Origin of the sequence: Streptomyces sp. NPDC012835 (assembly GCF_042900885.1) — a bacterium.
Taxonomy (GTDB): domain Bacteria; phylum Actinomycetota; class Actinomycetes; order Streptomycetales; family Streptomycetaceae; genus Streptomyces.
Window position 1 is genome coordinate 57,672 of sequence record NZ_JBIBBW010000009.1, and the last position, 56,553, is coordinate 114,224.

Below are 56,553 nucleotides of genomic sequence, written 5' to 3' on the forward strand. Positions count from 1 at the left end.
CTCCGCCCGCATATTCCGAGACCGACGTCACACTCCCGCCGGCCGGCGCCGAGGGCCCGGGCATCGAGAGCCAGGCCGACGGCCTGGAGGAGCTGCCCGAGATCCCGCCCTTCGACGAAGTGGGCGCGGTGGATGCCCGGGCTCTGTCGAAGACTCTCTTCGCGCGTCTCGAAGCGCTCGAAGAGGGCACGCACGAGCACGCCTATGTCCGTAACACCCTGGTCGAGCTGAACCTCGCGCTGGTGAAGTTCGCGGCCTCCCGGTTCCGCTCCCGCAGCGAACCGATGGAGGACATCGTCCAGGTCGGCACGATCGGGCTGATCAAGGCCATCGACCGTTTCGAGCTGAGCCGCGGCGTCGAGTTCCCCACCTTCGCGATGCCGACCATCGTCGGCGAGATCAAGCGTTTCTTCCGCGACACGTCGTGGTCGGTACGCGTCCCGCGCAGGCTCCAGGAACTCCGCCTCGACCTCGCCAAGGCGGGCGACGAACTCGCGCAGCGGCTGGACCGCGCCCCGACCGTCGGGGAACTCGCGGTCCACCTCGGCCTCACCAACGAGGAAGTCGTCGAGGGAATGACGGCGAGCAACGCCTACACCGCCAGCTCGCTGGACGCCCAGCCCGAGGACGACGACGGCGAAGGCGCGCTCGCGGACCGGATCGGGTACGAGGATCACGGCATCGAGGGCATCGAGTACGTCGAGTCGCTCAAGCCGCTGATCGCGAGCCTGCCGTCACGGGACCGCAAGATCCTTTCCCTGCGCTTCGTGGCCAACATGACGCAGTCGGAGATCGGCGAGGAGCTGAACATCTCGCAGATGCACGTCTCCCGGCTGCTTTCGAGCACGCTGAACAAGCTGCGCAAGGGCCTGACGCTGGAGGAATGAGGCTGGGGAATGACGCCGGGGGGGAATGACGCTGGGGGAATGACGCTGGAGGAACGGGCGGACCGCGCGCTCGCTCGCGGCCGTTCGCCCGCCGCCGCCCCGCCTGTCGCCGCCACGTCCGCCGCCGCCGCGCCCGCCGCCCGTACGGCAACCGCCCGTGCCCGCCCCCTGCCTGACCCCGCCGGTGAACCCCGCCGGGGCAAGAGGGCGGGCACGGGCGGTTGTTGGTGCCGCCGAGGTCTGGTCGAGAGCCGCCACGACTCATTAGGGTCGGGGAATGATCAGTGCCTCGTCAGAGACCAGCAACCCGGCCGCCGGCGCCCGTCGTATCGGCGTGATGTTCGACAGGGGCCAACGCCCGGAGGATCTCACCTCATTCGCCGTCGAGTTGGAGGCGATCGGGGCGGACGGCGGCCCCCGGGTGGACGACCTGTGGGTGGTGGAGGACCTCTCCTGGGCGGGCTCCATCTCCTCGGCGACCCTGGCGCTGGCCGCGACCGGGCGCCTGCGGGTGGGGATCGGCATCACCCCGGCGCCGCTGCGCAACGCCGCCCTCCTCGCCATGGAACTCGCCACGCTGGCCCGGGTGTTCCCCGGCCGGCTCGTCGCGGGCGTCGGACACGGCGCTTCGGCGTGGATGGCGCAGGTCGGCGCGGCCTCGCCGACGAAGCTGGCGCTGCTGGAGGAGACGATCACGGCGGTGCGCGGTCTGCTGACGGGCGCGACCACGACGGTGGCCGGCCGCACCGTGCACATCGACGGCGTCACCCTGGTCCACCCCCCGGCCGTGGCCCCGCCCGTCGTCGCCGGTGTCGTACGCCCCCGTTCGCTGGAGCTCTCCGGCCGGGTGGCCGACGGTACGGTCATGGCCGAAGGACAGGGCCCGCGCGCCGTCGAGGCCGCCCTCGACACCATCGCCAAGGGCCGCGCCGCCGCGGCCGAGGACGGCCCCGCCGCGCACGAGCTCATCGTCTTCACCCACCTGCACGTGGACGACGACCCCGCCCGCGTCGCCACGGCCACCGCGCCGGTGGTGGAGGAGTACACGCAGTGGCTGGACGTCCCGGCGCGGGACGTCTTCCTCGCGGCGGGCGAGGCCCCGGCCGCGGCCGGGAAGATCCGCAGCCTGTGGGAGGCCGGCGCCGACACCGTGGTCCTGCGCCCGGTCGGGGACGACCCGCTGGGCCAGGTGCGGGCGGCGCTGGCGGAACTGGCCTAGACGTACGCCGGTTCCGTACGCGGCTCAGGGCTCGGGCTCAGGGCTCGGGGCTCGGGCTCAGGGCTCGGGGCTCGGGCTCAGGGCTCGGGCTCAGGGCTCAGGGCTCGGGGCTCGGGGCTCGGGGAAGGAGGCGTCGCCTCCGTACGCTTCCCCGGGCCCCGGCCCGACGTCGGGCGGGACATCGATTCCGGTGGAGAAGCTCAGGACCTCCAGGGTGCCCATCTCCCGGCGCCCGCGCCTGTTTTTCCTCACCTCAAGCGGGCAGGATTCAGGCGCGCGGGAGCGCGCCCAGAAGCGACGAGGTGAAGGAGTCCCGCAGAGCGTCACGCAGCTCCAGGTGGAGCACGCCGAGGGCGGGCTCGTCCGCATAGGCGGCAAGGAGGCTGGGCGGCGGCGGGACATACGCCGACAGGGCGCCCGCCGTGACCAGGCTCATCAGGCAGAACGTCTGCGCACCGTCACCTAGCTCCGGCACGTGGCGGCGCACGATCTCGACCATGGCCGCGAGCCGCGTGAGGGAGGAGCGCTTGTGCCGCTTGACCACCTCGACCGAGACATTGTGTTCAAGGACGCCGCCCTGCGCGCCGAACAGGTCGCACAGCGTCACCCGGTCCGCCAGTGACCGGCTGAGGATCTCGGCCAACTGGCCTGCTCGCACCTCCGGTGCCGCGTGCGCCTCGATGCCCGCGGCCAGCTCGTCCGCCAGCTCGGCGAGCCAGCTCTCCAGAAAAACGTCCAACAGTTCGAGCAGCACCGCCTCGCGTGACTCGAAATACCGCAGGACGTTCGACTTGGCGAGGCCCACCCGCCGGCTGAGCTCATTGAGGCTCACCTCGGCCACGGGCATCTCGTCGAGCATCGCCATCGCCGTGTCCAGGATCGCCCGGCGGCGGATCTCCCGCTGCTCCTCGCTTCGCGCCCGCTGGAATGTCACGCCCTCAGCCTAACTTAGAGACCACCGGTCCCTTGACAGGAGACCGGCGGTCTTTTACGTTGGGCGCTCTTAACAGACCAATGGTTTTTTAGGGAGCGCGCCATGAGCGGCAACTGGACCGAGCAGCACATCCCTGATCAGCACGGCCGGGTGGCGATCGTGACCGGCGCCAACACCGGGCTGGGCTTCGAAACCGCCCGGATGCTCGCCGCGCGCGGGGCGGCGGTGGTCCTGGCCGTTCGCGACATCGAGAAGGGCGAGCGGGCAGCCGCCCGCATCACCGGCGACGTCACCGTCCAGGCCCTCGACCTGACCTCCCTGGACTCGATCCGGTCCGCGGCGGCCGACCTGCGCGCCACCCACCCGCGCATCGACCTTCTGATCAACAACGCGGGCGTGATGTACACCCCGAAGCAGACCACCGCCGACGGCTTCGAGCTGCAGTTCGGCACCAACCATCTCGGCCACTTCGCCTTGACCGGCCTGCTGCTGGACCGGCTCCTGCCCGTCCCCGGCTCCCGCGTCGTCACGGTCAGCAGCACCGCCCACCGCATCCGTGCCGCCATCCACTTCGACGACTTGCAGTGGGAGCGCTCCTACAGCCGCATCGCCGCCTACGGCCAGGCCAAGCTCGCCAACCTGATGTTCACGTACGAACTGCAACGCCGGCTCGCACCGCACGGCACCACGGTCGCGGTGGCCGCCCACCCCGGCCTCTCCAACACCGAACTCACCCGCAACACGCCCTCCGCGCTGCGGGTGCCCGTCACCCGGCTCGCGCCGCTGCTCACCCAGAGTGCCGAGATGGGCGCTCTGCCCACCGTGCGCGCCGCCACCGATCCGGCCGTCATCGGCGGCCAGTACTACGGTCCCGGCAACCGGGGGGAGATCCGGGGCTATCCGAAGCTGGTCACCTCAAGTCCCGACTCCCACGACCAGGCCGCGCAGCAGCGCCTGTGGACCGTCTCCGAGAAGCTCACCGGGGTGACGTTTCCGACGGTGACCGCCCAGCGGGAGGATTCCTGACGGCCCAACCGGATTCGAACCGGGACCTGGACGGTTGACAGCCGTCCGCGGAAGCCCACGGCCAGGCACGCTCCCCGCGACGCCGGCCTGGCGGCACCGCCTCTCACTCACCCTCGGCAGCGGCCCGCACCAGGCGGCTCGCGAGCGCCCGGCCGTGGCCGAGGGGGTCCGGTGTCTCCCCTCGGAGGAGGCCGGCCATGGCGCCGTCGTACACGAGCAGTACGTCACGGGCCAGGGCATCGGGGTGGTCGGCGGTGACGGCTTCCGCCAGGTGGTGCAGCCGCGCGCGGAGCAGGGTGGATTCCGCCGCGATGACCGCCTGGGCCGGGTGGCCGGGGTCGGGCAGCTCCGTGCGGGTCGCGAGGAAGGCGCACCCGCGGGCCGGGGTGTACCGGCCCCGGTACGCGGAGACGGCGCCGAAGAGAGCCAGGAGCCGGTCGGCAGGAAGGCTCTCGGCTTCGACCGCGTCCTGCCACACCCGGTCCCAGCGGTCCAGGCGCCGGCGCAGCGCGGCGACGATCAGGCCGTCCTTGCCGCCGAAGTGCGCGTAGAGCGTGCCGGGTGCGACGTGTGCGCGGCGCAGCACCTGATCGACGCTGGTGCGGGCGATGCCGTCCCGGTAGAAGAGTTCGTCGGCCGCGTCGAGCAAACGGTTCCTGGGCGACGCGTCAGACGCCGCGCCGCCGGTGTCCCGGTCCATGTCCTGCCCCTGCCCCTGCCCCTGCCTCATGACTCGACTATAACGACCGTTACACTGAAACGATCGTTTCAGTTCGAGGGGTTTTCCGTACGAGGGGAGAGGCGCCCGTGCACCTGCCGGCCCGCGAGGGGCTTCCCCGTTCCGGCCCGTTCCTCGGTGCGGCCCTGGTCGTCGTCAGCTGCCTCGGCGTGCAGGCGTCAGCGGCGCTCTCGTCGGCCCTCTTCGACCGGCTGGGCACTCCCGCCGTCGCCGGTCTGCGGCAACTCTGTGCCGCTCTGGTCCTGCTGGCGCTGGTACGCCCCCGGATTCGCGGGCGCACCAGGGCGGAATGGTCGGGCATCGCGGTCTACGGGGCGGCGATGGCCGCCATGAACGTGGCCTACTACGGCGCGGTGGCGCGTCTCCCCCTCGGTGTGGCCGCGACGCTGCTGTTCCTCGGGCCGTTCGCCGTCGCGGTCGCCTCGGCGCGTGCGTGGCGGGAGGCTCTCGTCCCCGCGGCCGGCCTGGCCGGAGTCGTCCTGGTCACACGACCGGGTGGCTCCCTGCCGGGTGAATCGCCGGCATGGGCCGGGATCGGCTTCGGGCTGCTCTCGGCGCTGGCCCTCGCCCTCTACACCGTCTTCGCGCAGCGCGTGGGCCGGGCGTCACCGGGGCTGGACGGGCTGGCGCTGGCGGTCGGCGCGTCGGCGACGCTGCTGCTCCCGTTCTCCGTTCCGGCCGCCCCGGAGATGAACGCGTCCGACTGGGGCCTCATCGCCCTCTCCGGGCTCATCGGTGTGGCCCTGGCCTTCACCCTGGACTTCCTGGCCGTCAAGGTCGCCACCGCCAGAGTGGTGGCGACCCTCTTCTCCCTCGACCCGGTGATGGGTGCGCTGGTCGGTGCCGTCGCGCTCGGCGAAAGGCTCTCCGCGCCGGTCCTCGCGGGCATGGGGCTGATCATGTCCGCCGGCGCCACGGCGACGTGGCGCGCGGGAAGCGCGCCGTCCGGCGCCCGCCGTCCGCCCGGCGGGCTTCCACGGCGCTCGCGATGAGCGTCCGGTCGCGTCGTCGGCCGTCAGTCGTCAGCCGTCGGCCCGTCGGCCGTCCTGCCATCGGCGCCGCTGCCGGCTTCGGCCGGCGGACCGACGCGGGTGCGGCCCGAAGTCGACCGTCGGACATGCCCCGTTCACGTCGGCGCGCCACGCTGGGGAGGCTTCCACGAACCCGACCCGCGCTCGTATCCGGGCCCGCACCCGCACCCGTACCCGTACCCGTACCCGTACTCGTACTCGTACCCGTGCCCGTGCCCGAATCCGCCGGTCGGCCTACCTGAATGAGGATCAGAGGACCATGCGCCGCGTCATCGCCACCGTCCCCGCCATCGCGCTCGCACTGGTCGCGCTGGTGCCGGCCGGGGTCGCCACCGCCCATCCGGGTGAGCCGACTTCGTACGCCACCAAGACGCCCTACCGGCCCCAGCAGGACGCCCGTTCCTACCAGCGCGTCCCGGCCGGGTTCGTACCCGTGTTCACGGAGAGCGTCTCCCGGCACGGGTCGCGGGCCGCGACCAGCGGCGAGGACGGGGATCTGGTCCTGGCGCTGTGGGAGCGGGCCAGGACGGAAGGCGCGCTGACCTCGCTCGGGAGGTCGTTCGGGCCCGAGGTCCAGCGGCTGCTGGACGCCATGGCGAAGGCCGGGTACGGGGAGTTGAGCGGGCGCGGCAAGCAGGAGTTGCGGGACACGGCGGTACGGCTGCGCGAGCGGCTGCCCGCGCTGTTCGACGCGATGCCCGCCAAGGGCGAGCGCATCGACGTCGTCAGCTCGGGCAAGGGCCGCGCGGTGGACAGCGGTACGGAGTTCACCGGAGGGCTCGTCGAGGCCGACCCCGCGCTCGGGCCGCTGGTCGATCCCGCGCGTACGGACGTGGACCTGCTCTACTTCCACAAGTCGGACGGCGGCGCCGCCTACCGCGACTACATCGACAACGACCGGCGCCTCGCCGCCACCCTGAAGAAGATCCGGGAGCAGCCCCGTACCCAGGCCGCCGCCCGTGGTGTGCTGCGGACGTTGTTCTCCGCCCGTTTCGTGGACCGGATGACGGCCGCCGACCGGGTCTCGGCCGCCGAATCCGTCTACGGCCTCTACGCCATCGCCCCCAGCATGGGCGCCGAGGGCGACTGGCGCCTGACCCGCTACATCGGGGCACGTGACGCCGCCTGGTTCGGGTACCTGGACGACGCCGAGAGCTTCTACGAGAGCGGGCCCGGCTTCGACGACTCGACCATCACCTACGCGATGGCGGGCGTGCTGCTGGACGATCTCTTCCGGAAGATCGAGGACAAGAGGTCCGGCGCGAGCGGCTTCGGCGCGGTCCTCCGCTTCACGCACGCCGAGGAGATCATGCCGCTGGCCGCCCTGATGGGGCTCCCCGGCAGCGCCCGGCCCGCGTCGCCGTCCCGCCCGTACACCTACGCGGACAACCCCTGGCGCGGCGCCTCGGTCGCTCCCATGGCAGCGAACATCCAGTGGGACCTCTTCCGCAAGGACGACACCTTCCTCGTACGGATGCTCTACAACGAGAAGGAGACGGCCTTCAAGACCGGCTGCCGGCCCGTCGCGAAGGGGAGTTCCTTCTACAACGTGGACGAGTTGGAGCGCTGCTTCGGGCGTACCGGCGGGAAGTAGCACCCCCGTCCGGCCCCGGACCGCACCGTTTCCGCAGCCGCCGTCGTTTCCCCCCTGCCCGGCCGCCTCCGCCGTATTGACGGCCCACCCGGCATCGGCCACATTGAGCCGGGGCAGGGGGGAATGCGCATGGCGCTTGGGGAGGGCCGCCCGGCGGAGCGCCCGGCGTACGCGGAGCACTCGGCGTACGCGGCGTTGGAGGCGTCGATGCGCCGCCGCCTCGGCAGGGAGTGTCTGTATGTGCCGTCGTGCCGGTTCGGGCTGTACGTCGCGTTGCGGCACTGGTGTCCGCCCGGCGGGCGGGTCCTCATGTCGCCGGTCAACGACGACGTCATCTTCTTTGTCGTACTCGCGGCCGGACTGCGGCCGGTGCAGGCGCCGTTGAGCGCGCGGGACGGGACGATCGACACCGGGGCCGTGCCCGAGGACGTATGGCGCGGGCTGTCGGGCGTGCTCACCACCAACCTGTACGGGAATCCCGACCCGGCCCCCGAACTCCGTTCCCGCTGCGACGCGTTCGGCATCCCGCTGATCGAGGACGCCGCGCACGCCATCGGGAGCGCGGTGGCCGGCAGGCCCGTCGGGAGCTTCGGGGACGCGGCCGTGTTCAGCCTGTCCAAGCATGTGGGCGCCAAGACGGGCGGCTTTCTCGCGGTCGCGGACGCAGCGGTACGGGACGAACTGGCCTCCGCGCGCGACGCGTTGCTACTGCCTTCGCGGGCCGGTGCCGAACTCGCCTACGCGGTCCGGCCGTACGCCGAGGCAGGCGTACGGGGGCTGCGACTGGTGCGCGCCGCCCGGGCCGCGCTCCGCCTGCTCGGGCAGGAGGAGCGCCAGGAGATCCGGATGCCGCTGAGATCCGGGGAGTTGAAGCGGGCGCTGGCGGCGGCGCCCGACCTGACGGCGTTCCACTCCTGGGTGCGGGTCGACATGCACGACTACCGGCTCCGCCCCGGTCGCCTCCGGCTCCGCCGTACGGAACGGCTGCTGGCCGGGCTCGACCGGACCCTCGCCGCTCATCGGGCCGGTACGGAGGAGCTGTTGGCCAGTCCCTGGGCCGCGCCGGAGGCCACCGGGGCCGCCCACGAAGCCGGGCCCGGGGGCGCCCGCGAAATCGAGGCCGGGGCCGCCTGTGAAACCGGGCCCGGGGCCTCGTCCGGGCCCCCTGCCGCGACCGCCGCCAGGACCGCCATCGGGTCCGCCATCGGGTCCGCCACCGGGTCCGCCACCGGGTCCGTCCAGCCGCTGTTCCGGGTGCCGTTGCTCGTCGAGGACCGGGACGCGGCCATCGCCGCGCTCGCACGGCACCGTCTGACCACCGGCTATCTCTACGATCCGCCGCTCGACCGGTACGCGGGCGCCGCCTTCACCGATCCGTCGCCCGCACCCGCGCCGGCCGCCTGGTTCGCCCGGCACGCCCTGCCCGTCGACCCGCGCCGGGCCGGGCAGGTGCTCTCCGTGCTCCGGGAGGCGGGGGCGCGTCCCGCCGCGCCGGAGGGGCCGGGCACCGGTGGCTGACGCCACCCGGTTACGGCCCGCGGCGGCCCCGGGCCCCTCCCCCGCGCCCGCGGAGCCCGGCGGCGACTCGCTGTTCCGCAACGCCTACGCCCTCATGCTCTCCACCGGCGTCTCCGCCGCCCTCGGCCTCGGCTTCTGGCTCGTCGCCGCGCGCTACTACACCGAGGAGGCCGTCGGTCAGGGGTCCGCCGCCATCGCCGCCATGCGGCTGCTCGCCTCCCTCACGGCCACCACCATGATCGGCGCGGTGGTGCGCTACGTCCCCCGGGCGGGCCGGGCGACCGGGCCGCTGGTGTGGCGGACGTACGCCGTCAGCTCGCTGGTGGTCAGCGTCGCGTGCGTGGTGTTCCTGGGGACGCTCGACCGGTGGGGGCCCTCGTACGCCCCGCTGCGCGGGCTCACCGCCGGGCTCGTCTTCACCGCCTCCTGTGTCGCCTGGGCGCTGCTCACCCTCCAGGACGGGGTGCTGACCGGGCTGCGCCGCGCTTTCTGGGTGCCCGTCGGCAACGCCGTCTTCTCCATCGGCAAGCTGCTGCTGCTCGCCGCGTTCGCGACGGCGATGCCGGTGCTGGGCGTCTTCGTGTCCTGGGCGGCGGCCATCGCCCTGTCCGTACTGCCGCTCGGCTGGCTGGTGTTCCGCAGGCTCATCCCGCGCCAGGCCGCCGCCGACCACGACCGCGAGCCGCCGCGAACGGCCGACATCGGGCGGTTCCTCGCCGGTGACTCGGTCGGCGCGCTGTTCAGCCTCGCGATGATCAATCTGCTGCCGGTGCTGGTCGCGGTCCGCTTCGACGCCGCGCACAACGCCTTCTTCTACACGGCCTACACGGTCGGCGGCACCATGGAGTTCATGGCCGTCAACATGGCCTCCTCGCTCACCGCGCACGCCTCCCACAGCCCGGAGCGGCTGGCGGAGGGCGTACGGGGGGCGCTGCGCCGGATGGCGCTGCTGCTGGTGCCGGTGGTGCTGGTGCTGGTGGTCTTCGCGCCGCGGATCCTCGCGCCGTTCGGTGCCGAGTACGCCCGCCACGGCACGACGGTCCTGCGGCTGCTGGCCGCCGCCGCGCTGCCCCGGGTGGTGGTCGAGCTGTACATCGGGGTGCTGCGCGTCCAGGGCCGTACGGGCGTACTCGCCGCGTTGCAGGGCGTCATGTGCGCCCTGGTCCTGGGCAGCGCCCTGTTGCTGCTCGGCCCGGCCGGGATCGCGGGGGCCGGGCTCGCCATGGTGCTGTCGATGACGCTGGTCGCGCTGGTCGCGGCGCCCGGGCTGCGTGCGGCGCTGCGGTCGAACGGGGGCGCGGGGCCGGGCGCGGACAGGGCCGCGGGGCCGGGAGCGGACAGGGCCGCGGCGGGGCGGCGGCGGGCGGAGTCCCACCGGTCGGGACCGCGCCCGGCGGATCAGGCGGACCCGGCGGGACAGACGGACCCAGCGGGACAGGCGGACCGAGCGGGCCAGACGGACCCGGCGGGACGGGCGGAACCAGCGGGGCATTACGAGTCCGCCCCGTACCGTGCCCGGTCCCGCCGTACCTCCGGCGCCTCTGGCGCGTCCGGTCCCCCCGCCGACGGCTACGGCACCCGCTGGGCCCGCGAGGCCGCCCGGCTCCGTACCGCGTCCGCGGGCCGGGCGACCGCCGCAGGCCCCCGCCCCGACCGTTCCCGCCCCGCCGCAGGAGGCCCCCGCCTCGACCGTTCCCGCCCCGGCGACGGCCCGTCCTGGGCGCGCGGTTCGTACGACGCCGCGACCCTCGCCCTCGGCACCGTCATGCCCACCGGCCCCCCTCCCGAGCCCGCTCCGCGCGTCGACGAGGGGCGGCTCGTCACCTTCCTGTGGCTGCTGCTCGGAGTCTCGGCCGGGCTGTTCTGGGCTCCGCTGCTGCGCGTCGGGGACATCGGCCGGGATCACCTCACCGGTGCCCAACTGCTGGACGCGCTACCGCCGTTCACGGTCGCCGCCGGCATCCTGCTGATCGTCGTCCAGTGCGCGGCCGTCACACTCGTACGCCCGGGAACGGCCCTGCTCGCGCTGGGGCCACTGCTCACCTTCGCCTCGCTGCACTCGGCGGCGCCGCTGCTCGGTGCGCGGCCGGACCGGGCGTCGGGGCTCTGGCACGAGCCGCTCGCGCTGGCGCTCGCCCGCGCGACGCCGCTCGACGGCACCGACGCGGCGCTGCGCGTCCTGCCCGTCGCCCTCCAACTGGTCTGCCTGGTCCTCGCCGCCGCGACCCTGTGGGCGCTGCGCACGGACCCCCGGCTCACCGCGAGCGTGACATGGCTGCTCGCGGTGGCGGGCTGGGCGGGGCGGGACGCGTTCGCGACCGTCGCCGTACCCGTGACCCTGGGTCTCCTGGGGCTCCTGGGAGTCCTGCGGGTCATGCGGGTCATGGGGCTTCTGGGAACGGCGGCCGGTAGCCGCGTCCCGCGCCGGCACGAGCGGTAGCGGCGCCCGTCAGCGCGACGGCAGCGGCTGGTTGAAGTAGGCGTCCTCGCCCGCGTACCGGTAACCGTCCAGCGCCGGGCCCTTGTTGACGGTCAGATCGCAGTTCTTCCCCGGCACCGGCCGGTTCCAGTGCACCAGCGCCTTCACCCCCGGCAGCGTCGGCGCGGTCTTCGGGATCTCGCGGTACCAGTCACGCTGCCGGTCCGGGCGGTCCGGGTCGGGCGCGGTGCTGAACTCGGACAGCATGAGGGGCTTCTCGTCGGAGATGTGCTCGCGCATCCAGTCGTACGCCGGCCGCTGGCTGCTCCCGAAATCCAGCCACCGCGCCGACCGCTGACAGCGGAAGTAGTTGTACTGATCCACGCCGATCCAGTCCACGTAGGCGTCGCCCGGATACAGCGCCTTCATCAGGTCCGCGTTCCCCGCATAGCCGGAGACGGTCCACACCCAGACCACGTTGTCGACGCCGAGCTTCGCGAACCGGTCGTGGACATGGCGGTAGGCAGCGACGAACTCCTCGGGCTCGCCCGCGTCCGGCGTGCGGAAGTCGGCCTCCTGGTCGAAGGAGAAGAACAGCCTCTTGCCGTACGCCTTGAGCCGTCTGGCCCCCGGATCGATGATGTCGCGGTCGTACTTCCCCGACGCGACCTCGCGCCAGCCGAGCTGGGTCCCGGTCCAGTTCTCGTGGTGCGGCTCGGTCCATACGGTGGTCTCCCAGGCCAGCATCAGCATGCGGTCCCGGCCCAGCTCCTGCTCGTCGGAGGTGAGCAGCACTCCGTCGCGGCCGGTGTTCGACATGTCGTGGTAGTTGTAGACGAGATCGAGCCGCCGCCCGATCCTCTTCTCGAAGGTGAGCACCGCGTCCGTGAGCGAGCCGTTCGCCGCGTACGGGACGTACGCGCCCCACCATGCCCCGCAGGGCGGCTCCAGCAGCTCGCTCGCCGCGCACACCCCCCGTGGCATCGAGCCGGCGACCGCGTTGTCGGCCAGGCCGCGGTCGCCCGTCCCAGGCGCCGTGCCCTGCTGGCCGTCCCGGGTGATCCAGACGCCGAGGGCGACGATCATCGCGCCGACTGCGGCGAGGACGACGGCCAGATACGTATTCCTGCGGGTCAACCGGCCCCTGCCCGTCCTCAAGCCCCCGCCGGTCATCGGCCCCTCCGGGGGCCCGGCTTGCGACGCTCGGCCGCGCCTCGGGTCGCGGCGGGGAGGGGGACGGCGGGCAGCAGCGCGGCCACGGTGGTCACGGCGGCCAGCGACGCGAGGAAGACCGTGGCCGTGAAACCCGCCACCAGGTAGAGCGCGGTGGCCGCCAGGGTCGCGAGGGACAGGCTCAGCGGCGCGGCCAGCGCCACCGCCTCCAGCCGGGCGCCGGGCCGCAGTCCGGGCGGGAGCGGCAGGAGCAGAGCGCAGCCCGGGCCGAACGCGACGAACAGCAGAACGGCTATCCAGCGCGCGGGCGAGGCGGCGGGCAGGGCGGTGGCCGCGAGGGCGAGCCAGCCGGTGAGCGCGAGGAGGACTCTGAGGCGCGGGAAGGTCAGGGTCCGGGCGGTGAGGGTCCGGGCGGCGAGCGTCCGGGCGGCGAGCGTCCGGGCGGCGAGCGTCCGGACGGTCGGGTTACGGCTGGAGTCGGTGCGGGCGGCGTGGGTCCGGGCGGTCAGGTTCTGGCTGGAGTCGGTCGGGGCGGAGTCGGTGTGGGCGGAGTGGGAGTCACGGACCTCGTCGGTACGTTGGCGCGGCATGGCGGCGGCCTCCTCGGGTGCGTTCAGGGTTGTACGTATGCGTTCGGGTTCGGGTTCGGGTTCGTTTCGGTGTGCCTCGGGTGGGCGCGCGGGTGGGCGTGCGCCTTCGTGTGTCATCCGGTCGTGTCATCCGGTCGCGTGTCATCCGGTCGTTTCATCCGGTCGAGACCGCGTCCGGTGCCGCCGACCCGTCCGGCCCCTCCGGTCTCTCCGATACGCCCGGCCCCTCCGGTACGCCCGACCCCTCCGGTACGTGCTCCAGGAACAGCCCCTCGGCGCTCTCCTCCACCACCCGGAAGTGCGGCGAGCGCTTCAGCGCCTCGCTCAGCCGGGCGAAGCCGCCCGGCGGCAGGTAGCCCTCGCCGATGGTGGCCTTGTCCTGCGACGGCGTGAGCAGCACGTACGCCGGGCGTCCGGCCGGAACGCCCCCGTCGAGATAGCCGGCCGGGTCCCTGAGCATCTTCAGGTTCTCCGGGACCTCCTGCTCCGTGAAGAACCAGCGCTCGTAGTGGTCGTAGCGGTAGTAGGCGCCCGGGAAGGACCCCGTGGTGGCCATGATCAACGCGCCGTCCGGCGCCCGGTCGTAGGACCGTTTGACGAAGGCGGCCTCGGCCGGGGGCGCGTACTGCATGCCCTCCTTGCCGTAGTACGACGGCAGAAAGCCCGCCAGCAGCGCGAGCAGCGCCAGCGGCAGCGCGACCGCCGCCGTCCGGCGGGCGTAACGGCGCGCCCTGTTGTTGACGGCGTTGGCGGAGTTGCCGGTTCTACCGGGGGTGCCAGTTCTACCGGGGGTGCCGGATTTACCGGCGGCGGCCGGGACGAGGGCGGCGGCGGCGAAGAACGCGGTGCCGGGCAGCCCGAACAGATAGACGCGGAACAGCATTTCGCCGCCGTAGTCGTTCACGGCGAACAGCGGTACGGGCGCTGCCGCCGCCAGCAGCAGCGGCAGCGCGCTCCGCACGAGCCTGCGCCGCAGCAGCACAGCCGCGACAGCGAGGCCACCGAGCACCACCACCATCAGGATGTTGGCGGTTCCCACCAACTCGGGTCCGGGGCCGGTCGGTTCACCCCCGAAGCCGGGCCGCGAGTTCTTCAGCAGATCGCCGAGGGAGTCCCGCAGGGTGCTCAGGGTGTCGAGGAACAGCACCCGTCCCATCGTCAGATCCCAGACGATCATGATGATTCCGGTGACCGCCAGCAGCCCGAGATTGCGGTAGCGGCGCGTCAGGCACAGTGCCATCAGGGTCATGCAGAGCATGACGGGGGTCAGCTGGTGCGCGGCGTTGAGGGCCGCGATCAGCGGGGCGAGGATCGCCACGCACACGGCACGCTGCCTTCGGTCGGTCGGTGGCGGTACCGAGGCCGCGGCCGGGTCGAGCCGGTCGCGGGCCCGCAGGGTCCTGGCGGACCCCGGCCGTACGAAGTGCCTGACGACCACGGCGAACACGCTCAGGAAGATCAGATAGGCGAACGCCTGGGGCGCCAGATAGTCCTGCCCGACCCAGTTGGCGAGCTGGAAGATCCACACCGCCGTCCAGAGCAGCCGCCGGTCGTCGGTGAAGGTGCGGTAGATCAGGACGAGCACCGGCAGCGTCAGCAGCCCGAACACGACGGGTGCCCAGTTGGCGTACGAGGCCGCTCCCTCCACGCCGAAAGCCCTGATCAGCGCCGCGTTGAGGGAGAAGAAACCGGGCCACTGGTCGTACGCCGACATACCGCCGGACAGCTCCGCGTGCGGATGTACGGTCCCCTCGGCCAGCAGCCGCGCGATCACGGCGTCGTGTTTGGAGGCCCAGGCGTAGCGCACCGAGTCGTACAGCAGCGCGGGCGGCGCCTTGATCGCGACGAGCAGGGCGACGCAGTAGGCCGGCGGCCAGAGGGGGGCGGAGCGGGCGCGGCGCAGGACGAGCAGGAACCCGACCGTGAGGACGGCCAGGGAGAGGTAGAAGGCGACCGGGAAGCGATCGAGGAGTCCGAACTCCCCGATGTCACGGAAGCCGATCCGGGGCAGCGACCAGCTCCAGAGGGCGGCGGCGGTCAGCAGCGGCAGGCAGGCGACGAGCTGGGGAGGGCGGAGCCGGAGGCCGGTTTCCGCTCTCTTCCCGGAATCCGTCCCCTTCCCGGGCGCCGTCCCGCGTCCGGATGCCTCCCCTGCCCGCCCCTTCCCGGAATCCGTCCCCTCCCCCGGCTCCCTCCCCCGTCCGGATTCCGTCCCCTCCCCCGACTCCGTCCCCCGCCCGGATTCCGTCCCGGTCTCGTCTACGCGCTGCCGCACGGTGGGTCCTCCCCCCTGATCCGGCTTATCCGGTCTATCCGGGTTATCCGGTCTATCCGGGCTATCCGGCGAACTCGGGGCCGCGCACGCGGGCGCGTGCCCCCCGGTAGAGCCGCCAGCCCAGGGTCGGCAGCGAGTCGGGGAAGGGCGCGACCCTCCTCCGCTCGCCCTCGGCCGCCTCCCCCGCCATCCAGGACACGACATCCGCGACCGTGTGGGTACGGCGCACGATGAGGCGGGCGATGCGGTACGGCTCGTCCCGGTCGGAGCTGAGCGCGTGGCGTACGGCGACGGCGGAGGCGTACCCGGCGCGGGCGGCGGCGCGGCGCACGGCACCGCTGTTGTAGCCGTGCGGGTAAGCGAGATGTGCGACCTCGCGGCCGAGAGCGTCCTCCAGCGCACGCTTGGAGTCGTGCAGTTCGCGGTGGAGTTCGGGGGCGCGCAGCGTGTCCAGTTGTGGATGCGTCACCGTGTGCGCCCCCACTTCCACCCCGTACGCGCCCAGCCGGGCCGCCTGGGCGAGCGTCATCATCGGCGCGGGTGGCAGCAGACTGGTCCGCCCTGGAGTGATGGCGCCGGTGGTGAGATAGGCGGTGGCGGGCAGCGCGCGGACGGCGAGGGCCTCAGCGGTCGGGCCGGGGAGGTCGGCGAAGCCGTCGTCGAAGGTCAGGACGACGGGCCGGGGCGGCAGCGGGGCGCGGTGGCTGAGATGCCGTACGAGGGTGCTGACCGGCACGGGCGTCCGGCCACCGGCGACGACGGCGTCGAGTTGTGCCGCGAAGTCCCCTGGCCTGACGGTGAATTCGGCTATCCAGGCGGGCGGGTCGTCCATGACCGCGTGGTAGAGGAGGACGGGGACGGGGGTGCGGGACATCTCGCTCATGTCCGGCCCCCGCGCATCCACGTCCAGCCCCCGCGCGTCCACATCCGGCCCCCGCGCGTCCACGTCCGGCCCCCGCGCATCCGTCCGCGTGCCCGGACATAACCGACCGGCCCGTACAGCATCCCCCGGCGCTCCAGCCGGGAGAGGGCGCGCGGCCAGGGATGGGCGTACGCGCCGTGCACGCCGGGGACCGCGCGGTCCGCGCCCGGCGCGCTGCCCGTCCTGCCGTCCGCCCGGTGGGCCGTGATCGCGCGGGCGTGGGCCAGTCCGCGCGGGAGCCCGGCGAGGAAGGCGGGCAGCAGGGCGGGGCGGCGGACGAGGATCGCGGTGAGGTAGGCGGTGAGCCCGGCACCGTACCCGTACGCCTGGTTTCCGAGGTCCTGCCACGTCTCGCGGTGGTGGTGCCAGACGAGTGCGTCGGGTGTGTAGAGCAGTCGGTGTCCTTCGGTCAGGACGCGGACGAAGGCGTAGAGGTCGTCGCCTCCCCTGGCGGGGGTCCCCGTTCCGGTCGCCGGGTCGAAGCCGCCCACGGCCCGCAGCGCCCCGGCGCGGAAGGCCATGTTCGCGCCTGAGCCGAAACGGCCCGCGGTGAACGGGAACAGCGGTTCGTCGGCCGGGGGCCGCGCCATGTCGTACAGCCGGGGCGCGAAGCCCTTGGCGAAACCCCCGTGGCTCTCCAGCAGGATCTGCGCGGGGGTGGTCAGCCGGGCGGGCAGGATCAGACCGGTGACACAGCCCAGGCCGGGGTCGGTGGTGAAGGGCGCGGTGAGGGCGGTGAGCCAGTGCGGGTCGGCGACCACGTCGTCGTCCGTGAAGGCGATGACGGCGCCGTCGGCGGCGGCGACCCCTCGGTTGTGGGCGACGGCCAGTCCCGGCCGGGGCTCGGTGACGCGGTCGACGCGGCCCGCGTACCGGGTCTCGATCAGGTCCCGGGTGGCGGTCGTGACGGGCGCGTTGTCCACGACGAGGACGCGGAAGTCCGGATGGTCCTGGGCGAGGAGCGAGTCGAGCGCGCGGGCCAGTTGGCCGGCGCGCTCGCGCGTGGCGACGACGACGGTGGTAGGGGGGAGCGCGGCGGCGGTACGCGCGGCGGCGGAAGCGGCGGCGGGCGGCACCGCAGCGTTCACCGGCCGGGCCAGGAAGGCGGCGGTGAGGACCTCGGCCGGGTCCTCCCCCTCCCGTACCCGCGCGAGCACGGTGGCGACGGGCCGCCCGCGTAACCGTACGAGCGCGTAGACGTCGCCTTCGCCCTCCGGAGGCGGGCCGCCGGGGGCCGGGACCAGGGAGAGCACTCGATAGCCGTGCCCGCCGAGGCAGTCGGCGGGACCATCGGGGTCATCAGGCGGACCGCCGAGGTCGAGATCGAAATCGAGGTCGAAATCGAGGTCGTGGTCGAGGTCGAGGTCGAGGTCGAGGTCGGCCACGGTGATGGACCTCGGTGGCCGCCGCGCCTGCCCGGCGGCCTCGGGTCCGCCTCGTCCGCTTGGTCCGCTTGGTCCGTACGTCATCGGCTCCCCCCACCCGTTGTCGATGCGGCGTCGATGCGGCGTCGTGCGGCGCGCCCCCGCCTTCGTCCGCCGCCGTCGTCCGCCGTCATCCGTCCCGTAGCCGACCGGCCCCGCTCAGGGTCCGCCGGGCGATCCGGGCCAGGCCGGGCCGGTTCCGTACGAAGCCGTGCGCGCGGCGGGACGGCTCCCTGCTCAGCCGGTGGAGGGCCGCCCGCGCGCCCGGCCGGACGGCGGAGCCCTCGTACACCCGCAGTCCGCCGGTCTTGAGCGCGTCCTTGTACTCCGCCGCCCCACGCCCCAGATCAAGCATGCCAATCCCCGCACCCGCGGCGGCCTCGGCCATCCGGAGGTGAAGGATCAGCCCCGGCGAGAACTTGGCGAACTCCGTGTCGTACGAGGGGAACCAGCAGGACAGCACGGTGCGCGAGCGCAGCCCGAAGTGGGCGGCGACCGGGCGCTCGGCCACGTACAGCACGGAGAGCACGCCGGAGCACGCGGGCGTGCGGGTCGCGGCGAGCCGGCGCACGAGCCGACTGATCCACTCCCTCGCGAAGCGGTCACGGCGGCCCGTCCTGCGGTACTGCGCGGACTTCCACTCCATGAGGGTGCGCAGGGCGGCCGGATCGCGCTCGTCGAAGACGAAACGGACCTCGCCCGCCTGCCGGCCCAGCTTGCGTTCCTTCGCGGTCGTCGTACGGAAGAACTTGGGCGACCGCACGCGCAGCATCGCCGCGTACGCCTCGTACCCCTCTCCCATGTCGATGACCGGCGACTCCAGCTCGTCGAGGGCGGCCGGGGCGAACAGTCCTTGTCCGGCTTCCAGGTTGTCGAATTCCCAGGCCACCAGCCCGCATTCCTTGAGCAGTTCGGGCGCCGACAGCCCGAGTCCCGCCCGGAACACCCCGCCCTGGCAGTCCGACACGCCGAGCCCGATCGCCCTGCCCAGCCCCAACGGCCCCTTCTCGTGAGGGAAGAAGCCGACCGGCTCGCCGCTCCCGGCGTCCCGCAGGACGGCGACCCTGGCCCCCCGGCGGACCTCACCGACCGCCGCTGCGAACTCCGGTTCCATGAAGGGATTGGCCGGTGCTCCTGACCTGGCCCGCAGTGCGCGCCACGCCCCGGCCTCCGCCTCGGTCAGCTCCCCTGGCGCCACCACCCGGATCCGCGGGCCCGCGGCACTGCGTACATCGCTCAAATCGACCCCCCGGTCCCCGCCCCGCTCGACAGGACGGTACCGGTCGAAATCATCGCGGGACAGTGCCCGGGCGCCCGCTCGGCGGCGGATCAGGAGATGCCGCGTAACGGGCGGGGCAGGTGGTGCGGACGGGGCAGACAGGGCCAGCAAGCCTGGAGGTTCCGGTGGTTCTGTCGGTCCTGGTGGTCCTGGTGGTCCTGGTGGTTCCGATGCTTCCGGTGGTTCTGTCGGCCCTGGTGGTTCCGATGCTTCCGGTGGTTCTGTCGGCCCTGGTGGTTCCGATGCTTCCGGTGGTTCTGTCGGCCCTGGTGGGACGAGCAAAGAGGCCGCGGGGGAGGAAGACCGATGTCCCACGGCCCGCTCAGCCGGTCACAGCCGCAGCCCGACGGCCAGGGCGATCGTCAGTCCCAGGGTGCAGACCGCGACGACGAACCATGCCTGTTGTCTCCCTTCCGGACTCATGTACCTCGATTCCCCGGCCGGCGTCGCCCGTCGCCTTCCCGCTCGTGGTCCCGCAGGTAGTCCATGAAGGTGCGGCACATGCGTGCCATGGCGCGCATGTGGACCCAGTTGGCCATGGCTCCTTCGCCGGGGCCGCCGTCGGTCAGGTCGTACCAGTCCTTGAGCGCGCCCTTCGCCCGTACGGAGTGGTCCGACTCGGGGATCGTCTCCACGGCGGCGACGAGCCGTGCGCCGTGGCTGATCAGCCGGACGGTCAGATCGGCGATCTCGGCGGGCGGCGGCATCATCCGGTGCGGTGCCAGCGCCCGGTCGGCGTCAAGGCTGATGACATCGCGGTCCGGAAGAAAACGAACCGGGGGTACCGGGGAAACCGGGGGTACTGGGGACACCGGAGGAACCGGGGTAACCCGGGATACCGGGGAACCCGACGGAAAGGCCGGTGGTGGGGTGTTGGTCGGGTGGATGGCCGGCGTGGATTGCGTGGTGTGCGCGTTTTCGCCTGTGCCACCTGTTCTGTCGTCTGTCACTGTGGTCACCTTGACCCCCGTATTCGCGTTCTCTGCTGCTTTGCCGGTGTTTCTCTACGTCGTGCCTCTATGACGAGAGAACCGCGTTTTCACCCTCCGCGAGTACCGTGGGGGAAGGTCTGATGATGAAAGCCATGAACGCATGGGGGAGTTGGAACCATGGCGAGTAATTCACGCACGCCCAATAACGGCCTGAGCGCCCTGCTGGCGCAGTCGAAGTGGTCCCGTTCGCAGTTCGCGCAGATCATCAATCGCATGGGCGCCGAGGCAGGTCTCGAACTCCACTACGACCAGTCGGCGGTCTCGCACTGGGTGGCGGGCACCGTCCCGAAAGAGCAGGTCAGGCCATTGATCGTGGAGGCGTTCGCGCGGAAGCTGCGACGCCCCGTCACCCACGCGGAGGCCGGGCTGCCCGCCGCTTCCCGCCGCCTCTCCGGCGGGTCGGACCCGTACGCCACGGCACTCGACTCCGACTCACCCGCCACACCCGGGAGTTCACGCGCCAACACCCTGGAAGAGCTGGTCGACATGGGGAGGGCGGACATGGACCCCTCGCGCCGGAGTCTGATCGCGGCGGGCCTGTTCTCCGCCGCCGCTGTCGTCCCTCTCTTCCCCGACCTGGCGCACGCCGCCACCCCGCCGAACGCCGCTCCGGGGAAGCGGACGGTGCGGATCGGCGCCCCGCAAGTACAGGCCGTACGCACGATGACGGACCGAATAGCCGACATTCTGGATGAGCTGGGCGGCGGACACGCGCGCCCGATGGCCGCCGCTTTCCTCGTGAACACGGTCATGCCGTGGCTACAGGCGGAGGCGGCCGAGCCCGTACGCAAGGACATGCTGGCCGCCGCGTCCGATCTGGTCTATCTGACCGGGTGGATGGCGATGTACGAGCGGGCGCACGGCCTCGGTCAGCGGTACTACCTCCGGGCGCTGGAGCTGGCGGGCGCCGCCGAGGACCATGTCACGTACTGCCGGACGCTGCGCGGCATGTCCCTCCAGGCGTCGAACCTCGGTTACGGCAAGCGGGCGCTGGAACTCGCCGACTCGGCCGCCGAGGCGTCGCCGAAGGCGGAGCCGCGCCTTCAGGCGTTCCTCTCGGGACAGCAGGCCCACGCCGCCGCGATGGTCGGGGACAAACGACAGGCCCTGGCCCGGCTACGGCAGACGGAGGCGGCGCTGAACAGGGCGGACGGCCGGCGCGAGTCCGTGGGCTTCTACGACAGGACGGGGTATCTCTTCCATGTCTCGCATGTGCTGTACGAGTTCAAGGACCTGCCGGGCTCCATATCCGCCCTCCAGCAGTCTCTGAAGGCGCAGCGGAAGAACGAGCGCCAGGGTCGCGTGCACTTCCTCGCCGTGCTGGCGCAGCGCCAGCTGGAATTGGGCCATCTGGAGGCCGCGTGCGAGAGCTGGTCGCAGTTCCTGGTGGACTACGAGCACGTCTCGTCGGCGCGCGGGGACGAGCACTTCGAGACGATGCAGCGGCGGCTGAAGCCGTACGAGAAGACGCGGGTGGTACGCGGCCTGCGGCCGAGGATCAGTGAGGTCGCCGTCCTTAAGGCGTGAGGCGCGGGGGCATGCCGGCACGCGGGGCGTGAGGCGCTAGGCGTGAAGCGCGGGGCGTGCTGGCACGGGGGCGTGAAGCGCGGGGCGGGAAGTCGTCTACGGGGTGGAGCGGCGGTCGGCGGCGGTCGGCGGCGGTCTGTTCTCCGCCGCCGGGTGCCGCTGGGTGCCGCTGAGTGCCGCCGGGCGGGCGCCCTCGGGCGGGCGCCGGGCGGGCGCCCTCGGGGACGCCGTCAGTCACTCGCCCTGGGCCCGGCGCTCGCCCGTGGCCGTCACGCTCCCGATGCCCGTCCGTCGCCGCTGACGCGCCTGCCGCCCCGCCAGACCGCCGAGACGAGCGGCACGCCCGGCCGGTAGGCGAGATGGACATGGCTCGGGGCGTCGAGGAGGGCGAGGTCGGCGCGGGCTCCGGGTGTCAGCCGGCCGATGTCCCGGCGGCGCAGGGCCGCCGCGCCGCCCGCGGTGGCGGACCAGATCGCCTCGTCCGGGGTCATACCCATGTCGCGTACGGCCAGGGCGATGCAGAAGGGCATGGAGGAGGTGAACGACGACCCCGGGTTGCAGTCGGTGGAGAGCGCGACGGTGGCGCCCGCGTCGAGCAGCCTGCGGGCGTCGGGCCAGGCGGCCCGGGTGGAGAACTCGGCGCCGGGGAGCAGCGTGGCGACCGTGTCGCTGTGGGCGAGCGCGTCGATGTCGGCGTCGGTGAGGTGGGTGCAGTGATCGGCGGAGGCGGCGTCGAGTTCGACGGCAAGCTGTACGCCGGGGCCGTACGACAGCTGGTTGGCGTGGACGCGGGGGTGCAGGCCCTTGGCGCGGCCAGCGGTGAGGATCGCGCGGGCCTGGTCGCCGTCGAAGGCGCCCTGTTCGCAGAAGACGTCGATCCAGCGGGCGTGCGGCGCGCAGGCGTCGAGCATCTCGCCGGTGACGAGGGCGACGTAGGCGGCGGGATCGGCGGCGTACGCGGGGTCGGGCGGGACGATGTGGGCGCCGAGGTAGGTGACCTCGTCGGTCTGTTCGCTGGCGATGCGCAGGGCGCGGGCCTCGTCGTGGACGGTCAGGCCGTACCCCGACTTGGTCTCCTGGGTGGTGGTGCCCTGGCGCAGCGCCTCCGCGAGGTAGCGGGCGACGTTGGCGCTCAGCTCGGCGTCGGTCGCGGCGCGGGTCGCGGCGACGGTGGTGCGGATGCCGCCGGCGGAGTAGGCGCGGCCGGACATCCGGGCGTTGAACTCCTGGGTGCGGTCGCCCGCGAAGACCAGGTGGGAGTGGGAGTCGACGAAGCCGGGGACGACGGCTCGGCCGGCCGCGTCGAGGGCGTTGTCAGTGGCGGGTGCTTTGCTTGATTCACCGACCCAGGCGATGCGGTCGCCGTCGATGACGACGGCCGCGTCCTGGATCAGACCGATGGGGGTTCCGTCACCGAGGGAGGGGTCGTTGGTGACCAGGCTGGCGATGTTGGTGAGGGCTGTGGTCGTCATCGCGGGGGTGCTCCTGTTCAGGGGCGGCGGCTGGGGCGGCGGCTCGGGCGGCAGCCGGGGAGGCGGCCGGGACGGCCGTTGTGGCTCGGACGGCGTCCCCGGCCCGGGCGGCGTCTCCGGCCCGGACGGGGGCTCCGGCTCGGGCAGGGGCTCCGCGGGGCTCAGTCGCGCAGCGCGGCGACGGACTCGGCGAGCGCGGCGGGGACATCGGGGACCAGGCTGTGGACCCCGTCCCGTACGAGGTGTCGGCCGCCCACGACCGTATGGCGTACATCAGCCGCGGAGGCGGCGAATACGGCGGTCTCCGCGCCGAGCCGGGGTTCCGGGCCGGCTGTTCTGACCGAGTCCAGGGCGATCGTGGTGAGATCCGCGAGCGCGCCCGGCTCGATCCGGCCCGCCTCGTGCCAGCCGAGAGCGGCGTGCCCGTCGGCGGTGGCGGCACGCAGCAGCGCGGCGGCGGTCCAGTGGCCCCGGGTCCTGGTGCGCAGGCGTTCGTCCAGCTCCATCGCGCGCGCCTCTTCGAGGATGTCGATGACGGCGTGGCTGTCGCTGCCGAGCGACAGCGGGGAGCCCGCGCGCTGGAGGCGGGCGGCCGGTCCGATGCCGTCGGCGAGGTCGCGCTCGGTGGTGGGACACATGCAGGTGCCGGTGCGGGTGGAGCCGAGGAGGCCGATGTCGTCGTCGGTGAGATGCGTGTTGTGGACACCGGTCGTGCCGGGGCCGAGGACTCCGTGGTCGGCGAGGAGCCGGGCCGGCGTCCGGCCGTAGGCGTCCTGGCAGGCGTCGTTCTCGGCGGTCTGCTCGGAAAGATGCACGTGGAGCGGGGCCCGCCGCTCCTCCGCCCACCGCGCGACCGTCCCCAACTGGCCTGCGGGGACCGCCCGTACGGAGTGGATGGCCGCGCCGATCCTGGCGTGGTCGCGATCCTTGAGAACTGAACAGCGAGCGGCCCAGGCGTCCGCCGTGCCGTCGGAGAAGCGGAGCTGGTGGCGGTCGGGCGGGGCGCCGAAGCCCGAGGAGAGATAGGCCGTGTCGAGAAGGGTGATCCGGATACCCGCCCCGGCGGCGGCCTCGATCAGGGCCTCCCCCATCGCGTTCGGGTCGGCATAGGGCCGCCCGCCGGGGGCGTGGTGCACGTAGTGGAACTCACCGACTGCGGTGATGCCGGCCAGCGCCATCTCGGCGTACACGGCGCGGGCGAGTGCGTGGTACGAGTCCGGCGTGAGCCGGTCCGCGACGCCGTACATGACTTCGCGCCAGGTCCAGAAGGTGCCGGAGCCGACCTGGACGGAGGAGCGCAGGGCGCGGTGGAAGGCGTGCGAGTGGGCGTTGGCCAGGCCGGGGAGAGTGAGCCCGCGCAGCGCAGTGGCCCCGGACGGCGCGGTCGGGACCCCGGTCCGGACGTCGCTGATACGGCCGTCTGCGACGGTGACGACCACCCCGGACTCGACGCGGGGGGCGGCCGGCGGGGCGCCGTCGGAACGGGTCGGCGCGCCGGTCCGCCCCGCACCGGTCAGCTCGGCACCGGTCGGCTCGGCACCGGGCCGGGCGGTGGCCGGCCCGGTGGCGGCCGTGCTGTCCTCCGCCGCCCCGGCGGTGAGCCAGGCGTGTTCCAGCCAGTAGGAGCGGGTGGCGCGGGGCTCGGCGGGCGGTGGCGGGACCGTCATGTGCACGCGAGTCCTTCCAGTACGTCGGCGAGCGCCAGCACCCCGGCCACGCAGTCGTCCTCGGTGGCGGACTCGGCCGGGGAGTGCGAGACGCCGGTCGGGTTACGTACGAACAGCATGGCGGTCGGCACCGAGCCGGACAGAATCCCCGCGTCGTGGCCCGCGCCGGTCCCGAGGACGGGCGGCCGTCCGAGGATCTCGCCGAGTTCGTCCCGCAGGGCGTGCTGGAACTCGACGACGGGGCTGAAGGACTCCCGTACGACGCGCAGGTCGATCCCGGCCCGTTCGGCGCTCTCCCGTGCGGCGCTCTCGACGGCGGCGACGACGGCGTCCAGGGCGGGCTGGTCGGCGGCACGGGAATCCAGCCAGCCACGGACGAGGGAGGGGATGGCGTTGACGCCGTTGGGCTCGACGGAGACCTTGCCGAAGGTGGCGAGCGCCCCGGCGAGTTCGGCCTCGCGGCGGGCGGCGAGGACGGTCTCGGCGTAGCTGAGCATCGGGTCGCGGCGGTCGCTGAGCCGAGTGGTGCCCGCGTGGTTGGCCTCGCCGCGGAAGTCGAACCGCCAGCGGCCGTGCGGCCAGATCGCGGAGGCGACGCCGACGGGGTCGCCGGACAGGTCGAGGGCGCGGCCCTGCTCGACGTGGAGTTCGACGAACGCGCCGATGCGCGCGAGCCGTTCGGGGTCGGGGCCGATGGCGGCCGGGTCGTGCCCGGCGGCCTCCATGGCCTCCGGCAGCGTGACGCCGTCGCCGTCGCACAGCGCGTGGGCCCGGTCCGGGGTGAGCTGTCCCGCCGAGAGCCGGGAGCCGACGCAGGCGAGCCCGAAGCGGGCGCCCTCCTCGTCGCCGAAGTTGGTGAGGGCGAGCGGCTTGCGGAACCGCGCTCCCCGGCCGCGCAGTTCGTCCAGCGCGGCGAAGGAGGAGACGACGCCGAGCGGTCCGTCGAAGGCGCCGCCGTCGGGTACGGAGTCCAGGTGCGAGCCGGTCACGACGGCGTCCCCGGCGAGCGGGTCACCGAGCCAGGCCCATTGGTTGCCGTTGCGGTCGGTCTCGTAGGTCAGCCCGCGCGACTCGGCCTGGGCCCGGAACCAGGCGCGGCAGTCGGTGTCGGCGGCCGTCCAGGCGTAGCGGCGGTAGCCGCCGCTTTCGGCGGCCCGTCCGAGGGGTTTCAGCTCCCGCCACATCTCCAGGAAGGAGGCGGGCCGAGCCGAGCCGGACGGCGCGGAGCCGGACCCGGCGGGCTGGTCGGCCCGGGCGCGGGCCACGCCATCCGAACCGCCCACGCCGACCGGACCGCCCACGCCATCCGGACCGCCCGCGCCATCCGGACCGCCCGCGCCGCCCGGACCGCCCGCGCCGCCCGGGCCGACCGGCGCGGGCGGCGCGTCGTGCGGCTCGCGAGAGGTCACGCCGTACCGCCCTCGGCCGGGACGGCACCGGCACCAGCACCAGCACCAGCACCAGCACCAGCACTGTTGCCTACACCCGCACCAGCGGTGTCCGCGTCCGTGTCCGTGTCCGTGTCCTCCCGCATCGGGATGCGGACGTCGCGCTCGTCCGCCACCGACTCGGCGAGGTCGTAGCCCGCGTCGACATGGCGGATGACCCCCATGCCGGGGTCGTTGGTGAGGACGCGGCGGATCTTCTCCCCGGCGAGCTTCGTGCCGTCCGCGACCGAGACCTGGCCCGCGTGGATCGAGCGGCCCATCCCGACGCCGCCGCCGTGGTGGATGGAGACCCAGGAGGCGCCGGAGGCGACGTTCACCATGGCGTTGAGGAGGGGCCAGTCCGCGATGGCGTCGGAGCCGTCGAGCATGGCCTCGGTCTCGCGGTACGGGGAGGCGACCGAGCCGCAGTCGAGGTGGTCGCGGCCGATGACCAGCGGGGCGGCGAGTTCGCCGGAGGCGACCATGTCGTTGAAGCGCTCGCCCGCCCGGTCCCGCTCGCCGTAGCCGAGCCAGCAGATCCGCGCGGGCAGGCCCTGGAAGTGGACGCGTTCGCCGGCCATCCTGATCCAGCGATGGAGGGACTCGTTCTGCGCGGAGTCGCCCTCGGGGAAGAGGTCGAGGATCGCCTTGTCGGTCTTGTGGATGTCGGACGCCTCGCCCGACAGGGCCGCCCAGCGGAACGGGCCCCGGCCCTCGCAGAACAGCGGGCGGATATAGGCGGGCACAAAGCCGGGGAAGGCGAAGGCCCGCTCGTATCCAGCCAGTTGGGCCTCGCCCCGGATCGAGTTGCCGTAGTCGAAGACCTCCGCGCCCGCGTCCATGAAGCCGACCATCGCCTCCACGTGCCGGGCCATGGACTCACGGGCGCGCCGCGTGAAGTCGGCGGGCTTCTCGGCGGCGTACGAGGCCATGTCGTCGAAGTCGACGCCGAGCGGCAGGTACGCCAGCGGATCGTGGGCGGAGGTCTGGTCCGTGACGATGTCGATGGGAGCGCCCTCCGCGAGCAGGCGCGGCAGCAGCTCCGCCGCGTTGCCCAGCAGCCCGATGGAGAGCGGCCGGCGCGCGTCCCTGGCCTCGGTCGCGAGCTGGAGGGCGTGGGCCGGGCTGTCCGCCCGCACATCGAGATAGCGGTGCTCGATACGGCGGTCGATGGCGCGCGGGTCGCAGTCGACGCAGATCGCCACGCCGTCGTTCATGGTCACGGCCAGCGGCTGGGCGCCGCCCATGCCGCCCAGGCCCGCGGTGAGGGTGATCGTTCCGGCGAGCGTCCCGCCGAACCGCTTCGCCGCGACGGCGGCGAACGTCTCGTAGGTGCCCTGGAGGATGCCCTGGGTGCCGATGTAGATCCAGGAACCGGCCGTCATCTGCCCGTACATGGTCAGCCCGAGGGATTCCAGCCGCCGGAACTCCTCCCAGTTCGCCCAGTCGCCGACCAGGTTGGAGTTGGCGAGCAGCACCCGCGGCGCCCACTCGTGGGTCTGCATGACGCCCACGGGACGGCCGGACTGGACGAGCATCGTCTCGTCCTGCTTGAGCGTGCGCAGCGTGCGGACCATGGCGTCGAAGGAGCGCCAGTCGCGGGCGGCCCTGCCGGTGCCGCCGTAGACGACGAGCTGGTCGGGGTGTTCGGCGACCTCGGGGTCCAGGTTGTTCTGGAGCATGCGCAGGGCGGCTTCCTGCTGCCATCCCAGGGCGCTGAGTTCCGTACCGCGCGGTGCCCGTACGGGGCGGGGTCCTGACATGGGCGATGCCTCCTCCGGCGTGGAGCCGCTGACGAATGCGCCAGCCAATCTATTCACATCCTGAACGGATGAATACTTGTAGTCAACAGGTCCATGACCGTACCGGGCCTGCGCGGCCGTCCCCGAGATGATTGGCTGGGGACATGGCTTCGGTTCAGGGCAACGGCGAGAACGTGGATCGCGACATACGGCACGGCGCGGCGAACCCGGGCGGCGCGACGGGGGCGGTGGGGGCCGGGAGCACGGAGGCGGGGGCCGGGTCCGGCGCGGTCGCCCGCCGCGACCGCGCCGTGCGGGCCGCCGTGGAGCAGGGGCTGATCTCCGACGCCGAGCCGATCGTCGCCCTGCTGGACGTGGCGGGTATCCGCGCCTCGGCCGCCGCGCTCCGGGCCGCGTTCGACGGGGTCACCGCGCCCGGAACCCCCGTTCTGCACGCCTTCGCCGTCAAGGCGGCGCCGCTGGTGCCCGTACTGCGCCTGCTGGACGCGGAGGGCATCGGCGCCGAGGTCGCCAGCCCCGGGGAGCTGGCCCTCGCGCGGGCTGCGGGGGTACGGGCGGACCGCACCGTCCTCGATTCGCCCGCCAAGACCTTCGCCGAGCTGCGCGAGGCGCTCGCGCTCGGTATCGCCGTCAACGCGGACAACCCGCAGGAGCTGGCGCGCCTCGACGCGCTGACCGCCTCGGCGCCCACCGCCTCGCCGCGCGGCCTGCGGGTCAACCCGCAGCTCGGCGGCGGCTCCATCGGCGCCCTGTCCACCGCGACCGCCACCTCCAAGTTCGGGGTCGCGCTGCGCGACGAGGGCGCCCGCGCCTGGGTGGTGCGTGCCTTCCTCGACCGGCCCTGGCTGACCCGGCTGCACACCCACTCCGGCTCGCAGGGTGTCCCCCTCGAACTCATGGCACGCGGCGTACGGGCGGTGTACGAGCTGGCCGAGGAGATCAACGCGGCGGCCGGGCGGCGACAGGTCGACACCGTCGATCTCGGCGGCGGACTCCCCGTCAACTTCGGCTCGGACGAGGAGACTCCGACGTACGCCGACTACGCGCGGCTGCTGAGCGAGGCCGTCCCCGGGCTGCTGGACGGGCGCTACGGCCTGGTCACCGAATTCGGCCGTTCTCTGCTCGCCAAGCACGGCACGGTCCTCGCCCGCGTCGAGTACGCGAAGACCTCGGGCTCCCGCCCCATCGCGGTGACCCACGCGGGCGCGCAGGTCGCCACCCGTACCGTCTACGACCCGGCCTCCTGGCCGCTGCGCATCGCCGCGTACGACCCGGCCGGAGAACCGAAAACCGGCCCTTTCGTGGCGCAGGACGTCGCGGGCCCGGCCTGTTTCGCGGGTGACCTGCTGGCCGAGAACCGACCGCTGCCGCTGCTGGAACAGGGGGATCTCGTCGCGGCCCTCGACACCGGCGCGTACTACTTCGCCACCCACTACGCCTACAACAGCCTGGCCAGACCCGGTGTCCACGGCTTCACCGCGCCCGCCCGCGGCCCGGTGCGCTTCGCGACCGTACGGACCGCGCAGAGCGTCGAGGAAATTGTGGCCGAATCGGGCGGGGCCCATACGGACGCTCTCCTGGAAAGCTGAACCGAAAGCTCTCGGCCCCTGCCGCGCATGTTCCGCTGGAAAATGCCAGAACGACCACCCCTCGACACCAACGTTGCGTAATCTCTCGATCACCGCCGTACGACAGTGCGTCCGCGCGCCCGGCTGGGAGGGGGATTCGCATGCCCGGAATCGACGCTTGCCTGGAGGAGGCGATGACCCTGCCAGGAGCCCTCGGGGCGGCCATTGTCGACTGGACGAGCGGACTGGCGCTCGGCACGGCGGGGCAGTCACCTAACGGCGACCACGAGGCGACCGCCGCCGAGACGGCCGAACTGGCCAGGGCCGCCGCCGAGTACTCGGCCTTCGCGCCCACGGCCAGACCCCCGACCCCGGCCCCGGCCTCGGCCTCCGACCCCGGCGGCCACGCCAAGCGCCCCGCCACCGGCACCGGCACCGGCACCGGCACCGGCACGAGCGCCAGCACCAGCACCAGCACCAGCACCAGCACCAGCACCAGCACCGACGGTGACGGTGACGGCGACAAGGGCCCGCACGTCGAGGACCTCATCGTCACCACCCGCACCGGCTATCACATATTGAGCTTCGTGGAGACGGCGTTCGACAGCAGCGTCTTCCTCCACCTCTGGCTCGACCGCGGCACCGGCAACCTCGCCCTCGCCCGCATACGCCTGGGGCAGCTCGCCGAACGGCTGGTGCTGGAATGACCGCCGGGGCCACCGCGCAACCCGCCATACCACCGGCTGTCTCCCCGATGCTCGTGCGGCTCGCCGGGGAGCGCGCCACCGGAGCCCTGCTGCGCGACCACGGCACGCTCTACCTCACCGACGGCCGCGTGGTGCACGCCGAGAGCCCCGCCGCCCCCGGCATCGACGTCCTGCTCACCAGAGGCGGCCGATTACCCCGCGAGGGCTGGGAAGAGGCCGTCGACCGGGCCGGCGCCCGCCGCGAAGTGGGCAGATTCCTCGTCGACAGCGGCCGGTTGCACGACGGCGAGCTGGAGATCTGCCATCTGGGCGCACTCTTCGACGCCGCCTTCTTCGCCCTCTCCCCCGGCAGCGGCCCCACCCGTTTCCGCTACGGGGTGGCGCACTGGATCGGTCCCGTACGCCCCGTATCCGCGTCGGCCGTCGAGCGCGAGACGCTCCGCCGGCGTGAACTCCTCGACCGGGTATGGCCGTACGCGGCCGTCGACACGGCGCCGGTCGTCGCCAGAAGACCCGCCCCCGGACAGGCCGTCACCCACCGACAGCACGCGCTGCTCGCGCTGGCCGACGGCGTGCGTACGCCGGTGGCCATCGCCTGGGCCCTGGGCCGGCCCGCGTTCCACACCCTTCTCGACATCCGGCGGCTGGCCGCCGCCGGTCTGGTCGAGACGCCCGAAGAACCGGCGGCGGCCACGCTCCCGACGCTCCCCGCGTGGGTCACGGATGTCTCCGGCGATCCGGACATCGCACTGTTACGCCGGCTCCGCGACGCCCTGGAGGCAAGCCTGTGACCCCCCGCTCCATCCACCGCCACCCGGACCGTGCCGCGCTGTCATGGTCATGAGGCGCGCGTTGCGGGCGCGCGCCGAGAGGAGACAGCTGATGACGGCAGAGGCCGACGTACTCGGTGAGCTGAGGCGCCTGCGGGCCCGCCTCCCCCAGCTCAGCGGCGCGCTCGCGGCCAGTACCGACGGCCTGGTGCTGGCCCAGGACACCGCCGAGGTGGAGGCCGAGGGTGTGGCCGCCCTCACCGCCGCCGCGCTGGGCGTCGCCCTGCGGCTGGCGGACGCCACGGGCCAGGGCGGATTCAGGGAGCTGCTGATCCGGGGCGAGCTGGGCTACGTCGCCACGTACGCGGCGGGCACCTCCGCCGTCCTGACGCTGCTGGCGGACCCGAAGACCAACGTGGGCCGGCTGCATCTGGAGGCCCGCAGATCCAGCGCGCGCATCGGGGAACTGGTCGACGGCGCCCTCGAACGGCTGGAGACCGCCCGGCCGGCGACGGATCCCTCCCCGCGGTCCCCACGTGCGGCGCGCATGCCGCACCGGCCCCACGCCACATCCGGCAGCCCGGAACCCTCCGGGCCGCCGCCACCGGACGGAAGGGAAGCACGATATTCATGGCCACCACCGAAGCCGCTCTCAAGGAAGCCACCACCGTCATAGAAGGCGCCCTGGGGGCGGCCCTCGTCGACTACTCCAGCGGCATGGCCCTGGGCACGGTCGGCGGCAGCAAGGACCTGGACCTGACCGTCGCCGCCGCCGGCAACACCGACGTGGTCCGGGCGAAGGTCCGCACCATGGAACTGCTCGGCATGAAGGACGAGATCGACGACATCCTCATCACCCTCGGCGCCCAGTACCACCTGATCCGGCTGCTCAAGGGACGTGCGAACAGCGGGCTGTTCCTCTACCTGGCGCTCGACAGGTCCCGGGCGAACCTGGCGATGGCACGCCACCAGCTGATGAAGATAGAGGCCACGCTGGAGGTCTGACACCCGACGGACCCGCACCCGGACCGGACCGACACCGGCCCAGCACCGGACCGCCGGTCCGAAGGGGAAACCGGCGCCGCCTCGGCAACGAGCCGGCGCCGGTCCACACCGGGCACGGCTACGGGCACGGGCACGGGCAGGGCACGGGTACGGGCATGGGCAGGGCACGGGTACGGGCATGGGTAGGGCACGGGTACGGGCATGGGCACGGGCACGGGTCCTGGCACGGGGTCCGGGCCATGGGCCCTGATGCTGGTACTGGCCGGCCCGGTTCAGCGCCCGCGGCGCCGCGCGCCGCCGACCGCCGCGTCGCCGGCCGCGAGCCCCGTCGTCCGGTAGCCCTTCACCTGCTTGCCTACGGGCCGCCCGGTCCCGGCCCAGTCGGTACGTACCCACAGCAGCACCTCGTCCCGCCGCTCCCGCGCCCCGAGCCAGCCGGCCTTCAGCCACAGTCCGGCCCCGGCGCCCGCCAGGGCGAGGCCCCCGGCGACGGGCAGCGCGAAGGACGCCCCCACCGCCGCCAGGAAGCCGGCGAGCAGCCACCACCGGTGCGCCCGCCGCCAGTTCCGCAGCGTCACCGCACGGTCCTGGAGATAGTCGTACTTCGCGGCCCGCGAGGCGCCGTCCGCCCACGCGGTGTAGCGACGACGGCGTACGAGAACGACCGCCACGCCACACAGGATGAACAGCGCGGCCCCGGCATAGCCGCCGATCCGGCGACCGGTCAGACCGGGGATCAGAAACCCGATCCCGGCCGCCACCAGCCCCAGCCACCACAAGGGCGCCGCTCCCGCCCGTACGATCACCGCCACCCGTGCCAGAGACTGTCCGCCGCGCCCCACTACCTGCCTCCTCAAGCCGTTCCACGCCTGCGTGTCGGCGCGCAGACTAACAACGCTCTCTGAGCGTTTCCTGAGTCCGGCCGGGCCGTTCCGGGGCGGGGAGGCGTCAGGCTCCGGGCCGCAGGTGTTCTCCGGCCCACTCCGCGAAACCGGTGAGCGGAATCCCGAGGGCACGCGCGTACTCCGGGCGGGCCGGCTGGCCCACCTGGTTCAGCCACTCGTGCCCGGTGAGCAGTTGCGGAATGCCGACGACGCCCGCCTCCTCCGGGGTCATGTCCGGGGCGGTCAGCTCGACGCCCAGGGCGCGGGAGAGGACCTCGACGACCTCGGTCATCGTCAGCTGCTCGCTCGCCAGTTCCAGCTCGACGCCGTGGAACCGCTCCGGCTCGGCGAAGGCGGCAGCGGCGGCGGCGCCGATGTCGGCGACCGCGACGAGGGACAGTTCGGTGCCGGGCCGGAGCACCGTCACCAGGCCGCCCTCGATGCCCTTCGGGAGCAGGAGGGACGGCGGCAGGAAGTTCTCCATGAAGAAACTCGGCTTGAGAAGCGTCCAGTTCCGGAAGCCGGCCTCGCGCACCCGTTCCTGGAGCGCGCTCTTGGTCTCCATGTAGTGCTCCATCGACGCCCACTTGCCCTCCGCCCAGCCGGGCACGGAGCGGTGCTGGTCGGCGCCGGAGACGGAGGCGTGCACGAACTGCGCCACCCCCGCCTGCCGTGCCGCGTCGATCAGGTTGCGCCCCTGGACCCACTCGGAGTCGCCCGCCAGATCGGTCATGTCCGGCATCTGCACCGAGAAGACGGCCCGCGCCCCCTCGGCCGCCCGCCGGACGGTGTCCGGTTCGTAGAGGTCTCCGGTGACCAGCTCGGCACCGAGCGCCGCGACCGCCCTGGCCCGCTCGCTCTCCGGGTCACGGACCAGGGCCCGCACGGGAACCCCCGCCGCGAGCAGGGCGCGAGCCGTCGCACCACCCTGTCTGCCGGTGGCGCCACTGACCAGAACGGGCGCGGAATCTGTGGAATGTACGGACATGATGCTCCCAAGGCAGACCGAACCGATTAAACGGCGGGGCCCGCCGCTTAACTTTTCGGTACGATACGGAGGACCCCGCCACTTAGCAACCGGGAGATGACGCCATGACCGCCGTCCAGCGCGCGGACGCGCGGCGCAATTACGCCCGCATCCTCGCCGTGGCCGAGGACGAGGTCGCCGCGCACGGCGCGGACGCCTCCCTGGAACAGATCGCGCGCACGGCAGGGGTCGGCTCCGCCACGGTGCGCCGCCACTTCCCGACGCGGCGGGCCCTGCTCGAAGCGGTCTTCCAGGAGCGGATCGAGTCGCTGCGCACCCGCGCCCACGAACTGGCGACCGGCGCGGCCGACCCCCGTGCGGCGCTGCTGGAGTGGCTGGGCGCGCTGTCCGCTTACGCCGCCTCCGCGCGCGGAATGGCCGAAGCCATGGCCTCGGGTGGGGCGGCCGACCCGGAGTACGCGGGCGGCTGCGCCAAGAACCTCACCGAGGCGCTGGCCCCCCTGGTGGACCGCGCCGCCCGCGCGGGCACCGTGGCGCCGGAGGTGACGGCGACGGACCTGGTCACCCTGGTCACCGGCATCGCCCTGGCCACCGAGCACCACCGGGCCCCGGCGGCCGAGGCGGACCGGCTGCTGGGCCTGACCATGGCGGGTATCAGCCCGCGGGGGTGAGCGGGGGCGCCGGTCCGCGGGCCGCGGCAGGGAAGGGAGAGCGCATCCCACCGCCCCAACGTGGCGCCGGAGTCAGCAACCGCTCACAGAACCTGCCTTGACGTCGTCGCACTCGACGGGCCGGAACCGTCACCTGGGACTCCGGCCCGGATCGGCCCCTGCGCGCGAGGCTCGGGCCGCGGTGCCGGCGCCGGCGGTCTCCGCAGACCCGGCCGCCGGGCGGCCGGTGTCCGTCAAGGTGTCGTCGGGCGCGGGGTGTCCGCCGGCCTGCCGTGTGCGGTGTCGGTGGGTTCGGTCGGTACGAGTGCGGCGAGGAGTTGCAGCTTCTCGTCGCTGTCGCTGTCCTGGTCGGGGTAGTAGACGACGAGGATGACGTCGTCGATGGGGAGTTTGTCGCGGTGGAGCCGCAGTTCACCGACGACGGGGTGGTGGACGGTGGTGGTGCCTCCATCGAGACTGCGGACATCGTGCCGGGCCCACAGCGTGCGGAACCGCTGGCTGGACAGGGCGAGTTCTCCGACGAGTTCGACGAACCGGGGGTTGTCGGTGTCGTCCCCGATGGTGGTGCGAAGCGCGGCGACGAAGCCGGCGGCGGCTTTGGCCCAGTCCTGGTGGAAGGCTTGTTCCTCGGGATCGAGGAAGAGGGAGCGGAGCCGGTTCTGGCCGGGCCGCAGGCGCGGGGAGAGCGCGACGGCCATGGGGTTGGAGGCCAGGACATCGAACGCACGCCCTTCGACGAACGCCGGAATCCGAAGATGGGCGAGGAGCTGGTGCACCCGTGCCGGGACCTGCTCGGGTCGCTTGCGGCGCGGTGCCCCGGGGCGTGCTGCCGTGAGGCCGAGCAGATACGCGCGCTCGACGTCGTCGAGGCACAGGACGCGCGCGAGTGATTCGAGGACCTGGGGTGAGGGGTTCCTGTCGCGGCCGCGTTCCAGCCGCAGGTAGTAGTCGGGGCTGATTCCGGCGAGCAGGGCGACTTCCTCGCGGCGCAGACCGGGCACGCGGCGGTTGCCGCCCGGCGGGATTCCTGCCCGCGCCGGCGAGATCAGCTCACGCCGGGCGCGCAGATAGCTGCCGAGCCGGTGGCCGGATTCCGCATCCTTCATACCAACACCGTAATGCGGTGGGCGTGACCCAGCGGGGGCCCTGGCAGGACCAGGGAAGACGGGGGCACTGTCCCACCCGGCGGATGCCGCCAAGACTGCGGTAGCGCTGTCCGCGAAGGGCAGAGAACATCAATCGAGGCGCCGCGGGCCTGAACGCCGTCGGCGCCCTGGACCGAAGGGAAGATCTCGTGGATCTCTCCAACCGCACCGTTCTCGTCGTCGGCGGGACCTCGGGTATCGGACGGGAGCTGGCCCGCAGGTTCGTCGCAGCGGGCAGCGTCGTGGCCGTGGGCGGACGCAGCCCGGAGGCACTCGCGGAACTCGCCGAAGAGGGCTTCGGCACCTTCAGCGTCGACGTCACCGACAGCGCCTCCGTCGCGGCTGCCCGTGACGCCGTGCTCGCCCGGTACCCCGAACTGGACACCGTGGTGACGATGCCGGGCGTCATGCTCCTGGAGGACCTGCGCGACCCCGCGCACTTCGAGGCCGCGCGGACGACGGTCGACACCAACCTGATGGGCACCATCCGGGTCATCGACGCCTTCACCCCGCACCTGATCCGGCGGGGCTCCGGCACCTTCATCACCGTCACCTCCGGCATCGCCTTCCTGCCTTTCCCGCCCATGCCCACCTACGCCGCCTCGAAAGCCGCGGTGCACGCCTACTCCGAGGCACTGCGCGCGCAACTCGACGGCACCGGCGTCAGCGTCGTCGAACTCGTCCCCCCGGCCGTCGCCACAGCGGGCCAGGAGAAGGTGAACCCGCACGCGCTGCCGCTCGACGGCTTCGCCACCGAGGTCATGCGGCTGCTCGCAGCGGACCCCACCCCCCGCGAGATCCTGGTGAACGGGGTCCTCATGCACCGCTGGGCCGAGCGCGACGGCACCTACGACGACCTCGTCGCACAGCGCTCCCAGGCCCTGGCCATGCTCCCCGGCCGCGCGGGCTGACGCCGCCGAAGGACGGTACCGGCGCTCGGGCTCAGGTCGTGCGGCCCCATCTGAGGAAAGCCGGCTGCGCCTGCTCGCCCAGCCGGAGTTCGCCCCGCCGACCCGCTGAGGGGCCGCCCCCGGACGGACCGGCCAACGGACCGGGCCGGCCCCCGGACGAAGCGGCCCACTGACGGCCGGTCCCGGACGGACCGACCCCCGGACGGACCGACCCCCGGACGGACCGGCCCACTGCCGGGCGGGTCCCCGGACGGGCGGGTCCCCGGACGGGCGGGACCCGGACGAAGCGGCCCACTGCCGGGCGGGGGTTCCGAGGGCCCCTCACTCCACGAACAGCCCCCGCGCGCTCGCCCGCGCGTCGAACTCCTCCAGCCGCGCCTGCGCGTCGGGCAGCCCGTCGCACATGGCCTCCAGCAGCACCCGCCCCAGCAGCATCGGCGCGCACACCGTGTCGAAGGCGAGGCCCGTGCCGACCGCCGCCGGGATCAGCAGGTCGCTGTGGCGGGCGACCGGGGCGAACGCCGAGTCGGCGACCGTCACCACCGTCAGACCGTCCGAGCGCGCGTACGCGAGCGCGTCGACGACCTCCTTGGGATGGCGCGGCAGGGCGAAGCAGAGCAGCGCGCTCGCACCCGCGTGCCGGGCGGCGTCGATGCGGTCGGCGAGCATCGTGCCGCCCTCGTCCAGCAGCCGTACGTCCGGATGGACCTTCGCGGCGAAGTAGGCGAAGCCGCGCGCCTGCGAGGAGGCCGCGCGCAGGCCCAGGACCGGCAGCGGGCGGGAGGCGGCGAGCAGCCGGCCGGCGCGTTCGACGGGCGCCGGGTCGGCGAGCAGCTCGGAGAGGCGGCGCAGGTTCTCGATCTCGCCCTGTACGGCCTGCTGGTACTCGTTGTACGAGGAGTCCGGGTCGGCCGGCCCGGCGGGCGTGACCTCCCGCAGGTGCCGCCGCAGCGCCGGGTAGCCGTCGAAGCCGAGCGCGACCGCGAAGCGGGTGACGGACGGCTGGCTGACCCCGGCCAGCTCGGCGAGTTCGACGCTGGACAGGAACGGCGCGTCGGCGGCCTGCCGGACCATGCTGTGGGCGATACGGCGCTGGGTGGGGGTGAGCCGGTGGCCCTCGAAAAGCCGCTGGAGTCGGGCGGCAGGGCTGTCGCTCATGCGATCCCCCTCGTGTGATCGTCGGTCGGTTCGGCGGCGGCACGGCCCGCGGGGTGAGGCACGCAGTGGCCCACGGCGTTCACCGGTCCCGTGAACCGGCCGAGCGGCGCGGCGGCCGTGGTCGGCCACCGACTATTCAGCCACGGAGAACTCTGCATGAGCATATGCAGCCAGGCAAGGGACGGCCTCCCTGGGCGGTGGAGACCCTCGGCCCGGGCGACCTGACGGGACGGGAGCGCGCCGTGGACGGCCGAGGGGTTCGGCGGAGCAAGCGACCGCCCAGCCGCCTGCCCGCCTGCCCGGCCGCCCGCCCGACATCCCGTCCCGCGCGCTACCCCTCGCCCGACGCGTCGGCGCCGGAGAACGGCATCTGCCCCGCGTCACCCGTGCCGCCGAGCGACTCGAAGCGCCAGCGGTGAGCGGGCCGGGCGAGCAGGTCGGCCGGCGCGGCGGGGAGTTCGGGGACGTCCGCGTCGTACGGGCCGTTCCACCAGGTGATGACCAGGACGCGGTCCTGGGGGGCGCGCAGGAGTTCGTGGCGGAGCGGCTCGGGCGTCAGCTCCCGGACGCGGGCCCGCGCCCACTCCAGCAGTTCAGCGCCCCGGCCGGGCGCCGCCTTGGCCTCCCACATCAGCGCCACGGTCATGAGTACAGGTTCTCCTTGCTCAGCTCGTGCAGGTGGTCATGATCATGCCCGTGTCCCCCGCCATGACCGTGCCCGTGCCCCTCGCCGTGCCCGTGCTCATGCTCGTACTCGTGCCCCGGCACATGCGGTTCCGTCACCGGCAGCGACGAGTCCGCCGACAGCCCCCAGTCCGAGGCCGGCCGGTTGCGCGCCACCATCTCCGCGCCCAGCGCCGCCACCATCGCGCCGTTGTCCGTGCACAGCCCGGGGCGCGGCACCCGCAGCCGGATGCCCGCGCGCTCGCAGCGCTCGGCCGCCAGCGCGCGCAGCCGGGAGTTGGCCGCGACCCCGCCGCCGATCATCAGGTGGTCCACACCCTGGTCCTTGCAGGCGCGCACCGCCTTTCGCGTCAGTACGTCGACCACCGCCTCCTGGAACGACGCCGCCACGTCCCGTACGGGCACCTCCTCGCCCGCCGCGCGCTTCGCCTCGATCCAGCGCGCCACCGACGTCTTCAGCCCGGAGAACGAGAAGTCGTACGCGGCGTCGCGCGGCCCGGTCAGACCGCGCGGGAAGGCGATGGCCGCCGGGTCGCCCTCCCGGGCCAGCCGGTCGATCACCGGACCGCCGGGGAAGCCCAGGTGCAGCACGCGCGCGATCTTGTCGAACGCCTCCCCCGCCGCGTCGTCGATCGTCGCGCCCATGGGCCGTACGTCGGACGTGATGTCCGGCGCGAGCAGCAGCGACGAGTGACCGCCGCTGACCAGCAGCGCCATCGTCGGCTCGGGCAGCGGCCCGTGCTCCAGCTGGTCGACGCAGATGTGGGAGGCGAGGTGGTTCACGCCGTACAGCGGCTTGCCCAGGGCGTACGCGTACGACTTGGCCGCCGAGACGCCGACCAGCAGCGCGCCCGCCAGGCCGGGTCCGGCGGTGACCGCGATCCCGTCCAGGTCGCGGGCCGAGACTCCGGCCTCCTTCAGGGCGCGCTCGATCGTCGGAACCATCGCCTCCAGGTGCGCGCGGGACGCGACCTCCGGTACGACACCGCCGAAGCGGGCGTGCTCGTCGACGCTCGAAGCGACGGCGTCGGCGAGCAGGGTCGTACCGCGCACGATGCCGACGCCGGTCTCGTCACAGGAGGTCTCGATACCGAGGACGAGGGGTTCGTCAGCCATTGTCATCAGCCATTCTCATCAGCCCTGGGGCTCGGTTCCTTGATGGGTCTTCACATGGAGGCGCATGACGAGCGCGTCGACATTGCCGGGCTGGTAGTAGCCGCGGCGGAAGCCGATGGGCTCGAAGCCGAACCGTTCGTACAGCTTCTGCGCCCGGGTGTTGTCCACCCGCACTTCGAGCAGCACTTCCGCGCACTCGAAGGCGGTGGCGTGCTGGAGGAGGTCGGTCAGCAGCCGCGCGCCGAGGCCGGTGCCCCACTGGTCGCGGGCCGCCGCGATGGTCTGTACGTCGGCGAGCCCGCCGGCCGCCGCGAGCCCCGCGTACCCGACGATCCGGCCGCCGGGGGACTCGCCGGTGCCCGCGCCTGTTCCCGGAGCCTCGGCGACGACATAGCGACGGGTCGCCCGGGGGCCGCGCGCGTGGGCCAGCTCCGACCAGAACATGCCCGGCGACCAGGCGTCCTCGGGGAACAGTTCGTGTTCGAGTGCGAGGACGGGCTCGATGTCCCACCAGCGCATCTCGCGCAGCACCACGGGAGCGGACTCCGTACGGGTCACTTCGGGGTGACCACCTTGTAGTTCTTCGGCACCTGCGCGTCGGGCCTGCGCAGATACAGCGGCAGCGGCGGCAGGAAAGCGCCGCCCGCCGCCAGCTTCTCGGCGGCCAGCGAGGCGAGCGCCGCCGCCGACTGGTGCTCGGGCCCCCGGGCGTCCGGGAACGCGTCCGGGTAGAGCAGCCCGCCCGCGCCCACCACGGGCAGCCCGGCGAGCGGCTCGGCCAGCTCGGCGGGCCGGTCCACGGCCGGGTCCGTCAGCCGCGTACGGCTGTCGGCGTACCGCGCCCAGTAGACCTCCTTGCGCCGCGCGTCCGTCGCCACGGCGAACGGCTCGTCGAGCCCGGCGGCGTACGCGAGACCGTCCAGCGTGCACAGTCCGCGCACCGGCACCCCGAGCGCCGAGCCGAAGGCCAGGGCCGTGACGAGGCCGACGCGCAACCCGGTGTAGGGGCCCGGCCCCACCCCGACGACCAGGTCGGTCACGGCGTCCAGTTTCACCCCGGCCCCGGCGAGGACCCGGTCGACGGCGGGCAGCAGCAGCTCCCCGTGGCGGCGGGCGTCGACCGCGCTCTCGGCGGACAGGACGGAGTCGCCGTCGTGGAGAGCGACGGTGACGGCGGGCGTGGCGGTATCAACGGCGAGCAGAAGCACGCAAACAGCCTACGGCTCCCCGGCCCCGGAGCACGCCGCACCCGGTGCCCGGATGCCTGCTGCTACCGTCCGCACGGGGTCATACGTATGAGAGGCGGATCAAGGGTGTCCAGGAGCAGCTCCGGAATCGTGGCCACGCTCACGGCGGCGGCCATCGCCACGGTCGGCTTCCTCGCCTATCAGGCGTCGGCGAACGCCTCCGACGCCCTCGGCAAGCCCGCGGGGGCCCCGAGCGCCTCCGCGTCCGCGTCCGCCGCCGCCCAGCCCCGTAAGGACCCGCGCTCGCTGCCCGCCGATTCCGGCAGCGGCGAGCGGGTCGTCTACTCGCTGCGCGACCGGCGGGTGTGGCTGGTGGGCGAGGACGGCAAGCCGGAGCGGGCCTTCGCGGTCGTACCGAGCACGATCAGCCCGGAGGCCGGTACGTATCTCGTCTCCTCGCGGTCCGGCACGATCACCGGCTCCGACGGGGTACGGGTCGAACACGTGGTCCGGTTCGCGAACGTCAACGAGGTGGCGATCGGCTTCAGCTCGGCGGTCGACGGCACGATGTCGGCGCCCGACCCGTCGCTGAGGACGGGCGGCGTGCGGATGAAGCGGGCGGACGGCGACGCGCTGTGGACGTTCGCGACGGTCGGCACGAAGGTCGTCGTCGTCCAGTAGTCGCGCCCCGCCCCTCCCTGACGGGCGCGGCCCCGCCGCTCTGTCACTCTCCGTGCTGTCATGTGGGACCGCGGTCCGCACATGACAGCACGGGATCGCGCCGACGCGCCGCAGCGGCCGGCGTCAGGCCGCGTCCCGCCGCAGCGCGTCCGCCGCCGCAGCGGCCTCGCGCACCGCTATGGCCTCGCGCGCCTCGTCGGCCACGCCGACCGCCGAGGGCGCGCGCGGCGGCGTCGATACGGCTCTGGCCGCCGCGCAGGACGCCAGCAGGTCTTTCATCGGTACGGAGGACGGCGACAGCGTCCGCGACAGATACGCCGAGGACCGCGGCCGCGGCTGCGGCTCTGACTGCGGACGGGATGCACGCTCGGGGGCCGGCATGGATGCCTCCTGTGGCTCCGGGGGCAGGCGTGGTTAGGTAGACCTAACCAGGTCTCGGTAACCATGTGACCATGCGCGGCACGGCACGCGCAACATTTTGCCGACGACTTGTCGGAAAGTACGGCGCGCCTGGCCGTATCCCGGCGGAATCCCACCGCCGTCGCGCCCGGTGGGCCGCCGGCCTACCGCCCGGACCGGGAAACCAGCGGGTCAGCGCCCCTCCGGCCGCCCCTCCGGCTTCCCCTCCGCTTCTCCGCGCGACAGCTCCAGCGCCGTCCCCGACCAGCGGTCGCCGTACCCGGTCAGCGTCACGGTCCGCCGGTCGTCGTCCTCCGTACCGGCCTGCACGGCGCCCACCACCCGGTCGATGACCACGTGCAGCCGGTCGTCCGACAGCTCCTCGACCTTGCCGTCGCCCCACTCCACGACCACCACGGAGTCCGGCAGCGAGACGTCGAGGTCGAGATCCTCCATCTCGTCCAGCCCGCCGCCGAGCCGGTACGCGTCGACATGGACCAGCGCGGGGCCGCCGGACAGCGACGGGTGGACGCGGGCGATCACGAACGTGGGCGACGTCACGGCGCCCCTGACCCCGAGGCCCTCGCCGAGGCCGCGCGTCAGCGTGGTCTTGCCCGCGCCGAGTTCGCCGGTGAGCATCACCAGGTCACCGGGGCGCAGCAGGGCGGCGAGTCCCCGGCCCAGTTCCCGCATCTCCTCGGGAGAGCCGATACGGAGAACGGTGGCGGTCTGCGCCGGGGTCGGGGTCGGGGTGGGACCCGGGTCCGGGTCCGGCGGGGTGACGGCGTCAGCTGTCTGGCTGTGCGGTGCTTCCATGCGGGCCAACGTTAGTCTCCAGCGGCACCGCTCCGACGCGCGCGAGCAGGTCGGCGAGCCGGTCCGTGACCGCCTCCGGGCGTTCCAGCATCACCAGATGACCGGCGTCCGGGACCAGGACCAGCTCCGCTTCCGGCAGCAGATCGCCGATGGCCTCGCTGTGCGAGCTGGGTGTCACGAGATCGCTCTCACCCGCGAGGACGAGCGTCGGGACCTCCAGGAAGACCGCCAGCGCCCACGCCTTGTCGTGGTCGGTGAAGGCCGGATAGAACTCGGCGACGACATCGATCGGGGTCGATTCGATGAGCCGCTCGGCGAACCGTACGACGGCGGGGTCCACGTCCTTCGAGCTGAACGAGTAGCGCTTGATCAGCCCCGCGAAGAGGTCGGCGGTGAGCCGCCGCCCCCGCTCGACCAGCTCGGTCTGCGAGCCGAGCGCCTTGAGGACGCCGGGCAGCACCCGGCGTACCGCGTTCACGCCCGCCATCGGCAGCCCGTAGTCGATCTCGCCGAGCTTCCCGCTGGACGTGCCGACGAAGGCGGCGCCGACGACGCGTTCCCGCACCAGCTCCGGGTACTGCGCGGCGAGGGCCATCATCGTCATCCCGCCCATGGAGTGCCCGACCAGCACGAGCGGGCCGTCCGGCGCCGCCGTGTCGATGACGGTCTTGAGGTCCTGGCCGAGCCGGTCGATGTCGACGGGTACGGGGTCGGGACCGCGCTGGGCGACGCCCCGGGCCGAGCGGCCGTGGCTGCGCTGGTCCCAGTGGACGGTACGGACGAGGCCGCGCAGCGCCGCGCGCTGGAAGTGCCACGAGTCCTGGTTGAGGCAGTAGCCGTGGCTGAAGACGACCGTGACGGGCGCGGGCGCCCTGCGTCCGAAGAGGCGCCGGCGGCGTGGCGCCGTGCCCGCGGCGCCGGGGCCGGCCTCCGGCGTGACCTCGTCGACCTCGTAGTACAGCTCCGTGCCGTCGTCGGCGACGGCCTTGCCCGGGGTACCGCGCAGCGCGCCGTACGGTCCGGTGGCGTCGAGCGCGAGCTGTGCCTTCCTGCGTATGCCCCGGCCGACGGTCAGGCGCTCGATCGCGACGCCCGCGGCGGCTCCGGCGGCGATCACGCCTATGGCGGCGCCCGCCAGCCCGGCGCGGCGCCAGTTGCCCGTGGCCGCCGCCGCTGCCGCGTCCGCCGCCGCGCTGCTCTCGCTCACCGTGCGCTCCTCGTCGTACCGGACCCGGGCCGTTGCCTATTCAACATGCTTCCCGGCAGGTCGGCCCGTGGCTTCGTTCAGCCCGTGCTTCCGTTCACGTGAACGCGCGGTACGCGCCCGCCGATACGGGTGACGATCTCGTACGCGATGGTGTCCGCTGCGCGCGCCCAGTCCTCGGCGGTCGGCTCCCCCCGGTCACCGGGGCCGAACAGGACGGCGGTCTCGCCCGGCTCGGGCGTGTCGCCGCCGAGGTCCACCACGAACTGGTCCATCGCGACCCGTCCGGCCACCCGCCGCCGCACCCCGCCGACCAGGACGGGTCCGCGTCCCGACGCATGGCGGGGGATGCCGTCGGCGTAGCCGAGGGGGATCAGCCCGAGAGTCGTCCCGGCCGGTGTGACGTAGTGGTGGCCGTAGCTGACGCCGTGGCCCGCCGGGACGTGCTTGACCAGGGCGACGGAGGCGGACAGCGTCATCACCGGCCGCAGCCCGAAGTCGGCGGGGACGCCGGTCTCGGGGCTGGGCGAGAGGCCGTACAGGGCGATACCGGCCCTGGCGAGGTCGAAGTGCGACTCGGGGAGCGTCAGGGTCGCGGCCGAGTTGGCGATGTGCCGGACCTCGGGTTCGACGCCCTCCTTCTCGGCGTACGCGAGCATCTCGTGGAAGACGTCCAGCTGGGCCGCGATCGAGGGGTGCCCCGGCTCGTCGGCGCACGCGAAGTGCGACCAGAGGCCGGTGACCTCGACCAGCCCGGCGTCCCGCGCGGCGAGCGCGGCGCCCACCAGCTCGGGCCAGTCGGCGGGCTGGCAGCCGTTCCTGCCGAGGCCGGTGTCGGCCTTGAGCTGGATACGGGCGGGCCGGCCCGCCTCACGCGCGGCGGCCGTGACCTCGCGCAGCGCCCACATGCCGCTGACGGACATGTCGAGGTCGGCCTCGATCCCTTCGCGCCACGGGTCGCCGGGCGTCCACAGCCAGCACATCACCCGCCCGCCGATCCCGGCCGCCCGCAGCGCGAGCGCCTCGTGCGGCGTGGCGGTCCCCAGCCAGCCGGCGCCGGCCTCGCGGGCCGCGCGGGCGACGGGCAGCATGCCGTGGCCGTACGCGTCGGACTTCACGACGGCCATCAGCGAGGTGCCCGCCCCCAGCCGGGAACGCAGGGCACGCACATTGCCCCGCAGGGCGGCGAGATCGACTTCGGCGCGGGCGCGGGGGCCGGCCGAGGTCTGCATGATTCCGGTCATCGGCCCCAGTCTCTCAGCTCACCACCGCCGGGTGCGTCCGCGGTGGGCGGGGCGGCGGGCGGCAGGGCGGGGCAGCAGGTCAGCCCATCACGTTCCGCCACGCCTCCGGCAGCGCCGCCGCCACGTCGTCCGCCGCCACCGGGGCGCCGCGGGAGGCCAGCCGGGCCGCCAGGCCGTGGAGGTAGGCCGCGACCGAGGCGGCGTCGCGGGCGGGCAGGCCGGCCGCCAGGAGGGAGCCGGCCAGGCCGGAGAGGACATCGCCGCTGCCGGCCGTGGCCAGCCAGGGCGTGCCGGTCGGGTTGACCCGGACCGGAGGCGGCGGTTCCGCCACCGAAGCGGAGCCCCGCCCGGAGCCCGACCCCGAGCCCGAAGCGGACCCGGAGCCCGAGCCTGACGCGGAGCCCCGCCCCGAGCCCGAAGCGGACCCGGAGCCCGAAGCGGACCCGGAGCCCGGTCCCCCGCCCCGTCCCGGATCGGCCACCAGCGTCGTGGAGCCCTTCAGCAGCACCGTCGCGCCGTAGCGCGCCGCCAGCTCCCGTACGGCGGCCAGCCGGCCCGCCTCGACCTCCTCGCGCGGGACACCGAGCAGCGCCGCGGCCTCCCCCGCGTGCGGGGTGAGCAGGGTGGGGGCGGCGCGGTCGCGGACCGTCCGCTCCTCCAGCAGCCGCAGGCCGTCCGCGTCGACCAGCACCGGCACGTCCGAGGCCAGCACGTCCGCGACGGCCGCCCCCGCCCAGGAGCCGTCGCCGAGGCCCGGGCCGACCGCCCACGCCTGGACCCGGCCCGCCTTCGACGGCGGCCCCTCGTGCACCAGCGTCTCGGGGAAGCGCGCGAGGACCGCCTCACCGCCCGGCCCGACGTACCGCACGGCCCCCGCGCCGCCGCGCAGCGCGCCCGACACGGCGAGCACCGCCGCGCCCGGATAGCGCGCCGACCCGGCCACGACGCCGATGACACCGCGCCGGTACTTGTCGCTCTCGGCCGCCGGCACCGGCAGCAGCCGCGCCACGTCCGCGTGCTGGAGCGCCTCCAGTTCGGGCACGGACGGCAGATACGGGCCGAGCCCGATGTCCACGAGCCGCAGCGCGCCCGCCCGCTCGTGCCCGGGGTCGATCAGCAGCCCCGGCTTGTACGCGCCGAACGTCACGGTCGCGTCCGCGCGCACCGCCTCCCCCGTCACCTGGCCGCTGTCCGCCTCGACGCCGCTGGGCAGGTCGACGGCGACGACCATCGCGCTGCCGCCCCGCGCGGCCCGTACCACCGGTACCGCGTCGGGGCGCAGCCCGCCGTGGCCGCCGATGCCGGTGATGCCGTCCAGGACGAGATCGGCGGTGGCGAGCACCTCGAAGGGGTCATCGGCGATCCGGCCGCCCGCACCGAGCAGCGCCGCCAGGCCGCCCGGGTGCGTACGGCCGGGGGCGAGCGGTACGACGCCCACCCCGGCGCCCCTGCGGGCCAGCAGGGCCCCGGCGTACAGGGCGTCGCCGCCGTTGTCGCCGCTGCCGACGAGCAGCACGACGCGGGCCCCGTACACCCGGCCCAGCAGGTCCTTCAGCAGTCCGGCGCAGGCCGTGGCGAGACCGGCGGCGGCGCGCCGCATCAGCGTGCCCTCCGGCAGCCGGGCCATCAGTTCACGCTCGGCGTTCCTGACCGTCTCGACCGTATGAGCGGTACGCATGCCTCAGCCCTCCTCCACGGATCAACCCGCCTCCACCGGTCAACGCTCCTCCACCGACCGACCGACCGCCTCCACCGGTCACCCCTCCCCCACTCGTCAACCCTCCGCGATCACGACCGCCGACGCCACTCCCGCGTCGTGGCTGAGGGAGACGTGCCAGCCGCGTACGCCCAGCTCCGCCGCGCGTGCCGCCACCGTCCCGCGTACCCGCAGCCGGGGCTGTCCGCTGCCCTCCTGCCACACCTCGGCGTCGGTCCAGTGCAGCCCGGGAGGCGCGCCGAGCGCCTTGGCGACGGCCTCCTTGGCGGCGAACCGCGCGGCCAGCGAGGCGGCTCCGCGCCGCTCGCCGCTCGGCAGGAACAGCTCGCTCTCCGAGAAGAGGCGGTCGGCGAGCTGCGGAGTCCGTTCCAGGGACGCCGCGAACCGGTCGATCGCGGCCACGTCGATACCCACCCCAATGATCATCTACACGTCCTCACCGAACACGACCTCACAGAACCTCACTCCACCGTCACGGACTTGGCCAGATTCCTCGGCTGGTCCACCTCGTTGCCGCGTGCCGTCGCCAGCTCGCACGCGAACACCTGCAACGGCACCGTAGCCACCAGCGGCTGGAGCAGGGTCGGCGTCGCCGGAATCCGGATCAGATGATCCGCGTACGGAACCACCTCCTCGTCGCCCTCCTCCGCGATCACGATGGTGCGCGCGCCCCTGGCCCTGATCTCCTGGATGTTCGACACGATCTTGTCGTGGAGCACCGAGCGCCCGCGCGGCGACGGTACGACGACGACCACCGGCAGGTCCTCCTCGACGAGCGCGATGGGACCGTGCTTCAGCTCGCCCGCCGCGAACCCCTCCGCGTGCATGTACGCCAGCTCCTTGAGCTTCAGCGCGCCCTCCAGTGCCACCGGGTACCCCACGTGCCGGCCGAGGAACAGCACCGTCTTCTTGTCCTTGAGCGAGCGCGCCAGCTCCCGTACCGGTTCCATCGTCTCCAGTACGCGTTCCACCTCGCCAGCGATCCGCCCCAGGTCCCGTACGACGGCCCTGATCTCGTCGCCCCACTTGGTGCCGCGCCGCTGTCCCAGGTAGAGCGCGACCAGATAGCAGGCCACCAGCTGGGTCAGGAACGCCTTGGTGGAGGCGACGGCGACCTCCGGGCCCGCGTGCGTGTAGAGGACCGCGTCGGACTCCCTGGGGATGGTCGACCCGTTGGTGTTGCAGATGGCCAGCACCTTGGCGCCCTGCTCACGGGCGTGCCGCAGCGCCATCAGCGTGTCCATGGTCTCGCCGGACTGCGAGATCGCGATCACCAGGGTGCGCGGGTCCAGGATCGGATCGCGGTAGCGGAACTCGCTGGCCAGCTCCACCTCGCACGGCATCCGGGTCCAGTGCTCGATGGCGTACTTGGCGATCAGCCCGGCGTGGAAGGCCGTCCCGCAGGCCACGATGACGACCTTCTCGGCCTCCCGCAGCACGGCGGCGGGGATGCGCGCCTCGTCCAGGGTCAGCACGCCCTCGCCGTCGATCCGGCCCAGCAGGGTGTCGGCGACCGCCCTGGGCTGTTCGGCGATCTCCTTGAGCATGAAGGAGGCGTAGCCGCCCTTCTCGGCGGCCGAGGCGTCCCAGTCCACGTGGTACGAGCGGACCTCGGCCGGGGCGCCGTCGAAGTCCGTCACCGTCACCCCGTCCCGGCGCAGCTCCACGACCTGGTCCTGGCCCAGTTCGACGGCGGAGCGGGTGTGCGCGATGAACGCGGCGACATCGGAGGCGAGGAACGCCTCGCCCTCCCCGATCCCCACCACCAGCGGGGAGTTGCGGCGCGCGCCCACCACCACGTCGGGTTCGTCGGCGTGCACGGCGACGAGCGTGAAGGCGCCCTCCAGCCGCCGGCAGACCTGCCGCATCGACTCGGCGAGGTCGCCGCAGGCCGAGAACGCCTCGGCGAGCAGGTGCGACACGGCCTCGGTGTCGGTCTCCGAGCCCAGGTCATGGCCGCGCCCGGTCAGTTCGGCGCGCAGCGCGGCGAAGTTCTCGATGATGCCGTTGTGCACGACGGCCACCCGTCCGGCGTTGTCCAGATGGGGGTGGGCGTTGGCGTCGGTCGGGCCGCCGTGGGTGGCCCACCTGGTGTGTCCGATCCCGGTGACTCCGGTCGGCAGGGGCCGTTCCACCAGGGCTTTCTCCAGATTGACGAGCTTGCCGGCCTTCTTCGCCGAGGCGAGCCCGCCGTCGGCGAGCACCGCGACGCCGGCGGAGTCGTACCCCCGGTACTCAAGCCGCTTGAGACCCGCGACGACGACGTCGAGCGCCGACTGCCCGCCGACGTAACCCACGATTCCGCACATAGCACTCCCTTTCCTGCCGTACCCACCCCTTCGACCCGCTCGGGACGCATCGTCGCAGAAGGGATGGCGGTCGGCGGGGAGCGCGCGGTCGCGCCACGAGCGCGCCGCGGGCTCGTACCGCCGCGGCGGCGCCCGGCGATCACGCGTGACGCAACACACCAGCCACAATCCGCCGCGACCGCCGACAATGGCTCAGTGATCACTGAGCCGCCACGAGGCGCCCCCCGCCGGGGCGAGCACGGACCGACCCCGTACGTCGACCTCTCCCGCGCCGAGTGGAGCGCGCTGCGCGACAAGACGCCGCTGCCGCTGACCGCCGAGGAGGTCGAGGCGCTGCGCGGGCTCGGGGACGTCATCGACCTGGACGAGGTACGGGACGTCTACCTGCCGCTCTCCCGGCTGCTCAACCTCTACGTCCAGGCGACGGCCGGGCTGCGCGGGGCGCTGAACACGTTCCTCGGGGACGCGGGCAACGGCCACGGCGCCCAGCGCGGCACGCCCTTCGTCATAGGCGTGGCCGGCAGCGTGGCCGTCGGGAAGTCCACCGTGGCCCGGCTGCTCCAGGCGCTGCTCGCGCGCTGGCCCGAGCACCCGAGGGTGGAGCTCGTCACCACCGACGGCTTCCTGCTGCCGATGAAGGAGCTGATCTCGCGGGGGCTGATGGGCCGCAAGGGCTTCCCCGAGTCCTTCGACCGGCGCGCGCTGACCCGTTTCGTCGCCGACATCAAGGCGGGCAAGGACGAGGTCGGCGCGCCCGTCTACTCCCATCTGATCTACGACATCGTCCCCGGCGAACGGCTCACCGTGCGCCGCCCCGACATCCTCATCGTGGAGGGCCTCAACGTCCTCCAGCCCGCCCTGCCCGGCAAGGACGGCAGAACCAGGGTCGCGCTCGCCGACTACTTCGACTTCAGCGTGTACGTGGACGCCAGACCCGAGGACATCGAGACCTGGTACCTGCACCGCTTCCGCCGGCTGCGCGAGACGGCCTTCCAGGACCCGTCCTCGTACTTCAGGAAGTACACCCAGGTCTCCGAGGAGGAGGCCCTCGACTACGCCCGTACCACCTGGCGCACCATCAACCGCCCCAACCTCCTGGAGAACGTGGCCCCCACCCGGGGCCGCGCCACCCTGGTCCTGCGCAAGGGCCCCGACCACAAGGTCCAGCGGCTCTCACTGCGCAAGCTCTGACGCGGCGCCGGGTTTCCGTACCGGCCCCGGGCCGGAGAACCGCCCGTCCGGCCCGGCGGTCGTCACCGTCGCCCACCGCGCCCGACCGGGCTCACGCCCGCGTGCCGCCGTCCACCGGGAGGACGGTGCCGGTCACGTACGAGGAGCGGTCGCTCAGCAGCCAGGCGGCCGCCTCGGCTATCTCCTCGGGCGCGGCGGCGCGGCGCAGCGGGGTCTGCGCGCTGATGTGGTCGATGACGCCGGGGGTGTGCGCGTCCCATTCCCGCATCATGTCGGTCAGCGTGGCGCCGGGGGCGATGGCGTTGACGCGGATGCCCTCGGGGCCGTACGTGATGGCCGCCGACTCGGTGAGGCTGTTGACCGCGCGCTTCATCGCGCCGTACGACGGCAGTGCGGGGTTGCCGCGCAGGCTGCCGACGCTGGAGTTGTTGACGATGGCCCCGGTCCCGGCCGTGGCCCGGATGGCGGCGACCTCGGCGGACATGGCCAGCCACGGGCCCTTGAGGTTCACCGCGTAGATCTGGTCGAGCTCCTCCTCGGTGACCTCGTCCACCGGGCCGGGGCGCTCGGCCGCCGCGCCGTTGTTGAAGGCGACGTCGAGCCGCCCGTACACCTCCACGACACGGTCCACGGCGGCGCGCACGCTCGCGGCGTCGGCCAGGTCGCAGACGACGTACTCCGCGGTGCCGCCCGCGGCCCGCACCTCCTCGGTGACCGCCTTGAGCTGCTCCTCCGTCCTCGCCGCGAGCATCACCCGGGCGCCCTCACGGGCGAACAGCCGGGCGGAGGCGGCGCCGATGCCGCGTCCTGCGCCGGTGACGAAGGCGACCTTGCCGTCCAGCAGGCCCTGGACCGTACGAGCGGGGGTTTCGTTGATCTGTGTGCTGTTCATGTCTCCACCGTGCGTCCGGCGGCGGAGGCTATCCAGGCACCGGCTGTACCTGGATGGCAGCGGCCGGCCCCCGCACACTGGAGGCGTGGACAGACATGAACTCGCGGGATTCCTGCGCAGCAGGCGGGAGCGGATCGCCCCCGCCGATGCGGGGCTGCCCGCCGGGCCGCGCCGTCGTACGCCGGGGCTGCGCCGCGAGGAGGTGGCGCAGCTGGCGTTCATCTCGACCGAGTACTACACGCGGCTGGAGCAGGCCCGTGCCCCGCGCCCGTCGCGCGAGGTGCTGGCCGGTCTCGCACGCGCCCTGCGGATGTCGGACGCCGAGCGCGACCACCTCCACCACCTGGCAGGCGCCCCGCAGGGCCCGCCGCCCGGCCCCTCACGCGAGGTGCGGCGCTCCATCCTCGACCTGCTGGACCGGCTTCCGCAGGCCGCGGCGATGGTGATGTCCGCGACGTACGAGGTGATCGCCTGGAACGATCTGGCCGCCGCCCTCATGGAGGACTTCTCCGCGCTGTCGCGCCGCGACCGCAACCTCGTACGCCGTGTCTTCCTCGGGCCGTTCCCCGATGACGGTCCCCTGTACGGGCTCGTGGCCCCGGAGGAGTTCGCCCGCTCGGCGGCCCAGGACCTGCGCGCCACCGCCGCCCGCTACCCCGACGACCCCGAGGTGTCCGGCCTGGTGGCCGAGCTGCTCTCCGGCAGCGCGGAGTTCGCCCGCCTCTGGTCCTCCCACGACGTGGACGGGGCGCCCGCGATGCGCAAGACGTTCCACCACCCGCTGGTCGGCCGGCTCACCGTCAACTGCGATGTCCTCCAGATCACCGACCGCGATCAGCGGGTCGTGATCTACACCGCTGTCCCCGGCTCCCGGTCCGAGGAGGCGCTGCGGCTGCTGTCGGTCGTCGGCACGCAGCGCATGGACGTACCGGGCTGAGCGCGGCGCGTCCCCCGGCCGCGCCGGATCCCGCCCGGCGGCACTCGCCATCGACCGCCACCGGGTGGCTCGCCCCCGACGAGGCCCGCGCGCGCCCGGCCACCCCGCACCGCCGCGGCCCACCCCCGCCCGCAGCACCGCCCCCCGGCCCAGCGCCGCAGCCCCCCGGCCCGGTACAGCCCCCCGGCCCAGCACCGCGGCCCGGGGCACCGCCCCTCAGCCCAGCGCCGCCTTCACCGCGTCCGCCAGCCGGCTCGCCACCGAGCGGGCCTGGTCGATGTCGGCGGCCTCGACCATGACCCGTACCAGCGGCTCCGTGCCCGAGGGGCGCAGCAGGACGCGGCCGGTGGTGCCCAGGTCGCGTTCCGCCTCCACCACCGCCGAGGCCAGCTCCGCCGAGGTGTTCACCCGGGACTTGTCGACGTCGGGGACGTTGACGAGGACCTGCGGCAGCCGGACCATGACCCCGGCGAGGTCGGCCAGCGTGCGGCCGGTCGCGGCGACGCGGGCGGCCAGCATGAGGCCGGTGAGGGTGCCGTCGCCGGTGGTGGCGTGGTCGAGGACGATGACGTGGCCCGACTGTTCGCCGCCGAGGGCGTAGCCGTGCTCCTTCATGGATTCGAGGACGTAGCGGTCACCGACCGCCGTCTCGACCAGGGTGATCCCCTCGCGCTCCATCGCCATCTTGAAGCCCAGGTTGGACATGACGGTCCCGACGACCGCGTTGCCGCGCAGGGTGTTCGCCTCGCGCATCGCGAGCGCCAGTACCGCGAGGATCTGGTCGCCGTCGACCTCCTGGCCCGCGCCGTCCACGGCCAGGCAGCGGTCCGCGTCGCCGTCGTGCGCGATGCCGAAGTCGGCGCCGTGTTCGACGACGGCGGACTTCAGCAGCCCCAGATGGGTGGAGCCGCAGCCGTCGTTGATGTTCAGCCCGTCGGGATCGGCGCCGATCGTGATGACCTCGGCGCCGGCGCGGGCGAACGCCTCCGGCGACACCCTGGACGCCGCGCCGTGCGCCTCGTCCAGGACGACCTTGAGGCCGTCGAGCCGGTTCGGCAGGACGCCGATCAGATGTGCCACGTACTGATCGAAACCTTCGTCGTACGTACGGACCCGGCCGACCCCGGTGCCGGTGGGCCGCGCCCACGGCTCGCCGGTGCGGTGCTCGTCGTAGATCCGCTCGATCCGGTCCTCCAGCTCGTCGGCGAGCTTGTGACCGCCGCGCGCGAAGAACTTGATGCCGTTGTCGGGCATGGCGTTGTGGCTCGCGGAGAGCATCACGCCGAGGTCGGCGCCGAGCACACCGGTGAGATACGCCACCGCCGGGGTGGGCAGCACCCCGACGCGCAGGACGTCGACACCCGCGCTCGCGAGCCCCGCGACGACCGCCGCCTCCAGGAACTCACCGGACGCGCGGGGATCTCGTCCGACCACCGCCGTGGGCCGATGGCCCTCGAACGTCCCCACTTCGCCGAGCACATGTGCCGCGGCGACCGACAGACCGAGCGCCAGCTCGGCCGTCAGGTCGGCGTTGGCGACACCGCGCACGCCGTCCGTGCCGAAGAGTCGTCCCACAGCTCTCCCTCCGAGAAACGCCCGGCGCCGATCTCCGCACCGACCGCAAATGCTTCGAAACTGCAAACTTATGTGCGCTCAAGTCGGCACGTGAATAGCGATTGAGCGACCAGTGAACGTCTGATGCTGTTATACGCCCGAGTAACGAAGAAAACGAACGCCCCGGCGGCACGGAGTGCCGCCGGGGCGTTCGTATGCCGTGAGGCCATATGGCCTGGTCCGGCAAGCGAGCGACTAGCGCTTGCTGTACTGCGGGGCCTTACGGGCCTTCTTGAGACCGGCCTTCTTGCGCTCGACCGCGCGGTCGTCGCGGCTCAGGAAGCCGGCCTTCTTCAGCGTGGCGCGGTTGTTGTCCACGTCCGCCTCGTTCAGCGAGCGGGCCACGCCGAGGCGCAGGGCGCCGGCCTGACCGGAGACGCCGCCACCGGAGATACGGGCGATGACGTCGTAGCGGTTGTCCAGCTCAAGCACCTTGAAGGGCTCGTTGACAGCCTGCTGGTGCACCTTGTTGGGGAAGTACTCCTCAAGGGTGCGACCGTTGATCTTCCACTTGCCGGTGCCCGGAACGATCCGGACGCGGGCGATGGCGTTCTTGCGACGGCCCAGGCCGGCGGCGGGCTGGGGGTCGCCGAAGCGGCCCGCCAGGGACTCGGAGGTGTACTCACCCTCGACGGGGACCTCCGACTCGAAGGTCGTCACCGCGTCGAAGGTCTCCTCGGCCTCGGGGGCCTCGACGGGGGTCTCTGCAGTGGTCTCGGCCACGATGCTCCTCAGATTTCTTTTCGTCTTAGGGGGTGGCCGGAACTACTGCGCGACCTGGGTGATCTCGAACGGGACCGGCTGCTGCGCGGCGTGCGGGTGCTGGTCACCCGAGTAGATCTTCAGCTTCGAGAGCATCTGACGGCCCAGGGTGTTCTTGGGAATCATGCCCTTGATGGCCTTCTCGACGGCCTTCTCGGGGTTCTTGGCCAGCAGCTCGTCGTAACGGACGGAGCGCAGACCACCCGGGTAACCGGAGTGGCGGTAGGCCATCTTCTGGGTCTTCTTGTTGCCGGACAGGTGCACCTTGTCCGCGTTGACGATGATGACGAAGTCACCGGTGTCGACGTGGGGCGCGTAGATCGCCTTGTGCTTACCGCGCAGAAGGTTGGCGGCGGTGGTCGCCAGACGGCCCAGGACGATGTCCTGCGCGTCGATGATGTGCCACTGGCGCGTCACATCGCCGGGCTTGGGGCTGTACGTACGCACGGTCGTATGCCTTCGCTTCTTCAGAGAGTGGAGTCCTGACAAGGCCACCCGGACGATCACGACAGCCCTGGTGGTACGCCGGGGACGCAACCCGTGTACCTACCGCTGTCCATCGGCCCGGTGGACCGGCGTAAGGGCCCCTCGCGTGAGAACGACCAAGCCAATACGCATAACGAACCAGAAGAATACCGTCGCTGCCCCGTACGGGTCAAAACGAGGTCCCGCCCGCTCCGGGAGCCCATCGCGAGGCCCATCGCGGGGCCATCCCGGAACCCATCGCGGGGCCATCCCGGAGCCCGTCCCCGAGACCCGCCCCGGGCGCCCGTCAGCGCTCCCGTACCACCCGGCGCTCGTCCCACACCGGCTCCGGCACCTCCCGTACCAGCCCGTCCGACCCGAACACCAGATATCGATCGAACGTACGGGCGAACCAGCGGTCGTGGGTCACCGCCAGCACCGTCCCCTCGTACGCCTCAAGACCCTCCTGGAGCGCCTCCGCCGACTCCAGGTCCAGGTTGTCCGTCGGCTCGTCCAGCAGCAGCGCCGTCGTCCCCGCCAGCTCCAGCAGCAGGATCTGGAAGCGCGCCTGCTGCCCGCCGGAGAGCTTCTCGAAGGGCTGGTCGCCCTGGCCGCTCAGCTCGTAGCGGCGCAGCGCGCTCATCGCGCCGCCCCGGTCCTTCGCGTGCTCGGTCCACAGGATGTCGACCAGCGTGCGCCCCAGCAGTTCGGGGTGGGCGTGGGTCTGCGCGAAGTGGCCCGGCACCACCCGGGCGCCCAGCTTCCAGGTCCCTCCGTGCCGTACGTCCTCCCCGGCCAGCAGCCGCAGGAAGTGCGACTTGCCCGAGCCGTTCGATCCCAGGACCGCCACCCGCTCGCCGTAGTAGATCTCCAGCGAGAAGGGCTTCATCAGACCGGTCAGCTCAAGGTTCTCGCAGGTCACGGCCCGTACGCCGGTACGTCCACCGCGCAGCCGCATGGTGATCTCCTGCTCGCGCGGCGGCTCCGGCGGCGGGCCCGCCTCCTCGAACTTGCGCAGCCGCGTCTGCGCCGCCGCGTAGCGGGACGCCATCTCGTGGCTGACCGAGGCCGCCTGCCGCAGGTTGATCACCAGCCGCTTGAGCTGCGCGTGCTTCTCCTCCCAGCGCCGCTTCAGCTCCTCGAAGCGGGCGAACCGCTCCCGGCGGGCCTGGTGGTACGTGTCGAACCCGGCGCCGTGCACCCACACGTCCGAGCCGGCCGGGCCCGGCTCCACGCTGACGATCTTCTCGGCGGCCCTGGCCAGCAGCTCCCGGTCGTGCGAGATGAACAGGACCGTCTTACGGGTCTCCCGCAGCCGCTCCTCCAGCCACCGCTTGCCCGGCACGTCCAGATAGTTGTCCGGCTCGTCCAGCAGCAGCACCTCGTCGGGCCCGCGCAGCAGAGCCTCCAGAACCAGCCGCTTCTGCTCGCCGCCGCTCAGCGTGCGCAGCGCGCGGAACTGCGCCGTGTCGTACGGCACACCGAGGGCGGCCACGGTGCACATGTCCCAGACGGTCTCGGCCTCGTAGCCGCGCGCCTCGGCCCAGTCGCTCAGCGCCTGCGCGTACGCCATCTGCGCGGCCTCGTCGTCGACCGTCATGATCGCGTGCTCGGCCTCGTCGACGGCGGCGGCGGCCTCGCGGATACGCG

The 56,553-nt window shown here is 73.1% G+C and carries 51 protein-coding genes and 1 tRNA gene (2 of these 52 running past the window's edge); 18 read left to right on the plus strand and 34 right to left on the minus strand.

All coding sequences use genetic code 11. The annotated features are described in order from the left end of the window. Positions 1-887, plus strand: the 3' portion of a protein-coding gene (locus ACFY6S_RS29030) for an RNA polymerase sigma factor SigF (protein ID WP_388828552.1). The gene continues 49 nt to the left of window position 1, outside the view; only the last 887 of its 936 coding nucleotides appear in the window; its start codon lies off the left edge, out of view; the stop codon is at positions 885-887. A 277-nt stretch (positions 888-1,164) separates the two neighbouring features. Beyond that, positions 1,165-2,106, plus strand: a complete 942-nt coding sequence (locus ACFY6S_RS29035) for an LLM class flavin-dependent oxidoreductase (RefSeq protein ID WP_388827909.1) — start codon at positions 1,165-1,167, stop codon at positions 2,104-2,106. 268 nt (positions 2,107-2,374) lie between these two features. On the opposite strand, the gene ACFY6S_RS29040 is transcribed toward ACFY6S_RS29035, so the two are convergent. Next, on the minus strand, positions 2,375-3,040 hold the full coding sequence (locus ACFY6S_RS29040) for a TetR family transcriptional regulator (protein WP_388827912.1): 666 nt from the start codon (positions 3,038-3,040) through the stop codon (positions 2,375-2,377). Positions 3,041-3,142: 102 nt separating this feature from the next. On the opposite strand from ACFY6S_RS29040, the gene ACFY6S_RS29045 reads away from it, so the two are divergent. Further along, complete coding sequence (locus tag ACFY6S_RS29045) at positions 3,143-4,066, plus strand: SDR family NAD(P)-dependent oxidoreductase (protein WP_388827915.1); 924 nt, start codon at positions 3,143-3,145, stop codon at positions 4,064-4,066. Here ACFY6S_RS29045 and ACFY6S_RS29050 read toward each other — a convergent pair. Next, positions 4,066-4,143, minus strand: a tRNA-Asp gene (locus ACFY6S_RS29050). The genes ACFY6S_RS29045 and ACFY6S_RS29050 overlap by 1 nt on opposite strands. Before the next feature lie 26 nt (positions 4,144-4,169). Then, positions 4,170-4,796 (minus strand): TetR/AcrR family transcriptional regulator, encoded by a 627-nt coding sequence (locus tag ACFY6S_RS29055; protein WP_388827918.1) that lies wholly within the window; start codon positions 4,794-4,796, stop codon positions 4,170-4,172. Positions 4,797-4,873: 77 nt separating this feature from the next. On the opposite strand from ACFY6S_RS29055, the gene ACFY6S_RS29060 reads away from it, so the two are divergent. The 4 genes from ACFY6S_RS29060 (at position 4,874) to ACFY6S_RS29075 (ending at position 11,388) form a co-directional block, all read left to right on the plus strand. Next, positions 4,874-5,797 carry a DMT family transporter gene (locus tag ACFY6S_RS29060; protein WP_388827921.1) on the plus strand — a complete coding sequence of 308 codons (924 nt, stop codon included), beginning with the start codon at positions 4,874-4,876 and terminating at the stop codon, positions 5,795-5,797. A gap of 298 nt (positions 5,798-6,095) precedes the next feature. After that, positions 6,096-7,430 carry a histidine-type phosphatase gene (locus ACFY6S_RS29065; RefSeq protein WP_388827924.1) on the plus strand — a complete coding sequence of 445 codons (1,335 nt, stop codon included), beginning with the start codon at positions 6,096-6,098 and terminating at the stop codon, positions 7,428-7,430. 207 nt (positions 7,431-7,637) lie between these two features. Continuing rightward, positions 7,638-8,948 carry a DegT/DnrJ/EryC1/StrS family aminotransferase gene (locus ACFY6S_RS29070; protein ID WP_388828555.1) on the plus strand — a complete coding sequence of 437 codons (1,311 nt, stop codon included), beginning with the start codon at positions 7,638-7,640 and terminating at the stop codon, positions 8,946-8,948. Next, positions 8,941-11,388: a lipopolysaccharide biosynthesis protein gene (locus tag ACFY6S_RS29075; RefSeq protein ID WP_388827927.1), complete on the plus strand. Its 2,448-nt coding sequence runs from the start codon at positions 8,941-8,943 to the stop codon at positions 11,386-11,388. Before ACFY6S_RS29070 ends, ACFY6S_RS29075 begins: the two co-directional genes overlap by 8 nt. 9 nt (positions 11,389-11,397) lie before the next feature. Here the strand turns inward: ACFY6S_RS29075 and ACFY6S_RS29080 are convergent, their stop codons facing one another. From ACFY6S_RS29080 to ACFY6S_RS29110, 7 genes are all read right to left on the minus strand, one after another. After that, complete coding sequence (locus ACFY6S_RS29080) at positions 11,398-12,453, minus strand: glycoside hydrolase family 26 protein (protein WP_388828558.1); 1,056 nt, start codon at positions 12,451-12,453, stop codon at positions 11,398-11,400. 83 nt (positions 12,454-12,536) lie between these two features. Next, the gene (locus tag ACFY6S_RS29085) at positions 12,537-13,130 is read right to left on the minus strand and encodes a hypothetical protein (RefSeq protein ID WP_388827930.1); all 594 of its coding nucleotides are present in this window, start codon (positions 13,128-13,130) and stop codon (positions 12,537-12,539) included. Positions 13,131-13,284: 154 nt separating this feature from the next. Beyond that, entirely contained in the window at positions 13,285-15,405 is a 2,121-nt protein-coding gene (locus ACFY6S_RS29090) for a hypothetical protein (RefSeq protein WP_388827933.1), read from the minus strand. Positions 15,406-15,466: 61 nt separating this feature from the next. Continuing rightward, complete coding sequence (locus ACFY6S_RS29095; protein ID WP_388827936.1) at positions 15,467-16,288, minus strand: polysaccharide deacetylase family protein; 822 nt, start codon at positions 16,286-16,288, stop codon at positions 15,467-15,469. Then, a complete protein-coding gene (locus ACFY6S_RS29100) occupies positions 16,285-17,718 on the minus strand; it encodes a glycosyltransferase (protein ID WP_388828561.1) in 1,434 nt (477 codons plus the stop codon). The genes ACFY6S_RS29095 and ACFY6S_RS29100 overlap by 4 nt, the downstream gene beginning before the upstream one ends. Positions 17,719-17,881: 163 nt before the next feature. Beyond that, complete coding sequence (locus ACFY6S_RS29105) at positions 17,882-18,958, minus strand: GNAT family N-acetyltransferase (RefSeq protein WP_388828564.1); 1,077 nt, start codon at positions 18,956-18,958, stop codon at positions 17,882-17,884. 491 nt (positions 18,959-19,449) lie between these two features. Next, the gene (locus ACFY6S_RS29110) at positions 19,450-19,989 is read right to left on the minus strand and encodes a DUF6415 family natural product biosynthesis protein (protein WP_388827939.1); all 540 of its coding nucleotides are present in this window, start codon (positions 19,987-19,989) and stop codon (positions 19,450-19,452) included. 150 nt (positions 19,990-20,139) lie between these two features. Between ACFY6S_RS29110 and ACFY6S_RS29115 the strand changes: the two genes are divergently transcribed. After that, positions 20,140-21,549, plus strand: coding sequence for a hypothetical protein (locus tag ACFY6S_RS29115; protein WP_388827942.1), 1,410 nt, complete (start codon positions 20,140-20,142; stop codon positions 21,547-21,549). A gap of 269 nt (positions 21,550-21,818) precedes the next feature. Here the strand turns inward: ACFY6S_RS29115 and hutI are convergent, their stop codons facing one another. The 4 genes from hutI to hutU form a co-directional block, all read right to left on the minus strand. Continuing rightward, entirely contained in the window at positions 21,819-23,021 is a 1,203-nt protein-coding gene (gene hutI / locus ACFY6S_RS29120) for an imidazolonepropionase (RefSeq protein WP_388827945.1), read from the minus strand. A 161-nt stretch (positions 23,022-23,182) separates the two neighbouring features. Further along, on the minus strand, positions 23,183-24,688 hold the full coding sequence (locus ACFY6S_RS29125; protein ID WP_388827949.1) for a formimidoylglutamate deiminase: 1,506 nt from the start codon (positions 24,686-24,688) through the stop codon (positions 23,183-23,185). Beyond that, on the minus strand, positions 24,685-25,872 hold the full coding sequence (locus tag ACFY6S_RS29130) for an allantoate amidohydrolase (protein ID WP_388828567.1): 1,188 nt from the start codon (positions 25,870-25,872) through the stop codon (positions 24,685-24,687). Before ACFY6S_RS29130 ends, ACFY6S_RS29125 begins: the two co-directional genes overlap by 4 nt. Before the next feature lie 221 nt (positions 25,873-26,093). Then, on the minus strand, positions 26,094-27,878 hold the full coding sequence (hutU, locus tag ACFY6S_RS29135; RefSeq protein WP_388827952.1) for a urocanate hydratase: 1,785 nt from the start codon (positions 27,876-27,878) through the stop codon (positions 26,094-26,096). A gap of 143 nt (positions 27,879-28,021) precedes the next feature. On the opposite strand from hutU, the gene ACFY6S_RS29140 reads away from it, so the two are divergent. The 5 genes from ACFY6S_RS29140 (at position 28,022) to ACFY6S_RS29160 (ending at position 31,928) form a co-directional block, all read left to right on the plus strand. Further along, on the plus strand, positions 28,022-29,467 hold the full coding sequence (locus ACFY6S_RS29140; protein WP_388827955.1) for a diaminopimelate decarboxylase: 1,446 nt from the start codon (positions 28,022-28,024) through the stop codon (positions 29,465-29,467). A gap of 140 nt (positions 29,468-29,607) precedes the next feature. Further along, positions 29,608-30,153 (plus strand): hypothetical protein, encoded by a 546-nt coding sequence (locus tag ACFY6S_RS29145; RefSeq protein WP_388827958.1) that lies wholly within the window; start codon positions 29,608-29,610, stop codon positions 30,151-30,153. Next, entirely contained in the window at positions 30,150-30,944 is a 795-nt protein-coding gene (locus tag ACFY6S_RS29150) for a transcriptional regulator (RefSeq protein WP_388827960.1), read from the plus strand. The genes ACFY6S_RS29145 and ACFY6S_RS29150 overlap by 4 nt, the downstream gene beginning before the upstream one ends. Before the next feature lie 91 nt (positions 30,945-31,035). Next, positions 31,036-31,599 carry a roadblock/LC7 domain-containing protein gene (locus ACFY6S_RS29155; RefSeq protein WP_388827963.1) on the plus strand — a complete coding sequence of 188 codons (564 nt, stop codon included), beginning with the start codon at positions 31,036-31,038 and terminating at the stop codon, positions 31,597-31,599. Beyond that, entirely contained in the window at positions 31,554-31,928 is a 375-nt protein-coding gene (locus ACFY6S_RS29160) for a hypothetical protein (RefSeq protein ID WP_388827966.1), read from the plus strand. Before ACFY6S_RS29155 ends, ACFY6S_RS29160 begins: the two co-directional genes overlap by 46 nt. A gap of 272 nt (positions 31,929-32,200) precedes the next feature. Here the strand turns inward: ACFY6S_RS29160 and ACFY6S_RS29165 are convergent, their stop codons facing one another. Beyond that, positions 32,201-32,770 carry a hypothetical protein gene (locus ACFY6S_RS29165; RefSeq protein WP_388827969.1) on the minus strand — a complete coding sequence of 190 codons (570 nt, stop codon included), beginning with the start codon at positions 32,768-32,770 and terminating at the stop codon, positions 32,201-32,203. Positions 32,771-32,876: 106 nt separating this feature from the next. Beyond that, positions 32,877-33,800 (minus strand): NmrA family NAD(P)-binding protein, encoded by a 924-nt coding sequence (locus tag ACFY6S_RS29170; RefSeq protein WP_388827972.1) that lies wholly within the window; start codon positions 33,798-33,800, stop codon positions 32,877-32,879. A 104-nt stretch (positions 33,801-33,904) separates the two neighbouring features. On the opposite strand from ACFY6S_RS29170, the gene ACFY6S_RS29175 reads away from it, so the two are divergent. After that, the gene (locus ACFY6S_RS29175) at positions 33,905-34,471 is read left to right on the plus strand and encodes a TetR/AcrR family transcriptional regulator (protein WP_388827975.1); all 567 of its coding nucleotides are present in this window, start codon (positions 33,905-33,907) and stop codon (positions 34,469-34,471) included. A 233-nt stretch (positions 34,472-34,704) separates the two neighbouring features. Here the strand turns inward: ACFY6S_RS29175 and ACFY6S_RS29180 are convergent, their stop codons facing one another. Continuing rightward, positions 34,705-35,577 carry a helix-turn-helix transcriptional regulator gene (locus tag ACFY6S_RS29180; protein ID WP_388827978.1) on the minus strand — a complete coding sequence of 291 codons (873 nt, stop codon included), beginning with the start codon at positions 35,575-35,577 and terminating at the stop codon, positions 34,705-34,707. Between the two features lie 188 nt (positions 35,578-35,765). Between ACFY6S_RS29180 and ACFY6S_RS29185 the strand changes: the two genes are divergently transcribed. Next, positions 35,766-36,527, plus strand: coding sequence for an SDR family oxidoreductase (locus ACFY6S_RS29185; protein WP_388827981.1), 762 nt, complete (start codon positions 35,766-35,768; stop codon positions 36,525-36,527). A gap of 321 nt (positions 36,528-36,848) precedes the next feature. Here ACFY6S_RS29185 and ACFY6S_RS29190 read toward each other — a convergent pair whose 3' ends face one another. The 5 genes from ACFY6S_RS29190 to tsaB all read right to left on the minus strand — a co-directional run bounded on the left by ACFY6S_RS29190 (position 36,849) and on the right by tsaB (position 40,693). Further along, positions 36,849-37,685, minus strand: a complete 837-nt coding sequence (locus ACFY6S_RS29190) for a MurR/RpiR family transcriptional regulator (RefSeq protein WP_388827984.1) — start codon at positions 37,683-37,685, stop codon at positions 36,849-36,851. Between the two features lie 331 nt (positions 37,686-38,016). Next, entirely contained in the window at positions 38,017-38,331 is a 315-nt protein-coding gene (locus ACFY6S_RS29195; RefSeq protein WP_388827987.1) for a hypothetical protein, read from the minus strand. Continuing rightward, entirely contained in the window at positions 38,328-39,485 is a 1,158-nt protein-coding gene (gene tsaD / locus ACFY6S_RS29200) for a tRNA (adenosine(37)-N6)-threonylcarbamoyltransferase complex transferase subunit TsaD (RefSeq protein ID WP_388827990.1), read from the minus strand. The genes ACFY6S_RS29195 and tsaD overlap by 4 nt, the downstream gene beginning before the upstream one ends. Before the next feature lie 18 nt (positions 39,486-39,503). Next, entirely contained in the window at positions 39,504-40,004 is a 501-nt protein-coding gene (gene rimI, locus ACFY6S_RS29205) for a ribosomal protein S18-alanine N-acetyltransferase (protein ID WP_388828570.1), read from the minus strand. Positions 40,005-40,039: 35 nt separating this feature from the next. Continuing rightward, positions 40,040-40,693 carry a tRNA (adenosine(37)-N6)-threonylcarbamoyltransferase complex dimerization subunit type 1 TsaB gene (gene tsaB / locus ACFY6S_RS29210; protein WP_388827993.1) on the minus strand — a complete coding sequence of 218 codons (654 nt, stop codon included), beginning with the start codon at positions 40,691-40,693 and terminating at the stop codon, positions 40,040-40,042. Positions 40,694-40,819: 126 nt separating this feature from the next. Between tsaB and ACFY6S_RS29215 the strand changes: the two genes are divergently transcribed. Next, entirely contained in the window at positions 40,820-41,353 is a 534-nt protein-coding gene (locus ACFY6S_RS29215) for a L,D-transpeptidase (RefSeq protein WP_388828573.1), read from the plus strand. Positions 41,354-41,476: 123 nt separating this feature from the next. Here the strand turns inward: ACFY6S_RS29215 and ACFY6S_RS29220 are convergent, their stop codons facing one another. The 7 genes from ACFY6S_RS29220 to glmS all read right to left on the minus strand — a co-directional run bounded on the left by ACFY6S_RS29220 (position 41,477) and on the right by glmS (position 49,042). Next, positions 41,477-41,734, minus strand: coding sequence for a hypothetical protein (locus ACFY6S_RS29220; protein ID WP_388827996.1), 258 nt, complete (start codon positions 41,732-41,734; stop codon positions 41,477-41,479). Between the two features lie 210 nt (positions 41,735-41,944). Continuing rightward, positions 41,945-42,568 (minus strand): tRNA (adenosine(37)-N6)-threonylcarbamoyltransferase complex ATPase subunit type 1 TsaE, encoded by a 624-nt coding sequence (tsaE, locus tag ACFY6S_RS29225; RefSeq protein WP_388827999.1) that lies wholly within the window; start codon positions 42,566-42,568, stop codon positions 41,945-41,947. After that, positions 42,540-43,775 (minus strand): alpha/beta fold hydrolase, encoded by a 1,236-nt coding sequence (locus ACFY6S_RS29230; RefSeq protein WP_388828002.1) that lies wholly within the window; start codon positions 43,773-43,775, stop codon positions 42,540-42,542. Before ACFY6S_RS29230 ends, tsaE begins: the two co-directional genes overlap by 29 nt. A 77-nt stretch (positions 43,776-43,852) precedes the next feature. Continuing rightward, positions 43,853-45,016 (minus strand): alanine racemase, encoded by a 1,164-nt coding sequence (alr, locus tag ACFY6S_RS29235; protein ID WP_388828007.1) that lies wholly within the window; start codon positions 45,014-45,016, stop codon positions 43,853-43,855. A 79-nt stretch (positions 45,017-45,095) separates the two neighbouring features. Beyond that, positions 45,096-46,694, minus strand: coding sequence for a bifunctional ADP-dependent NAD(P)H-hydrate dehydratase/NAD(P)H-hydrate epimerase (locus ACFY6S_RS29240; RefSeq protein ID WP_388828010.1), 1,599 nt, complete (start codon positions 46,692-46,694; stop codon positions 45,096-45,098). Between the two features lie 96 nt (positions 46,695-46,790). Further along, the gene (locus tag ACFY6S_RS29245; protein ID WP_388828013.1) at positions 46,791-47,159 is read right to left on the minus strand and encodes a holo-ACP synthase; all 369 of its coding nucleotides are present in this window, start codon (positions 47,157-47,159) and stop codon (positions 46,791-46,793) included. 35 nt (positions 47,160-47,194) lie between these two features. Beyond that, a complete protein-coding gene (gene glmS, locus ACFY6S_RS29250) occupies positions 47,195-49,042 on the minus strand; it encodes a glutamine--fructose-6-phosphate transaminase (isomerizing) (RefSeq protein WP_388828016.1) in 1,848 nt (615 codons plus the stop codon). Between the two features lie 195 nt (positions 49,043-49,237). Between glmS and coaA the strand changes: the two genes are divergently transcribed. Further along, complete coding sequence (gene coaA / locus ACFY6S_RS29255) at positions 49,238-50,233, plus strand: type I pantothenate kinase (protein WP_388828019.1); 996 nt, start codon at positions 49,238-49,240, stop codon at positions 50,231-50,233. A 91-nt stretch (positions 50,234-50,324) separates the two neighbouring features. Here coaA and ACFY6S_RS29260 read toward each other — a convergent pair whose 3' ends face one another. Beyond that, a complete protein-coding gene (locus tag ACFY6S_RS29260; RefSeq protein WP_388828022.1) occupies positions 50,325-51,125 on the minus strand; it encodes an SDR family NAD(P)-dependent oxidoreductase in 801 nt (266 codons plus the stop codon). Between the two features lie 85 nt (positions 51,126-51,210). On the opposite strand from ACFY6S_RS29260, the gene ACFY6S_RS29265 reads away from it, so the two are divergent. Then, entirely contained in the window at positions 51,211-52,062 is an 852-nt protein-coding gene (locus ACFY6S_RS29265) for a helix-turn-helix transcriptional regulator (protein WP_388828025.1), read from the plus strand. Between the two features lie 216 nt (positions 52,063-52,278). On the opposite strand, the gene glmM is transcribed toward ACFY6S_RS29265, so the two are convergent. The 4 genes from glmM to ACFY6S_RS29285 form a co-directional block, all read right to left on the minus strand. Next, a complete protein-coding gene (gene glmM, locus ACFY6S_RS29270) occupies positions 52,279-53,637 on the minus strand; it encodes a phosphoglucosamine mutase (RefSeq protein ID WP_388828028.1) in 1,359 nt (452 codons plus the stop codon). Positions 53,638-53,871: 234 nt separating this feature from the next. Beyond that, the gene (gene rpsI, locus ACFY6S_RS29275; RefSeq protein ID WP_114625523.1) at positions 53,872-54,399 is read right to left on the minus strand and encodes a 30S ribosomal protein S9; all 528 of its coding nucleotides are present in this window, start codon (positions 54,397-54,399) and stop codon (positions 53,872-53,874) included. Positions 54,400-54,441: 42 nt separating this feature from the next. Then, entirely contained in the window at positions 54,442-54,885 is a 444-nt protein-coding gene (gene rplM, locus ACFY6S_RS29280; RefSeq protein WP_114625522.1) for a 50S ribosomal protein L13, read from the minus strand. Between the two features lie 325 nt (positions 54,886-55,210). Then, positions 55,211-56,553: the 3' portion of an ABC-F family ATP-binding cassette domain-containing protein gene (locus tag ACFY6S_RS29285; RefSeq protein WP_388828033.1), read on the minus strand. It continues 277 nt past the right edge of the window; only the last 1,343 of its 1,620 coding nucleotides appear in the window; the start codon falls outside the window, past its right edge — the gene reads right to left on this strand; it ends in the stop codon at positions 55,211-55,213.

Excerpts from the sequence above, each read along its gene's own strand:
- ACFY6S_RS29035 (WP_388827909.1), top strand. The coding sequence starts at position 1,165 with ATGATCAGTGCCTCGTCAGAGACCAGCAACCCGGCCGCCGGCGCCCGT.
- ACFY6S_RS29045 (WP_388827915.1), top strand. The coding sequence starts at position 3,143 with ATGAGCGGCAACTGGACCGAGCAGCACATCCCTGATCAGCACGGCCGG.
- ACFY6S_RS29055 (WP_388827918.1), bottom strand. The coding sequence starts at position 4,796 with ATGAGGCAGGGGCAGGGGCAGGGGCAGGACATGGACCGGGACACCGGC.
- ACFY6S_RS29065 (WP_388827924.1), top strand. The coding sequence starts at position 6,096 with ATGCGCCGCGTCATCGCCACCGTCCCCGCCATCGCGCTCGCACTGGTC.
- ACFY6S_RS29070 (WP_388828555.1), top strand. The coding sequence starts at position 7,638 with ATGCGCCGCCGCCTCGGCAGGGAGTGTCTGTATGTGCCGTCGTGCCGG.
- ACFY6S_RS29080 (WP_388828558.1), bottom strand. The coding sequence starts at position 12,453 with ATGATCGTCGCCCTCGGCGTCTGGATCACCCGGGACGGCCAGCAGGGC.
- ACFY6S_RS29085 (WP_388827930.1), bottom strand. The coding sequence starts at position 13,130 with ATGCCGCGCCAACGTACCGACGAGGTCCGTGACTCCCACTCCGCCCAC.
- ACFY6S_RS29095 (WP_388827936.1), bottom strand. The coding sequence starts at position 16,288 with ATGAGCGAGATGTCCCGCACCCCCGTCCCCGTCCTCCTCTACCACGCG.
- ACFY6S_RS29115 (WP_388827942.1), top strand. The coding sequence starts at position 20,140 with ATGGCGAGTAATTCACGCACGCCCAATAACGGCCTGAGCGCCCTGCTG.
- hutI (WP_388827945.1), bottom strand. The coding sequence starts at position 23,021 with ATGACGACCACAGCCCTCACCAACATCGCCAGCCTGGTCACCAACGAC.
- ACFY6S_RS29125 (WP_388827949.1), bottom strand. The coding sequence starts at position 24,688 with ATGACGGTCCCGCCACCGCCCGCCGAGCCCCGCGCCACCCGCTCCTAC.
- ACFY6S_RS29130 (WP_388828567.1), bottom strand. The coding sequence starts at position 25,872 with ATGTGGCGGGAGCTGAAACCCCTCGGACGGGCCGCCGAAAGCGGCGGC.
- hutU (WP_388827952.1), bottom strand. The coding sequence starts at position 27,878 with ATGTCAGGACCCCGCCCCGTACGGGCACCGCGCGGTACGGAACTCAGC.
- ACFY6S_RS29140 (WP_388827955.1), top strand. The coding sequence starts at position 28,022 with ATGGCTTCGGTTCAGGGCAACGGCGAGAACGTGGATCGCGACATACGG.
- ACFY6S_RS29145 (WP_388827958.1), top strand. The coding sequence starts at position 29,608 with ATGCCCGGAATCGACGCTTGCCTGGAGGAGGCGATGACCCTGCCAGGA.
- ACFY6S_RS29150 (WP_388827960.1), top strand. The coding sequence starts at position 30,150 with ATGACCGCCGGGGCCACCGCGCAACCCGCCATACCACCGGCTGTCTCC.
- ACFY6S_RS29155 (WP_388827963.1), top strand. The coding sequence starts at position 31,036 with ATGACGGCAGAGGCCGACGTACTCGGTGAGCTGAGGCGCCTGCGGGCC.
- ACFY6S_RS29160 (WP_388827966.1), top strand. The coding sequence starts at position 31,554 with ATGGCCACCACCGAAGCCGCTCTCAAGGAAGCCACCACCGTCATAGAA.
- ACFY6S_RS29170 (WP_388827972.1), bottom strand. The coding sequence starts at position 33,800 with ATGTCCGTACATTCCACAGATTCCGCGCCCGTTCTGGTCAGTGGCGCC.
- ACFY6S_RS29175 (WP_388827975.1), top strand. The coding sequence starts at position 33,905 with ATGACCGCCGTCCAGCGCGCGGACGCGCGGCGCAATTACGCCCGCATC.
- ACFY6S_RS29180 (WP_388827978.1), bottom strand. The coding sequence starts at position 35,577 with ATGAAGGATGCGGAATCCGGCCACCGGCTCGGCAGCTATCTGCGCGCC.
- ACFY6S_RS29190 (WP_388827984.1), bottom strand. The coding sequence starts at position 37,685 with ATGAGCGACAGCCCTGCCGCCCGACTCCAGCGGCTTTTCGAGGGCCAC.
- ACFY6S_RS29195 (WP_388827987.1), bottom strand. The coding sequence starts at position 38,331 with ATGACCGTGGCGCTGATGTGGGAGGCCAAGGCGGCGCCCGGCCGGGGC.
- tsaD (WP_388827990.1), bottom strand. The coding sequence starts at position 39,485 with ATGGCTGACGAACCCCTCGTCCTCGGTATCGAGACCTCCTGTGACGAG.
- rimI (WP_388828570.1), bottom strand. The coding sequence starts at position 40,004 with ATGCGCTGGTGGGACATCGAGCCCGTCCTCGCACTCGAACACGAACTG.
- ACFY6S_RS29220 (WP_388827996.1), bottom strand. The coding sequence starts at position 41,734 with ATGCCGGCCCCCGAGCGTGCATCCCGTCCGCAGTCAGAGCCGCAGCCG.
- tsaE (WP_388827999.1), bottom strand. The coding sequence starts at position 42,568 with ATGGAAGCACCGCACAGCCAGACAGCTGACGCCGTCACCCCGCCGGAC.
- alr (WP_388828007.1), bottom strand. The coding sequence starts at position 45,016 with ATGACCGGAATCATGCAGACCTCGGCCGGCCCCCGCGCCCGCGCCGAA.
- ACFY6S_RS29240 (WP_388828010.1), bottom strand. The coding sequence starts at position 46,694 with ATGCGTACCGCTCATACGGTCGAGACGGTCAGGAACGCCGAGCGTGAA.
- ACFY6S_RS29245 (WP_388828013.1), bottom strand. The coding sequence starts at position 47,159 with ATGATCATTGGGGTGGGTATCGACGTGGCCGCGATCGACCGGTTCGCG.
- glmS (WP_388828016.1), bottom strand. The coding sequence starts at position 49,042 with ATGTGCGGAATCGTGGGTTACGTCGGCGGGCAGTCGGCGCTCGACGTC.
- ACFY6S_RS29260 (WP_388828022.1), bottom strand. The coding sequence starts at position 51,125 with ATGAACAGCACACAGATCAACGAAACCCCCGCTCGTACGGTCCAGGGC.